50 protein-coding genes and 2 pseudogenes (1 of these 52 cut by a window edge) are annotated in these 56,899 nt (G+C 64.0%); 18 read left to right on the forward strand and 34 right to left on the reverse strand.

The annotated features are described in order from the left end of the window. Positions 1-391 precede the first annotated feature (391 nt). Entirely contained in the window at positions 392-2,989 is a 2,598-nt protein-coding gene (gene acnD / locus AWB83_RS26020) for a Fe/S-dependent 2-methylisocitrate dehydratase AcnD (protein ID WP_087048506.1), read from the forward strand. 60 nt (positions 2,990-3,049) lie between these two features. Further along, positions 3,050-4,255: a 2-methylaconitate cis-trans isomerase PrpF gene (prpF, locus tag AWB83_RS26025; RefSeq protein ID WP_087048507.1), complete on the forward strand. Its 1,206-nt coding sequence runs from the start codon at positions 3,050-3,052 to the stop codon at positions 4,253-4,255. 108 nt (positions 4,256-4,363) lie between these two features. Here prpF and AWB83_RS26030 read toward each other — a convergent pair whose 3' ends face one another. The 8 genes from AWB83_RS26030 to AWB83_RS26065 all read right to left on the reverse strand — a co-directional run bounded on the left by AWB83_RS26030 (position 4,364) and on the right by AWB83_RS26065 (position 12,657). Next, positions 4,364-4,711 (reverse strand): H-NS histone family protein, encoded by a 348-nt coding sequence (locus tag AWB83_RS26030; RefSeq protein ID WP_087048508.1) that lies wholly within the window; start codon positions 4,709-4,711, stop codon positions 4,364-4,366. A gap of 159 nt (positions 4,712-4,870) precedes the next feature. Next, on the reverse strand, positions 4,871-6,265 hold the full coding sequence (locus AWB83_RS26035) for an MFS transporter (RefSeq protein WP_087048509.1): 1,395 nt from the start codon (positions 6,263-6,265) through the stop codon (positions 4,871-4,873). A gap of 28 nt (positions 6,266-6,293) precedes the next feature. Next, positions 6,294-7,445, reverse strand: coding sequence for an FAD-dependent monooxygenase (locus AWB83_RS26040; protein WP_087048510.1), 1,152 nt, complete (start codon positions 7,443-7,445; stop codon positions 6,294-6,296). Positions 7,446-7,455: 10 nt separating this feature from the next. Next, positions 7,456-8,238: a maleate cis-trans isomerase family protein gene (locus AWB83_RS26045; RefSeq protein ID WP_087048511.1), complete on the reverse strand. Its 783-nt coding sequence runs from the start codon at positions 8,236-8,238 to the stop codon at positions 7,456-7,458. After that, positions 8,239-8,712: an acyl-CoA thioesterase gene (locus tag AWB83_RS26050; RefSeq protein WP_087048512.1), complete on the reverse strand. Its 474-nt coding sequence runs from the start codon at positions 8,710-8,712 to the stop codon at positions 8,239-8,241. Next, on the reverse strand, positions 8,709-10,409 hold the full coding sequence (locus AWB83_RS26055) for an AMP-binding protein (protein WP_087048583.1): 1,701 nt from the start codon (positions 10,407-10,409) through the stop codon (positions 8,709-8,711). Before AWB83_RS26055 ends, AWB83_RS26050 begins: the two co-directional genes overlap by 4 nt. A 31-nt stretch (positions 10,410-10,440) precedes the next feature. Beyond that, the gene (locus AWB83_RS26060) at positions 10,441-11,325 is read right to left on the reverse strand and encodes a VOC family protein (protein WP_087048584.1); all 885 of its coding nucleotides are present in this window, start codon (positions 11,323-11,325) and stop codon (positions 10,441-10,443) included. Positions 11,326-11,382: 57 nt separating this feature from the next. Continuing rightward, entirely contained in the window at positions 11,383-12,657 is a 1,275-nt protein-coding gene (locus AWB83_RS26065) for an alpha/beta fold hydrolase (protein WP_087048513.1), read from the reverse strand. A gap of 199 nt (positions 12,658-12,856) precedes the next feature. Between AWB83_RS26065 and AWB83_RS26070 the strand changes: the two genes are divergently transcribed. Together AWB83_RS26070 and AWB83_RS26075 are read left to right on the forward strand one after the other, a co-directional pair. After that, entirely contained in the window at positions 12,857-13,564 is a 708-nt protein-coding gene (locus tag AWB83_RS26070) for a TetR/AcrR family transcriptional regulator (protein WP_087048514.1), read from the forward strand. A gap of 239 nt (positions 13,565-13,803) precedes the next feature. Next, positions 13,804-14,517, forward strand: coding sequence for a ferredoxin reductase domain-containing protein (locus AWB83_RS26075; protein ID WP_087048515.1), 714 nt, complete (start codon positions 13,804-13,806; stop codon positions 14,515-14,517). Between the two features lie 62 nt (positions 14,518-14,579). Here the strand turns inward: AWB83_RS26075 and AWB83_RS26080 are convergent, their stop codons facing one another. The 3 genes from AWB83_RS26080 to AWB83_RS26090 all read right to left on the reverse strand — a co-directional run bounded on the left by AWB83_RS26080 (position 14,580) and on the right by AWB83_RS26090 (position 16,585). Continuing rightward, entirely contained in the window at positions 14,580-14,885 is a 306-nt protein-coding gene (locus AWB83_RS26080) for a hypothetical protein (RefSeq protein ID WP_374729143.1), read from the reverse strand. A gap of 113 nt (positions 14,886-14,998) precedes the next feature. Continuing rightward, the gene (locus tag AWB83_RS26085; RefSeq protein ID WP_244197891.1) at positions 14,999-15,676 is read right to left on the reverse strand and encodes a CBS domain-containing protein; all 678 of its coding nucleotides are present in this window, start codon (positions 15,674-15,676) and stop codon (positions 14,999-15,001) included. Positions 15,677-15,910: 234 nt separating this feature from the next. Further along, positions 15,911-16,585, reverse strand: coding sequence for a VOC family protein (locus AWB83_RS26090; protein ID WP_087048517.1), 675 nt, complete (start codon positions 16,583-16,585; stop codon positions 15,911-15,913). Between the two features lie 442 nt (positions 16,586-17,027). Here AWB83_RS26090 and AWB83_RS26095 point away from each other — a divergent pair, with 442 nt between their 5' ends. The 3 genes from AWB83_RS26095 (at position 17,028) to AWB83_RS26110 (ending at position 20,215) form a co-directional block, all read left to right on the forward strand. Next, the gene (locus AWB83_RS26095) at positions 17,028-17,426 is read left to right on the forward strand and encodes an FKBP-type peptidyl-prolyl cis-trans isomerase (protein ID WP_087048518.1); all 399 of its coding nucleotides are present in this window, start codon (positions 17,028-17,030) and stop codon (positions 17,424-17,426) included. A 432-nt stretch (positions 17,427-17,858) separates the two neighbouring features. Then, on the forward strand, positions 17,859-19,754 hold the full coding sequence (locus tag AWB83_RS26105) for an FAD-binding monooxygenase (RefSeq protein ID WP_087048586.1): 1,896 nt from the start codon (positions 17,859-17,861) through the stop codon (positions 19,752-19,754). Positions 19,755-19,774: 20 nt separating this feature from the next. Continuing rightward, positions 19,775-20,215, forward strand: coding sequence for a MarR family winged helix-turn-helix transcriptional regulator (locus AWB83_RS26110; RefSeq protein WP_087048520.1), 441 nt, complete (start codon positions 19,775-19,777; stop codon positions 20,213-20,215). On the opposite strand, the pseudogene AWB83_RS26115 reads toward AWB83_RS26110, so the two are convergent. From AWB83_RS26115 to AWB83_RS26145, 7 genes and pseudogenes are all read right to left on the reverse strand, one after another. After that, positions 20,212-21,112, reverse strand: a pseudogene (locus AWB83_RS26115) (LysR family transcriptional regulator). The gene AWB83_RS26110 and the pseudogene AWB83_RS26115 sit on opposite strands and share 4 nt — an antisense overlap. Before the next feature lie 237 nt (positions 21,113-21,349). Next, the gene (locus tag AWB83_RS26120) at positions 21,350-22,096 is read right to left on the reverse strand and encodes an SDR family NAD(P)-dependent oxidoreductase (protein WP_087048521.1); all 747 of its coding nucleotides are present in this window, start codon (positions 22,094-22,096) and stop codon (positions 21,350-21,352) included. 298 nt (positions 22,097-22,394) lie between these two features. Then, positions 22,395-22,808: a hypothetical protein gene (locus AWB83_RS26125; RefSeq protein ID WP_087048587.1), complete on the reverse strand. Its 414-nt coding sequence runs from the start codon at positions 22,806-22,808 to the stop codon at positions 22,395-22,397. Positions 22,809-22,998: 190 nt separating this feature from the next. Continuing rightward, positions 22,999-23,865 carry an amidohydrolase family protein gene (locus AWB83_RS26130; protein ID WP_087048522.1) on the reverse strand — a complete coding sequence of 289 codons (867 nt, stop codon included), beginning with the start codon at positions 23,863-23,865 and terminating at the stop codon, positions 22,999-23,001. A 13-nt stretch (positions 23,866-23,878) separates the two neighbouring features. After that, the gene (locus AWB83_RS26135) at positions 23,879-24,718 is read right to left on the reverse strand and encodes a sugar phosphate isomerase/epimerase family protein (protein ID WP_087048523.1); all 840 of its coding nucleotides are present in this window, start codon (positions 24,716-24,718) and stop codon (positions 23,879-23,881) included. Continuing rightward, on the reverse strand, positions 24,715-25,455 hold the full coding sequence (locus AWB83_RS26140; RefSeq protein WP_087048524.1) for an SDR family NAD(P)-dependent oxidoreductase: 741 nt from the start codon (positions 25,453-25,455) through the stop codon (positions 24,715-24,717). The genes AWB83_RS26135 and AWB83_RS26140 overlap by 4 nt, the downstream gene beginning before the upstream one ends. Before the next feature lie 22 nt (positions 25,456-25,477). Then, positions 25,478-26,824, reverse strand: a complete 1,347-nt coding sequence (locus AWB83_RS26145; protein WP_167389167.1) for an MFS transporter — start codon at positions 26,822-26,824, stop codon at positions 25,478-25,480. 171 nt (positions 26,825-26,995) lie between these two features. Between AWB83_RS26145 and AWB83_RS26150 the strand changes: the two genes are divergently transcribed. Then, positions 26,996-27,907: a LysR family transcriptional regulator gene (locus AWB83_RS26150; RefSeq protein ID WP_087048525.1), complete on the forward strand. Its 912-nt coding sequence runs from the start codon at positions 26,996-26,998 to the stop codon at positions 27,905-27,907. A 74-nt stretch (positions 27,908-27,981) separates the two neighbouring features. Here AWB83_RS26150 and AWB83_RS26155 read toward each other — a convergent pair whose 3' ends face one another. The 4 genes from AWB83_RS26155 to AWB83_RS26170 all read right to left on the reverse strand — a co-directional run bounded on the left by AWB83_RS26155 (position 27,982) and on the right by AWB83_RS26170 (position 32,567). Beyond that, on the reverse strand, positions 27,982-29,415 hold the full coding sequence (locus AWB83_RS26155) for a sensor domain-containing diguanylate cyclase (RefSeq protein WP_087048589.1): 1,434 nt from the start codon (positions 29,413-29,415) through the stop codon (positions 27,982-27,984). A gap of 515 nt (positions 29,416-29,930) precedes the next feature. Further along, positions 29,931-31,358: an alpha,alpha-trehalose-phosphate synthase (UDP-forming) gene (gene otsA, locus AWB83_RS26160; protein WP_087048526.1), complete on the reverse strand. Its 1,428-nt coding sequence runs from the start codon at positions 31,356-31,358 to the stop codon at positions 29,931-29,933. 216 nt (positions 31,359-31,574) lie between these two features. Further along, positions 31,575-32,108, reverse strand: a complete 534-nt coding sequence (locus AWB83_RS26165; protein ID WP_087048527.1) for a hypothetical protein — start codon at positions 32,106-32,108, stop codon at positions 31,575-31,577. A gap of 270 nt (positions 32,109-32,378) precedes the next feature. Then, positions 32,379-32,567, reverse strand: a complete 189-nt coding sequence (locus AWB83_RS26170; protein WP_244197892.1) for a hypothetical protein — start codon at positions 32,565-32,567, stop codon at positions 32,379-32,381. A gap of 272 nt (positions 32,568-32,839) precedes the next feature. On the opposite strand from AWB83_RS26170, the pseudogene AWB83_RS26175 reads away from it, so the two are divergent. Continuing rightward, positions 32,840-33,039, forward strand: a pseudogene (locus tag AWB83_RS26175) (DDE-type integrase/transposase/recombinase); the annotation flags it as partial. On the opposite strand, the gene AWB83_RS26180 reads toward AWB83_RS26175, so the two are convergent. Further along, on the reverse strand, positions 33,040-33,843 hold the full coding sequence (locus AWB83_RS26180) for a transglutaminase-like domain-containing protein (RefSeq protein ID WP_087048529.1): 804 nt from the start codon (positions 33,841-33,843) through the stop codon (positions 33,040-33,042). A gap of 42 nt (positions 33,844-33,885) precedes the next feature. Further along, entirely contained in the window at positions 33,886-34,758 is an 873-nt protein-coding gene (locus AWB83_RS26185) for a transglutaminase family protein (protein ID WP_087048530.1), read from the reverse strand. Between the two features lie 174 nt (positions 34,759-34,932). Between AWB83_RS26185 and AWB83_RS36545 the strand changes: the two genes are divergently transcribed. Continuing rightward, positions 34,933-35,142 carry a hypothetical protein gene (locus AWB83_RS36545; RefSeq protein ID WP_159463079.1) on the forward strand — a complete coding sequence of 70 codons (210 nt, stop codon included), beginning with the start codon at positions 34,933-34,935 and terminating at the stop codon, positions 35,140-35,142. A 222-nt stretch (positions 35,143-35,364) separates the two neighbouring features. Here the strand turns inward: AWB83_RS36545 and rpoD are convergent, their stop codons facing one another. Together rpoD and AWB83_RS26195 are read right to left on the reverse strand one after the other, a co-directional pair. Next, the gene (gene rpoD / locus AWB83_RS26190) at positions 35,365-37,344 is read right to left on the reverse strand and encodes an RNA polymerase sigma factor RpoD (protein ID WP_087048531.1); all 1,980 of its coding nucleotides are present in this window, start codon (positions 37,342-37,344) and stop codon (positions 35,365-35,367) included. A 424-nt stretch (positions 37,345-37,768) separates the two neighbouring features. Further along, a complete protein-coding gene (locus AWB83_RS26195) occupies positions 37,769-38,038 on the reverse strand; it encodes a DUF1488 family protein (RefSeq protein WP_087048532.1) in 270 nt (89 codons plus the stop codon). A gap of 580 nt (positions 38,039-38,618) precedes the next feature. On the opposite strand from AWB83_RS26195, the gene AWB83_RS37755 reads away from it, so the two are divergent. Then, the gene (locus AWB83_RS37755) at positions 38,619-38,954 is read left to right on the forward strand and encodes a transposase domain-containing protein (RefSeq protein ID WP_087048534.1); all 336 of its coding nucleotides are present in this window, start codon (positions 38,619-38,621) and stop codon (positions 38,952-38,954) included. Here AWB83_RS37755 and AWB83_RS26210 read toward each other — a convergent pair. Next, a complete protein-coding gene (locus AWB83_RS26210) occupies positions 38,859-39,095 on the reverse strand; it encodes a hypothetical protein (RefSeq protein WP_087048590.1) in 237 nt (78 codons plus the stop codon). The two genes, AWB83_RS37755 and AWB83_RS26210, sit on opposite strands and share 96 nt — an antisense overlap. Positions 39,096-39,655: 560 nt before the next feature. Between AWB83_RS26210 and AWB83_RS26215 the strand changes: the two genes are divergently transcribed. Beyond that, complete coding sequence (locus tag AWB83_RS26215) at positions 39,656-40,279, forward strand: class I SAM-dependent methyltransferase (protein WP_087048535.1); 624 nt, start codon at positions 39,656-39,658, stop codon at positions 40,277-40,279. A gap of 108 nt (positions 40,280-40,387) precedes the next feature. Continuing rightward, complete coding sequence (locus AWB83_RS26220; RefSeq protein ID WP_087048536.1) at positions 40,388-42,181, forward strand: Rieske (2Fe-2S) protein; 1,794 nt, start codon at positions 40,388-40,390, stop codon at positions 42,179-42,181. On the opposite strand, the gene AWB83_RS26225 is transcribed toward AWB83_RS26220, so the two are convergent. The 3 genes from AWB83_RS26225 to AWB83_RS26235 form a co-directional block, all read right to left on the reverse strand. Next, positions 42,162-43,550: an MFS transporter gene (locus tag AWB83_RS26225; protein WP_244197893.1), complete on the reverse strand. Its 1,389-nt coding sequence runs from the start codon at positions 43,548-43,550 to the stop codon at positions 42,162-42,164. The two genes, AWB83_RS26220 and AWB83_RS26225, sit on opposite strands and share 20 nt — an antisense overlap. A gap of 89 nt (positions 43,551-43,639) precedes the next feature. Further along, positions 43,640-45,859, reverse strand: coding sequence for an acetate--CoA ligase family protein (locus AWB83_RS26230; RefSeq protein ID WP_087048537.1), 2,220 nt, complete (start codon positions 45,857-45,859; stop codon positions 43,640-43,642). Next, a complete protein-coding gene (locus AWB83_RS26235; protein WP_087048538.1) occupies positions 45,856-47,064 on the reverse strand; it encodes an acyl-CoA dehydrogenase family protein in 1,209 nt (402 codons plus the stop codon). Before AWB83_RS26235 ends, AWB83_RS26230 begins: the two co-directional genes overlap by 4 nt. A 144-nt stretch (positions 47,065-47,208) precedes the next feature. On the opposite strand from AWB83_RS26235, the gene AWB83_RS26240 reads away from it, so the two are divergent. Continuing rightward, entirely contained in the window at positions 47,209-48,057 is an 849-nt protein-coding gene (locus tag AWB83_RS26240; protein ID WP_208636808.1) for an IclR family transcriptional regulator, read from the forward strand. A gap of 34 nt (positions 48,058-48,091) precedes the next feature. Here the strand turns inward: AWB83_RS26240 and AWB83_RS26245 are convergent, their stop codons facing one another. Beyond that, complete coding sequence (locus tag AWB83_RS26245; protein WP_167389169.1) at positions 48,092-48,814, reverse strand: GntR family transcriptional regulator; 723 nt, start codon at positions 48,812-48,814, stop codon at positions 48,092-48,094. Between the two features lie 445 nt (positions 48,815-49,259). On the opposite strand from AWB83_RS26245, the gene AWB83_RS26250 reads away from it, so the two are divergent. The 4 genes from AWB83_RS26250 to AWB83_RS26265 all read left to right on the forward strand — a co-directional run bounded on the left by AWB83_RS26250 (position 49,260) and on the right by AWB83_RS26265 (position 54,371). Continuing rightward, entirely contained in the window at positions 49,260-50,615 is a 1,356-nt protein-coding gene (locus tag AWB83_RS26250; protein ID WP_087048540.1) for a GntT/GntP/DsdX family permease, read from the forward strand. Between the two features lie 33 nt (positions 50,616-50,648). Beyond that, positions 50,649-52,016: an NAD(P)H-dependent oxidoreductase gene (locus tag AWB83_RS26255; RefSeq protein WP_087048541.1), complete on the forward strand. Its 1,368-nt coding sequence runs from the start codon at positions 50,649-50,651 to the stop codon at positions 52,014-52,016. 85 nt (positions 52,017-52,101) lie between these two features. Further along, on the forward strand, positions 52,102-53,031 hold the full coding sequence (locus tag AWB83_RS26260; protein ID WP_087048542.1) for an amidohydrolase family protein: 930 nt from the start codon (positions 52,102-52,104) through the stop codon (positions 53,029-53,031). A gap of 26 nt (positions 53,032-53,057) precedes the next feature. Next, a complete protein-coding gene (locus AWB83_RS26265; RefSeq protein ID WP_087048543.1) occupies positions 53,058-54,371 on the forward strand; it encodes an MFS transporter in 1,314 nt (437 codons plus the stop codon). 78 nt (positions 54,372-54,449) lie between these two features. Here the strand turns inward: AWB83_RS26265 and AWB83_RS26270 are convergent, their stop codons facing one another. The 3 genes from AWB83_RS26270 to AWB83_RS26280 all read right to left on the reverse strand — a co-directional run. After that, the gene (locus tag AWB83_RS26270; protein WP_087048544.1) at positions 54,450-55,781 is read right to left on the reverse strand and encodes an LLM class flavin-dependent oxidoreductase; all 1,332 of its coding nucleotides are present in this window, start codon (positions 55,779-55,781) and stop codon (positions 54,450-54,452) included. 95 nt (positions 55,782-55,876) lie between these two features. After that, on the reverse strand, positions 55,877-56,719 hold the full coding sequence (locus tag AWB83_RS26275) for a CmcJ/NvfI family oxidoreductase (protein WP_087048545.1): 843 nt from the start codon (positions 56,717-56,719) through the stop codon (positions 55,877-55,879). A 37-nt stretch (positions 56,720-56,756) separates the two neighbouring features. Then, on the reverse strand, positions 56,757-56,899 hold the 3' portion of the coding sequence (locus AWB83_RS26280; protein WP_087048546.1) for a hypothetical protein. It continues 106 nt past the right edge of the window; only the last 143 of its 249 coding nucleotides appear in the window; the start codon falls outside the window, past its right edge; the stop codon is at positions 56,757-56,759.

Consider the following 56,899-nt stretch of genomic DNA (forward strand, 5'->3'; position numbering starts at 1 on the left):
TGGAGCGCGCACATCATCGAGCAGCGCATCGACAACAAGATCATCCGGCCGAGCGCGAATTACACCGGTCCGGAGAACCTCGAGTTCGTCCCGCTGGCAAAGCGTTCCTGAGGCACATCGAACCCCTTTACGTGATACGCGAGATACGTGAGGGCTTTGGGCCCCGCTGTCGCACCCGACAGCGGGCCCCTTTTTATGCTGCGAGTCCTGTCTCAGCCGCACGCGATGCAAAAGCCGGAGATGAACGATACTCGGGTTGAGCGTACGCTCTCCTCGAACCGTGAAGCCAGCGGCGCCTAAAATAGCCAGAATTTCCAGACGAAGGGGGTCTCCCCCACAATACGCTTCGAGCATGGCATCTGAAAGACCATGCAATGACCGAGACACGGCGATGAATACTGCAAACCGCAAACCCCTGCCCGGCTCCTCACTCGATTACTTCGATGCGCGCGCAGCCGTCGAAGCCATCGCGCCCGGCGCCTATGACAAGCTGCCGTACACCTCGCGCGTGCTCGCCGAGAATCTCGTTCGCCGCTGCGATCCGGCGACCCTCGAGCCATCGCTGATGCAGCTCGTCGAAAGAAAGCGGGAGCGCGACTTTCCGTGGTTCCCTGCGCGCGTGGTCTGTCACGACATTCTCGGACAGACGGCGCTCGTCGATCTCGCGGGCCTGCGCGACGCGATCGCGGACCAGGGCGGTGATCCCGCGAAAGTGAATCCCGTGGTTCCCGTGCAGCTCATCGTCGATCATTCGCTCGCTGTGGAATGCGGCGGCTTCGATCCGGATGCGTTCGCGAAGAACCGCGCGATCGAGGACCGGCGCAACGAGGATCGCTTCGACTTCATCAACTGGACCAAGAAGGCGTTCAAGAATGTCGATGTGATTCCGCCGGGCAACGGGATCATGCATCAGATCAATCTGGAGCGCATGTCGCCCGTCATTCACGCGGTCGATGGCATCGCGTATCCGGACACGCTCGTCGGCACTGATAGCCACACGCCGCACGTCGATGCGCTCGGCGTGATCGCGATCGGCGTGGGCGGGCTCGAAGCCGAGAACGTCATGCTGGGCCGCGCGTCGTGGATGCGCCTGCCGGATATCGTCGGCGTCGAGCTGAGCGGCAAGCGCCAGCCCGGCATCACGGCGACCGATATCGTGCTCGCGCTCACCGAATTCCTGCGCAAGGAAAAGGTGGTCGGCGCGTACCTCGAATTCTACGGCGAAGGCGCATCGAGCCTCACGCTCGGCGACCGCGCGACGATCTCGAACATGGCGCCCGAATACGGCGCGACCGCCGCGATGTTCTACATCGACCAGCAGACGATCGAATACCTGCGCCTGACCGGCCGCGATGACAAGCAGGTGAGCCTCGTCGAGCAATACGCGAAAACCACCGGCCTGTGGGCCGATTCGCTGGTGCACGCCGAATATGAACGCGTGTTGCGCTTCGATCTGTCGACGGTCGTGCGCAACATGGCCGGGCCGTCGAATCCGCACAAGCGCTTGCCCGTTTCGGAACTGGCGACGCGCGGCATCGCGGGCAAATGGGAAGAAACGCCTGGTCAGATGCCGGATGGCGCAGTGATCATCGCTGCGATCACGAGTTGCACCAACACCAGCAACCCGCGCAACGTGATCGCGGCGGCGCTGCTGGCGCGCAATGCGAATGCGCAAGGTCTCACGCGCAAGCCGTGGGTGAAGTCGTCGCTGGCGCCGGGCTCGAAAGCGGTCGAATTGTATTTGCAGGAAGCCGGTTTGCTAACGGATCTGGAGAAGCTGGGCTTCGGCATCGTCGCGTTCGCGTGCACGACGTGCAACGGCATGTCCGGCGCGCTCGACCCGGCCATTCAGAAGGAAATCATCGATCGCGATCTCTACGCGACTGCCGTGCTCTCCGGCAATCGCAACTTCGACGGCCGCATTCACCCGTATGCGAAGCAGGCGTTTCTCGCTTCGCCGCCGCTCGTCGTCGCCTATGCGATCGCGGGCACCATCCGGTTCGACATCGAACGCGATGCGCTCGGCATCGGCAGGAACGGTCAGCCTGTCTATCTGAAAGACATCTGGCCGAGCGACGAGGAAATCGACGCCATCGTCAAGCAAAGCGTGAAGCCCGAGCAGTTCCGCAAGGTCTACGAGCCGATGTTCGCGTTGTCGGCGGCGAGTGCCGAAGCCATCAGCCCGCTCTACGACTGGCGCGCGCAAAGCACCTACATTCGCCGCCCGCCATATTGGGAAGGCGCACTCGCGGGCGAGCGCACGCTCGCGGGCATGCGTCCGCTCGCGGTGCTCGGCGACAACATCACGACGGACCATCTTTCGCCGTCCAACGCGATTCTCGCGAACAGCGCGGCCGGCGAATATCTCGCGAAAATGGGCTTGCCCGAGGAAGATTTCAACTCGTACGCGACGCATCGTGGCGATCATCTGACGGCGCAGCGCGCGACCTTCGCGAATCCGACGCTCATCAACGAAATGGCTGTCGTCGATGGACAGGTGAAGAAAGGCTCGCTCGCGCGCATCGAACCGGAAGGCAGGGTCACGCGCATGTGGGAAGCGATCGAAACCTACATGGAGCGCAAGCAGCCGCTCATCATCATCGCGGGGGCGGACTATGGGCAAGGCTCGTCGCGCGACTGGGCCGCCAAGGGCGTACGGCTCGCGGGCGTGGAAGCGATCGTCGCGGAAGGGTTCGAGCGCATTCATCGCACGAACCTGATCGGCATGGGCGTGCTGCCGCTCGAATTCAAGCCAGGGGCAAATCGCCAGACGTTTGGCATCGACGGCACCGAGACGTATGACGTGATCGGGGAGCGCAAGCCGCGCGCGGATCTCACGCTGGTCATCCGGCGCAAGAATGGCGAGCGTGTCGAAGTACCGGTGACATGCCGGCTCGACACGGCCGAGGAAGTCTCGATCTACGAAGCCGGCGGCGTGCTGCAACGCTTCGCACAGGACTTCCTTGAGTCGTCAAAAGCGGCGGCCTAGAGACGGCCGGTACGACACTGCACGGAGCACCGTCTCACTTTAGGAAAGGATTCGAAACATATGGCACACGCACCTCAGATCAAGATCGCCGCGACCTACATGCGCGGCGGCACCAGCAAGGGCGTCTTCTTTCGCCTGAACGATTTGCCCGAAGCGGCGCGCGTTCCGGGCCCCGCGCGCGATGCGCTCCTTTTGCGCGTCATCGGCAGCCCGGACCCGTATGGCAAGCAGATCGACGGCATGGGCGGCGCGACGTCGAGTACGAGCAAGACGGTCATCGTCTCGAAGAGCGCGCGGGCCGATCATGACGTGGATTATCTGTTCGGCCAGGTTTCCATCGACAAGCCGTTCGTCGACTGGAGCGGCAATTGCGGCAATCTCTCGGCGGCGGTCGGGCCATTCGCGATTGCGAGCGGCCTCGTCGATCCCGAACGCGTGCCGGACAATGGCGTCGCGACCGTGCGTATCTGGCAGGCGAACATCGGCAAGACGATCATCGCGCATGTGCCGATGACCAACGGCGCCGTGCAGGAAACCGGCGACTTCGAGCTGGACGGCGTGACCTTTCCTGCCGCCGAAGTGCAGCTCGAATTCCTCGATCCCGCCGCCGAGGAAGAAGGCGCCGAAGGCGCGATGTTCCCGACGGGCAACATCGTCGACGATCTCGACGTTCCGGGTGTCGGCACGTTCAAGGCAACGATGATCAACGCGGGCATTCCGACGATCTTCCTGAACGCCGAGGCCATCGGCTACACGGGCACCGAGCTTCAGGACGCGATCAACAGCGACGACGCTGCCTTGAAGCGTTTCGAGACCATCCGCGCATATGGCGCGTTGCGCATGGGGCTGATCAAGAGCCTCGATGAAATTGCCAAACGCCAGCACACGCCGAAGATCGCGTTCGTCGCGCGCCCGGCGGAGTACGTCGCGTCGAGCGGGAAGCGCATCGGTGCAGGCGACGTCGACGTGCTCGTGCGCGCGATGTCAATGGGCAAGCTGCATCACGCGATGATGGGCACGGCCGCCGTCGCGATCGGCACGGCGGCGGCGATTCCGGGCACGCTTGTCAACCTCGCCGCGGGTGGCGGCGAGCGTCAGTCCGTCCGCTTCGGCCATCCGTCTGGCACGTTGCGCGTCGGCGCCGAGGCAATTGAGTCAAACGGAGAGTGGAAGGTAAGAAAGGCCATGATGAGCCGAAGTGCAAGAGTGCTGATGGAGGGATTCGTGCGCGTTCCCGTTGCCGGAAGGCGCGAAACGGCAACGTAAGACGCACGTCGCTCGATCGAAAATGCGAGACCGGCATTGCAACAGGTACTGTTGCAATGCCGGAGGCGGGTATGCTGCGGGAGCTTAGCGATAAAAAGGCGCGATGGCTCAATGTCCGTCGGGAAACAGCGCAGCCTGGACCATAGCGCGAGCAGCTGCATGCTTGTCGACCAGAAATTCGTTGCGGTCCTTGCCTGCAATCCAAGCGGGCGCCCGGCCCCGACCGCTCCAGGTAGAACCACTAACGGGGTCCCGGTATTTCGCTGAAGGTTCGTCTGGTTGAGAACCAGGCTTCCGACCCATCAGTTCGTTGAGGGAGATGCCGTATTCGCGCATCTTTTGCACGATTTCAATCAGCACCAGGCGCGTCTCGCGCTCCTTGACTTCAGCCAACTGTTTGTCCAACGCTTCCTGCCGTGCGCGCAGCTGAGCGATTTCAAAGCTTTGATATGCCATAAGGTTTTGGGAATCTGTTGCCGATGTCCGCGTCGAGCGGATTCAGGAGATGCTCCCGCAATTATAGGCGGTTTCCTGCCGGCTCCTTTTTCCTGCCGCGATAACTTCGAGCCACCGGATGTCGCTTGGCAGCGCCTGATCGCGACGCGAGTGCGAACACTATGATCCCAGCTCGGAGCCGTGGACGGTGAGCGCGACGTCGGCATCGGATGAAGTCGACGCCGACGCCGCTCGCGCGCGGAACGCGCCGGCGAAATACACACCCAGGCCCGACAGCATCGCGGGCATCGCGAGGATGAGAAACAGCGCCGCGTTGGACCAGCCCGCGGAGAGCAGCACGGCGCCGCCGAACGATCCGGTGATCGCGCCGATTCGCCCCACGCCGAGCGCCCAGGCGACACCCGTTGCCCGGCTCGATGTCGGATAGAACGCGGAGGCGATGACGTTCGCACAGACCTGCGACCCGCTCACGCAGAAACCCGTCACGAATATGCCCACGGCAAGCCACGACGCCGATCCGGTGGCGGCCAGCGACGCGACAGCGGCCGCCCCGACGAGGTAGGCCGCGCCCACCACCTTGTAGGCATCAAACCGGTCGATCAACACTCCGAGCACGATCGCGCCGAGCACGCCGCCGCCTTGCAGCAAGCCCGCGAACACGGAAGCCTGCTTGAGCGAAAGACCCGCTCTCGCGCCGAGAATGGGCAGCCAGTTGATCAGCATGTACAGCAGCAGGAGGCTCATGAAGAACGCGAGCCAGAGCAGCAGCGTCCCCTGCCGGTAGCGAGGATCGAAGAGTCTCGCGACAGGCGACGAGCTCGCGCGATCCTCGGCCGCGAAATAGCGTCGATCGGAGCCGGCGCGGTCGCGCGCCACACGCATCAGGATGGCCGCGATGCGCGCGTCGTTGCCGTTGCGAAGCGCGAGGAAGCGCACGGATTCGGGCAACGCGACCCACAGGACCGGCACCAGCATCAGGGGAAGCAGCCCGCCGATGGCGAGCACCCCGCGCCAGCCGAACTCCGCGATCAGATAGGCCGTGACCACGCCACCGAGCGCGGACCCGAGCGAGAAGCCGCAGAACATCAACGTCAGCAAGGTGCCGCGCCGCCGGTCGGGGCTGAATTCGGCGGTGAGCGTGATGGCGTTCGGCATCGCGCCGCCGAGCCCGAAGCCGGTCAGGAAACGCAGGGCGATCAGCCACACGATGTCCGGCGACGCGGCTGACCCGAGGCACGCCACACCGAACCAGGCGACCGAGAGAATGAGCACGCCGCGCCGTCCGATCCGGTCCGCCAGCGGCCCGCCCAGAAAAGCGCCCATCATCAGGCCGAGCAGTCCGGCACTGAAGAGCGGTCCGAGCGCGATCATCGACAGGTTCCAGTCGCTGCGCACATGCGGCGCGATGAAACCGATGATGGCGATATCGAATCCATCCAGCGCGACGATGAGAAAGCACAGCAAGCCGATCATGACCTGATAGCGCGACACGCCCGCCTGGTCGATGATTTCGCGCACATCCATCGGCTCGCGCCGCATGTCGTTGGCGTCCATGACGTCTCCTGTATGTCCCGCTTCGTTCTCATGCATGCGCGAGTTGCACCCGCCGCATGGCGGCCGCCTCGACCTGCTGGATGAACGCCGGATCGCGCTTGCGCAAGTCCTCGTGACTGACGCGCCCCGTGCGCCGCATGTAGTCATAGGCGAAGCTGACGGGATCGAGATTCATCCTCGTGTCGACCGATTCGTACCAGTCGAGGCTCTTGCGCGCCGCGTCCTGAAAGCGGTCGGATGCGTCTTTTCTGCTCGCCTCGAAGGCAGAGAATGCGGCCGCGATGTCATTGCGGTGCATCGACAACGCATCGCTAAGCGCGATGGCGTCCTGCATCGCCATGCGCGTGCCCGAGCCGAGCGAGAAATGCACACTGCGCAGCGCATCGCCGAGCAGCACGACGTTCCCGTGCGACCACCGCGAGTTGCTCACGACTTTCGCCTGAAACCATTGCGAGCGGTTCGTCAGCAGAGGCTCGCCTTGCAGATCTTCGGCGAACACGCTTTCGCAGAACGCGCGGCTTTCATCCTCGGTGGCGGTGTCCAGCCCGCAACGCCGCCAGGTCTGCGGATCGACTTCGACCAGAAACGTCGAATGCGTCTTGCTGTACTGGTAGGCATGCGCGATGAACACGCCCTGCGACGTGTCGCGGAAGATCAGCGACACCGGATGGAACAGGCGCGACGTGCCGTACCACGCGAACTTGTTGCGCCGTTCGTCGAACGTCGGCTGGAAGTGCCCGGCGAGACGTGTGCGCACTTCGCTGTTCACGCCGTCCGCCGCGACGATGACGTCGAAGTCCTTCAGCGCAGCCGGATCGCTCACGCAACTGTTGTAACGCACATCGACACCGGTCTCGCGGCACGCCTCCTGCAGCACATTCAGCAGGTCGATGCGCGAAGTGCGCGAAAAGTGATTGTTCGAGAGACGCACCGGCACGCCGCGATGCACGATCTCCATGAAGTCGCAGCGCTCGTGGTGCGCCGTGAACTTGCGGAAAAAGGGTTCGTCCGCTTCCTTCAGAAAGCTCAGCGCGACGTCCGAAAAAACCACGCCCCAGCCATACGTCGCGCCGGCCGCGTTGCGTTCGTGGACGACGATCTCGTCGCCGGGATGACGCTGCTTCATCAGCATCGAGAAATACAGTCCGGCGGGGCCGCCGCCGATCACCGCAATTTTCATGAACGTTTCCTCAGCATTCCGTGAGATGACGCGCGGACTCACCAAGCAGCGCGCCCGCGTTCGGCACCACCGGCGCAAGCGAGAGATGATCGAGCATCTGCCGCACGGTGCAGACCGCCGTCGACGTCACCGGCACGCCGAGCCTGTCCTGCGCGGTCTGGATCGCGGCGAGCGAAGGCATCTGCACGCATGCGGACAGCACGACCGCATCCGCGTTGGCAATGTGGAGTCGCTTGACATCGTCGAGCAATTGCAGCGGATCGCGCCGGCCGACTTCGAGGTTGTCCGGAATCTCGAACGACATCGCATCCAGCACTTCGATGCCCTCGTCTTCGATATACGCGACGACCGCGGCCGTCAGCGGCTTCATGTAAGGCGCCATGAGCGCGATCCTGCGCGCGCCGAGCGCCTTCAGCCCGGCGACGAGCGCACCCGCCGACGTCATCACCGGCGCCTCGCAGCGGTTCTCGCGAGCGATGCGCCGCAAATCCTCTTCGACCCGGCGGTGATAGCCGGGTCCCATCGCCATGATGGCGACGAGGCACGCGGTGCTCATCACATCGACGCGCGCATCGGCGAGTTCCGCGGCACAGCGCAGGCCCTCGCGATTCATCGCCTCCAGTTCCTCCTTCACGACGCGATGCATGCGCATGCGGCTCGAGTGGAACGTGAAGCGCTCGGGATAGATCGCTTCGCGTGCGCGCAGCATGGCGGGAATCTCGGTTTCCATGGTGGTGTTCGAACTCGGCACGATCTGGCCGATCCGATACGTTCGGGACGTTGCCTGCATCATTCAGGTTTCTCCTGCGTGGGGATGTTCAGCGCAGCGCGACCGATACTGCTCGAGCGCGTGTCGCAGCACAGCGGGTACCTCGATCGATTCGCGCTCGTGACGCCGAATGCATACCGGCGTGAGGCGCGCGATGAAAGCGGTCTCTCCGTCGGCCATGCGCGCAGTGATGACGAGCGTGAACGTGCGGGTGCGAATCACCTCGACTTCCACTGTTGCGTCGAAGGTTTCGTCCGGCCTGAGCGAGCGCCGGAAATCGAATTCGAGCGCGCGCGTCGGCGTGCCGAAACCGTGGTGGTTCTTGACCGCCTGCGGCGCACCGTCGAAGAGAAAGCCGTAGAAGAGCTCCGCGAACGAGATGACGTAGTCGGAAAACGACGCCGTGTAGACGACGCCGGCCGGATCGCATTCGCCCCAGCGCACGCGGCGGCGCACGACGAACGGATGCGTGCCCGCGACGTATTCGGTGCTGATCATGCGCGCTCCTTCGCGGTGCTCGCCGCATCCGCGCGCACGGCATGCTCGGCCGCGAGGCGCTCGGCGACATCGCTGCGCAACGCCGCCTTGTCGACCTTGCCCACGCGCGTCACGGGGAACTCATCGACGATCTCGATGCGCTCCGGGCACTTGAATTTCGCGAGCCCCTGGCCGACGAGGAATTCGGCAAGCTGCGGCACCGTCGGCGCTGCGTGATTCGCGCGCAGGATGAGATAGACGCACGCTTTCTCTCCGTACAGCGCGTCGGGCATGGCGACGAGCTTCGCGTCGGCGACCGCCGGATGCCGGCTCACGTAAGCCTCGACTTCCTCGCAACCGATCTTCTCGCCGCCGCGATTGACGTTGTCGCGCAGGCGTCCCTCGAACGCGAAGCAGACCACGCCGTCGATGAGCCTTTGCGTCACCATGTCGCCGGTGCGCACGAAGCCGTCGCGCGTCAGCGTCTGCGCGCTCGCCTCGGGCGCGCGGAAATAGCCGCGCAGGCTCGACGGCCCGCGAAAGCACAGCTCGCCCGCCACGCCGTCCGGCGCCGGCTCCTCCGTACCCGGCAAGAGCACGCGGATCTCGTCCTCCGCGCTGCCCGACAGTCCCTGCGTGAAATGCCGCAATTCGGCCGGGTGCGCCGGTCCCGCGCCCAGCAGCAGCCCTTCGGTCGTGCCGTACAGGTTGAAGCACGGCACGCCGAGGTGCGCTTCGAGCGAGTCCGCGCGGCTCATCGTGCCGAACAATTCCAGCGATGACAGGTCATGCCGCGCGATATCCTGATACGCGATCATCTGCGGCGCGACCGGCCCGATGGAAAGCCCGTGCGTGACACGGTGCGCTTCGATCAGCTCGAGCATCCGGGCGATGTCCACGCGCGGCATGAGCACCGTCGTCATGCCGGCGGCGACCGTTGAGACGAGCGCATAGAGCTGACCCGCGTTATGCAGCATCGGCAGCGACCAGATCATGCGGCTCGCCTCGCTCATGCCGATGTGACGCATCCAGTCGAGCGCGTGGCCGATGTACTCCGCGTGGAAGCGCGGGATGATCTTCGGCACGCCGGTCGTGCCTCCGGAAAGCTGAAAGCTCAGCACATCCTCGCTGCCGATCCTGATGTCGGCCAGCACGGCGCGCGCGCGGGAAAGCGGCATCGCCTCGATGAGCGCGTCGATCGTGTGATGCCCCGTGCCGCGCTCGCCTCGCGCGACGACCAGATGTTCGAGCGATGGAACCCGGCCGAACATCTGCCGCGCGAAGGCGACGAGATCGAACGTGGAGAAATCCGCCTGGACGAAATAGCCGCGCGGTTCGGACTGCGCCGCGAGCTGGCCGATCTCGACCTCGCGATACTGCGGCACGGCGCAAACCGGAACGATGCCCGCCTTGTATGCGCCCATCAGCGCGACCGCCGTATCCACGGTCGTCCCCATCTGGAAGACCGCGCGGTCCCCGGGCGCAAGGCCGATATCGAGCAGCGCAGCGCCGAGCCGCTCGCTGCGCTCGTCGAGTTCGGCGAAGGTGATCGTCGCTTCGTCCGTGATGTAGGCGGGCCGCTCGGGCACGCGCGCGGCGGTCGCGCGCAACGCGTCGCCGAGCGTCGTGTCGATCCAGGCGTTCGCCGCGAAGTACCGTTGCGCAAGCTCGGGCGGACAATACGTCACGCCGTCGATCGGATGAAAAATGCCTCTCATGTGTTTTGTCTCCTGCATGTCGGGCGCTGCTTCAGTCACGCGGCGCGATCCGCACGACATCGCGGTCATGGCACTCGATTCGTCCGTTCAGGCCGCCTGTGAACAGCCCGTACCAGACGGCGGGCTTCAGACCCAGTGCTCGGCGCTCGAATGAAATCGGTCCGGTGGCGCTCACCACGGTGTAATCGCCCCGATCTTCGACACGACACTCAGGCAGTTTGCGCGCGGCATCGATAACAGAGGCGAACTCCGGCACGTTCAGCACGAAGAGTTGCACTTGCTTCGTATCCGACCCGAGAAGTCCGCCGAGGCGCGCAGCCTTGCGCTCCCAGACTTCGTCGATGCATTCGATGTCGCGGTTGCGCGCGAACCGCTCCGCTTCCAGTTCGATGGCCGCTTCGAGCGTCGCGGCGGCATCGCGTGCATCGAGCGGCTCGAGTGCGCGCAGCTTGCGCGTAATCTCGATGAAATAGCCATTCGGGTCGCGAAAGTAAATCGACTCGATCACTTCATGCGCCGTCTCGACCGATACCTCCACACCGCGCGCCTCGAGCCGGGACTTCCACGCTTGCAGCTCGTCCTGCGTCTCGACGAGCCAGGCGGTGTGGGTCGCGTCGAAAACGTGGTCATCGGGGCGCGGCGGATGTATTGCCCGTCCGCTCAGCGATTCGGGTTCCTTACTTCTCAGGTAATAAAAAAACGCGATGGTGCTGCCATTACCGCTATCGAAAAAGAAGTGAAGGAAATCCGGATGTGTGGCGGGGCCCCATCCGCGCGCCGAGATCGTGTGAACCAAAGGCAGGCCGAGCACGTCGCGATAGAACTCGACCGTTTCCTTCAGTCGCCAGGTGGGCCGCGCCGTGTGATCCACGCCGTGCAGACGCAGCGTGAGATTGGCGGCGGGCATGTCGCTCATGTTCATGTCAGGAACTCCGTGTTCTCGTTCACGTTCGCGTTGAATCAGTCGCATCGTTCATTGGGGAAAGGTCTCGCGCAGCCAGTCGCGCACGATGCGCCCGGCGACATAGCGGCCCGCTTCCTCGCCTTCGGCAAGCGCGCGGCCATGGTGATCGCCGCGCACGCGACGGTGCGTCTTCGCGGATGAGCCGAGGCTCGCGTGGATCTCGGCGATGACGGTCGGGAAACACGCCTGATCGCCCGTGTACTCGACCACGAGCGCCGGCTGCTCGATCGCGGGCGCGGTCTTCGACAGCAGCGCGTTCGACGACACGCCCGACCACGTGGACAGCCACGCTTCCGGCGAACAGCATCGGGCAAAACCGACGGAACCATAATTCGAGGCGAACGGGTCCGCGCCCCATAGCGAGCCGTAGCGGCGATCGGATGGATCGAGCGAAAGGTCGAAGCAGCGCAAGTCGGCATCGGTGCGCCAGATGGTCATCAGCGGCGTATGCGCGGCCATGCGGCGCAGGCTGGGATCGGCTTCATCGCCTGCGGACTTGACGCGTGCGCGGGCATCGAGGCGCTCGGCGATCAGCTTGCGCGCGAACGCATCGAGCCGCTCGACGCGCGCAGTCTGCGCCGCGCGATAGCGCGCGACGAAGGCAGCGTCGTAGCGCGAAGACCGAGGCGGCGCGGCGAATCCGCTGGAAGCCGAAAACGGATCGAGCGACGGATCGACCGAGAGCGCGTCGCTCTCATCCGTGACGGAGGGATCGATGCAGCCTTGGAGCAGCGCGCCCTGCCCCGGATGCGGCGCGACGAAGACGACGCCATCCACGGGAGGCATGTCCAGCGAGGCGAGCCGCGTCGGCCGTCCGCCCGGCGTGCGCTCGATGCGCCGCGTCGGAGCCAGATTCGACTGCTGGGTATAGAGCGCGTACAGGCCGCTGCCGCCCGAGTTGCCGAGCAGCACGACGCGCCGGAAACCCGCATCGCGCAGAAAGCGCATGCCGGCGGCAACGTCGTAGAGCGCGAACTCGTGCTCGAGCCGCATGTCGTTGCCGACCGCGCGCGGCGCCTGCGTCCACGCCGCATAACCGGCGCGGACGATATCCGGAATCAGGTAATGGCACGCCATGAATTCACGCGGATGCATGATGCACACGACCGTATCGGACCTGCCGGGCGAATACAGCGAACCGCTCGTCGCGGCGCCGTCCTGCGTGCGCAGCACGACATTGCGCGTGCCGACGCCCGCAGGCAGGTCGCGAGGATTCCAGTCCGTGTTGAGAAACCCTGCGGTGACGCCACCGGAGCCGGCGTGCGTTTGCTCGGATCGATTCATTTGCTCACCTCCTTTTTTTACATCTTAGTCCAATTTTTTACTTATGTGTAGATTTTGAGACATGGTTTTTACGGATACGTCGATTCCTCGACGCGCGCAGGATATCAGGGTAACGGGCCGAGGCCAGCATTCCGGGTGGCGTCGCCACGCGGATTTGATTATCGTGGTGACTTTTCTGACACAGTCGTCAAAAGCGCGCATGACCAAGACCCTGACCAAGAGCGACGCTCTGCGTGAAAACATCCTGGAAGCGGCGACGCGGCTGTTCATCGAGCGCGGCTTCGACGGCACGAGCTTCAACGACATCGCCGATGCGATCGGCGTGAGCCGGCCGGCGCTCTACTACTACTTCAAGAGCAAGGAAGCCATTCTGGAAGTGCTCACGGAGACGGTCACGCGGGCGGCGGGACAACTGGCGTCGGAGGCCGTGCCCGAGCACATGAAGCATCCCGCGGGCATCCTGCGGCATCTGGTGCTGCGTCATGCGCAACTGATCCTCACGCATCCGCTGCAATTTCGGGTCGTCGAGCGCAACGAAGGCAATCTGCCGCCGAAGCAACGCAAGCTCGCGGAGCAGGCTCGGCGCGCGGTGCTGGAGCAGTTTCAGCACGCCATCGAATACGGCATCGAGCAGGGACAGTTCTGCGCGATGGACGCGAAGGTCGCGGCGTTCTCGATCATCGGCATGTGCAACTGGAGCGCCTGGTGGTATTCGCCCTCAGGCGCGCGTTCGCTCGAGCAAGTATCGGAGCAGGTTGCCGATATGGCCTTGCGCTCCGTGCAACTGGAAAACGCAAGACAATTGCGTGAGCCGAGCGCTGCCGAGGTGATCCGGTTGTTGCGCGACGATATCGACATGCTGGAACGCCATCTCGGATCCGGTGGCCCCTCCCGCGACGCGAGCTGATCACAGGCCCGGCGAAGCGCACTTGGCGGCACGAATGGAGTGCGAGTCCTGGATCGATCGTTCCAATTCCGGCGGGTCCGCATCGGCATGCTCGTATGTCCAACATACAGCCAATGCGGATTGCCGCATCTCCATGCCTCTCCTACTCTAGACCTCATCGTCGCGAACCCGGTTTCGCGCGTCAGCCCATCACCGCCCCGACCAGCCGTTCCAGGCTATATCAGAGAATCGGAGGAGACATGCACGACGGCTTGATTGAGGTTACGGTGTCGCGAACCTGGCAGCTCGCGACGGGATATTGCGCGGTCGAATTGCGGGCGAAAAGAAATGCGGCACTGCCGCCCTTCGACGAGGGCGCCATGCTGGACGTCGTGCTGGACGCAAGCGCCAACCGCAGCAGGGTCCAGCCGCTACACCGCAAGGCTTCCAGACGGGAAACGTACGTGGTGGGCGTGCGAACGCAGTCGGGCCCCGGCGTCGAGGCGAGACCAATAGACGACACGATTTTCCGTCCGGGCAGCGATCTGCTCGTCCGTCCGCCGGAGAACCTGCCTCTCGAAATCGACGAGCGTGCGCGATACATCCTCTTCGCCGGTGGGCTGGGGGTCGCGACGATCGCCGGGATCGCCAGGCGCCTGGCGGACGCAAACAAGTCCTTCGAACTGCATCACTTCGCACAGTCGGCCGATCGCACGCTCTTCCGAGAGGAGCTACAGGCGCTCGCGCCAGTCGGCAAGATTCATCACCACGTTGGCCTGAGTGTCGATCAGATCGCTCAAACTGTCTCGCACGCGTTGAGCCCTAGTAGCGCCAACGCGCAAATCTACTGTAGCGGGCCGCCGAGACTGATGGACTTGATTCAGCTCGCTGCTCGCGACTGGGTTTATCCGCGGAACGTTCACAAGATTTATCTGGGCGAGCGAAAGGCCCCGGAACCCGTGCCGCAGACGTAGGGCGCGTCAATCGGGGCTATGCGCGATCAAGCCAAGCCGCATGCCCGCTTCCGCGGGGCGGCTTACTGACTCGCGCCCGCCCCGATTCCCGCCTTTTTCTGCGCGTTCTGAATATCCTGGGGATAGTTCGGATCGTTCGCCCTTCCCGGGTTGTAGCCCGCCGCCTCGAGTTTCTTCAGTTCCGCATTCTTCTTCGCGCGCGCCTCTTTTCGCGCAGCCTTTTTCTGCGCCTTCGTCATCGACGCGGCTTGCGTCGCGTCAGTAGCGGTCGAGCCCGTATCCTGCGCGTACGAAAATGGCGCCACGGAAACGCCTGCAGCGGTCACGATCAACGACAAAGCGATGGTTGCGATCTTTGCTTTCACGATAGCTCCTCAATCGTTTGGAGGACATGCAGCATCACGATGAGTATAGGGCGAAACGGAAGCGCTTACTGCTACCGCCGTGCACCCTGTCATCGCCTCCGAAACGATGCCCATCGCTAACCCAACGGCGGAACCGCCGCTGGAAACCCGAAGTGCGTCACGACCTCGTTGACCCCTGGCACGTTCTCCGCCGCAACGCGAACGGCGTTGCCTTCTTCCGCGCTGACAACAGGACCCCAGAGATGCACGGTCCCGCTCTCGACGATGACGTTCTCAGGCGCGAGCGCCCACGGCTGGCCCTCCATGGCGGCGAGCACGTCCGCGCGGATCGCGTGATCGCCGTTCTCTGCCGCAGCGGGCATCTCGGGCGCCATCGTCACGAGCGCGCGAATCAGGTTGGCGCGGCTCACGACGCCGACGACCTTTCCGTCGCGCGTCACCGGCACGCGCTTGATGCGCCGGCGCTCGAGCAGCTCGGCGATGTCGGCGACCGGGCACATTTCGGTCACGGTTGTGACGTCGGTGCTCATCACGTCCCTGACTTTCCGCGCATGCTCCTTGACATACTGGCCCGCGAGCTCGCGCGTCGATGCAACCAGTTCCAGCCACCACGCGCGATGCCTGACGCCGGTCCCGATCTCCGCACGATGCATCAGATCGCCTTCCGTGACGATTCCGAGCAGGCGCCCGTCCTCGTCGATCACGGGCATGCCGCTGATGCCGGCGAACACCATCGTCCCCGCGGCCTGGCGCACGGACATGTCGGGACTGGCGGAAATGACTGACGTTGTCATGATGTCGGCAGCTCGCACGTTCATCTCCTTCAGGAAAAACAGCACTTTTTGAACAAGCGTTATTGCGCCGCCGATTCTGCGTGGGGCGCGCACCTATTGTTTGCCTTGCGACGCTTCGCGGACATGATCCAGATCAAGCCCTTCGAGCACGTGATCGCGCTTTATGCTACGCCAGACCGGCATGGCTTGCGGGGAAAGCGCATCCGCATCGCTCATCGATGTGCCCCCGATCAATCATGTCGGCAATTGCGCGCCGGCCTGCTCTCGGACGATGAACTCCGCATACCGGTCCGGCCAGTTTTCATCATGCCGACCGGTCAGTTTCTCGTGCTCGCCATGTGCGGCCGCCGCACGGCGAAGCGCGCTCGCGAGCTCCATCGGCGAAGCGAAAGTCGTGTCACGCGTATCGACTCGTCCGGGGAGGCGTGCGGTCACTTCCTGAAAAACCCATTCGTTTCCGTCGGGATCGCTGAACGAAGCGAAAGAACCGTAGCTGGTCCGGGCCGGATGCGGCCCGCTCACGCGTCCTTCTTCACCCGCGTGGTGAAACACGCCGCCGATGTCATGGAAGATCTCGCTCACGTCGACGCCACGATCGACGAGGTCCACACGCGCCGCGTCTATGTCGGACACAATGAGATGGAGTCCTTTCACCGAGCCGGGCGCCTGCGTCGTGACGCCCTTGCCGAACAGGAGCGAGCACTGTGAGCCTGGAGGCGTGAAGTGCACGACCCGAAACTGATCATCTTTCGCGATATCGACGTCGAGCCTCCAGCCTAATCTCGCATAGAACTGCTTCGCGCGATCGACGTCCGTCACGGGAACGACGACTACCTCGAGCTTCATGTCGACCGCTCGCGCGTTTCCCGTTGTTGCCGCAGCTTCGCTGCCCGTCTGTCCGTTGTTCATCGGATGCTCCTTGCCATTGGGCGATTCAAGGGTGGCACATGCAAACAAGCAAGCTACAGGAGGAACGGGCGGTCGCTTGATATCGGCTCTTGAAGGTTCAGGACTGCGGCGGCTCACTTTTCCTGGTCTGCGAGTGAAAACCGCATCGATCAGACTGATTCGACTTGTACGGGAAGACTTCACGTGGATTTGCCGTTCCTCTATGCAGAGTTTCGGAAAGACCGTTGCTCTCGTCAAGAAGACGCGTCGTTGCGGCGTCGAATCCACGAGCCGCCATGCGTCAGGTCGATCGCTGGCATCACGCGGAACGCCAGCAAGCGCGGTCCGATTGAGGCACACGATGCGCGTCGAGCCGTGGCCGGTCACCAGCGTGCGCGCGCCTTGACCCGGGCCCGGGAAAGGTTCTCGATATAATTGGTGCGCCATCCAACGAGGACATCTCATGAAGTCAGTCATCGCTTTGCTCGCCGCTTCCACCATTGCATCGACCGCGTTCGCGGCCAACACCATCGAGAAGTTGCCGTCGGGCGTCGTAGTCGAGCACATCAAGCAAGGAACCGGTCCGCAACCGACTGCCGACGACGTGGTGCGCGTCAACTATCGCGGCACGCTCGCGAACGGCACCGAATTCGACAGTTCGGACAAGCACGGCGGCCCCGCGACCTTCCCGCTCGGCAGAGTAATTCCGTGCTGGACGCAAGGCGTGCAGAAGATCAAGGTCGGCGGCAAGGCGAAGCTGACGTGCCCGGCCGCGACCGCTTATGGCGATCGCGGCGTCGGCACCATTCCGCCGAACAGCGACCTCACGTTCGAAGTCGAACTGCTCGGCATCGGCAAGTAATCGAATTCTCCGAGCGCGCGGACTCACGACGCGATCCGCGCGAAAACCGCACGTCGCAACAGGCCCTCGACCTTCGAACGTGCGATAGCTACCGTACCGACACGCAACGGCATCTGGCAGGTCGTTGATCTGTGCGCGACGCGCCCGGGTCAATTGCCGGACCGTTCGCAACTCTCGGGCATGTGCCGTCGGCAGACGGCACGCATGTTTCCCCGAACATCCCATTCCTGCCGGACATCGCGTTCTCCGACGACGAACGTCGGCGCCGGGTGCTGGAAATATTCCCTACTACGATTGGCGACCCACGCGTCGAGCGCGCCAAAGCGCATCTGGAGATAAGGGTAAACATCCATCATTAAAGCGTTTTCAAATAGTTGGTGTACGGAGTATATTCACCATCACCTTGACGCGCACAGAATGGAGAAAGACACCATGCAATTTCATCTGAACGGTTTTCGTGTGGGCGACCCGATGATCGAGCCGGCGGCCGACGGCGCGCCTCAGGTCGAGATGCCGGATACGGTCGATGTGCTCATCGTCGGAAGCGGTCCCGCGGGACTCGTGCTTGCGGCGCAACTGTCGCAATTCCCGACGATCAGAACGCGCATCGTCGAACGTCGCAGCGGACCGTTGCAGATGGGACAGGCGGACGGTGTCGCGTGCCGCACCGTCGAGATGTTCAATGCATTCGGGCTCAGCGATCGCCTGTTGCGCGAAGCCTACTGGGTCAATGAGACGGTCTTCTGGAGACCCGATGCGAATGATCGCGATGTAATCAAGCGTACCGGCCGCGTTCAGGATACCGAAACGGGCATGTCGGAGTTTCCGCACGTCATCGTCAATCAGGCGCGCGTACAGGACTACCTGCTCGATGTGATGCGTCGCTCGGCCGAAAGGCTCGAACCGAACTACGATCTGGAAGCCGTCGATATACAACGCGACGATATCGGCGAATATCCGGTGCGCGTCACGTTGCGCCGCACCGATGCAGCGCGCCTCGGTGAGCAAGTCACCGTGCGTGCGCGCTATGTCGTGGGTTGTGACGGCGCCCGCAGCCGCGTGCGTACGGCCATCGGACAAGCGCTGCGCGGCGACGCGGCCAACCATGCGTGGGGCGTGATGGACGCGCTCGCGGTCACCGACTTTCCGGACATTCGGCTGAAAGCGGCGATTCAGTCCGCGAGCAAGGGCAATCTGCTCATCATTCCGCGTGAAGGCGGCTACCTGGTCCGTTTCTACGTCGATCTCGGCGAGGTCACGCCGGACAACCGTGACAGCATCAGGCAGACCTCGGTCGATCACATCGTCGGGACGGCCCGGCACATCCTGCATCCCTATTCGCTCGATGTGAAGGAAGTCGCGTGGTTCTCCGTCTACGAAGTGGGACAGCGCCTGACCGACCGCTTCGACGACGCTCTCGCGGCCGACGGCACGTCTCGCGATCCTCGCGTGTTCATCGCCGGCGATGCCTGCCATACGCATAGCGCGAAAGCCGGCCAGGGTATGAACGTATCGATGCAGGACGGGTTCAATCTCGGCTGGAAACTCGGCGCGGTTCTGCAGGGACGCAGCGACGCGAGCTTGTTACGCACGTATTCGGATGAGCGCCAGCCGATTGCGCAGGAGCTGATCGATTTCGACAAGGAGTGGTCGGCGATGATGGCCGCTCCCCCGAAGGATCCGAATCGACCGGAAGCAGGCGGCGTCGATCCCGCGGAACTTCAGGCGTATTTCGTGCGCGCGGGTCGATATACGGCCGGCCTCGCGACGCATTACCGTCCGGGCGTGCTGACCGGCGATACGACGCATCAGCCGCTCGCCAGGGGTTTTCTGATCGGGACGCGCTTTCACTCATCGCCTGTCGTTCGCGTCGCGGATGCGAAGCCCATCCATCTCGGACACGCGGCACGCGCGGACGGCCGCTGGCGCCTCTACGCTTTCTCGGACGCGAAGCGCAGTGCGCTTCAGGCACTGTGCGAACATCTCGCCACATCGCCCGATTCCGTCTTGCGGCTCGTCACGCCAGAGGATGCCGATGTCGACAGCGTTCTCGATTTCCGCGCGGTGCTGCAGCAGCCTCATCGCGAAGTACGTGTCGAGGACCTCCCCCCGCTCCTGCTGCCGCGCAAGGGACGCTACGGTCTCATCGACTACGAGAAGGCGTTTACGAACGACGCAGCGACTGATATCTTCGACGAGCGCGGCATCGACCGCGAACGGGGCGCCCTCGTGGTGGTCCGTCCGGATCAGTATGTCGCCCAGGTCCTTCCACTGGATGCGTACGAGGAACTGGCCGCGTTCTTCCGGCCGATATTCCGCATGCACTAACCCACTCCGACACTGCGAAATTGCCGATTAAAAAAGACGAGCCCGATGTGCGCTCGACGTTCACGGGCAGCCTCGTGCGCCGTGCCCAACAGCGCCATGTAGCGGTATGGCTCACCGAAGTCTCCGCCGAGATCACGAGCGTCCAGTATGCAGCGCTCGAGATCCTGCAGAAAACGCCCGGCGTCAATCAGCGACGACTCGGCGACGAGCTCGACGTGGACCGTTCGACGATCGCCGATCTGGTCGCGCGCATGGTTCGCAATGGTCTGATCGAGCGGTCCGACGATCCCGTCGACAAGCGCAGTTATGTGCTGTTCCTCACCGCGGCCGGCAAGAAACAGCTGGCGATCTTGCGCCCGCGAGTGGAGGAAGTCGAGCGCATACTCACCGCCCGGCTGACGGCGCGGGAATGTCTGGAGTTGCGGCGCCTGCTTTCGGCGCTGTTGCCGCAGCAAACCTAGTGCGGCAGGCGCGCTGCGTGGTGCGAAACGAGTTCATCCAGGCGGGAAAGGAACAGGTGCAAAGTCGACGATTTGTTCTTCGGTCTATAGCCCACGGCGAGATCGATGGTTGGCGTATCGCCGGCCAGCGGTCGGCTCGTCACTGACCACGGCATCAGGTTTTCGACGTAAGAAGGAATGATCACGACACCGCGCGTCGATGCCACCAGCGACATCACCATCGCGGGATTGTCGACGGTCTGCGCAGGCACGAGCTGGACACCCGAGCGTTCCAGATATTGATCGATGACCGTGCGCAGGACCCTCGCCTTGCCCGCCATCGCAATGAAAGGCTCGCCGACGAGGTCTTGCACGAGGACCTTGTCGCAGGCGGCCAAGGCATGGTCGTTCGGCATCAGAACCACGAGCGGTTCCTTGTCCACGATGTCATAGGCGAGATCGTAATCGGGCTCGGCTCGCATGAAGGCGACGTCCAGTCGTCCTCGCGCCACGCCCTCGGCGAGTTCTGTCGAATAGTCGCTGGAGACGGTAACGTCCACGTTGAGCAGCTCATCGCGCAGGACATGCATGGCATCAGGAAGCCAGTTCATTTCCTGGCCCGTAAGAAAGCCCAGCGCAAAGCGCTGTTTGGCGGGCTGCGCGGCCCTTCGCGCGGCCTCGACGGCCGCATCGACCTGATTCAGGGCGATGCGCGCATGCTCGATGAATGCCTTGCCGGCCGCGGTCAGTTCGACGCCGCGCGCAGTCCGCACGAACAGACTGGCGCCGACCTGATCTTCAAGGTCTCGAATTTGCCTGCTCAGCGAAGGCTGGGACGTGTGCAACCGCTGCTCGGCTGCCTCGGTCAGACTGCCCCTCTCCCACTGCAATGAAATAGCGCAGATGTCGCAGTTCCATGATTGCCCATGAAGACCAGGGAGTCGGAAAGGTTGTCACGGTCGACTTGAGGCTTCACGACATCGTGCGACAAAAAGAATACAACACTCCGGCGCATCGCGGCCGCGGCGGCTCGTACCGCGTCGCGATGCTCCAACGGACTTCAGGGCTTCTCCAGGAGCCAACGTAAGCGCCGCCATCGACATGCAGCGCCTCGTCCGCAATCCCGGAGGGCAGCATTCGCGCATAACGCTCGATTCAGCCAGCCGTCTTGCCACCATCGACGGTGACGATTTGCCCCGTGATGAACGATGCCCCGTCCGACGCGAGAAAGACGATCGCGCGCGCGATGTCGGCGGGCGTCCCGATACGGCCCAGCGGCACCTTCGATACGAGCGCCGTCTTGCGCTCGGCGGTGCCCGTGAAGCGGTCGAGCATGCCGGTATCGGTCGGCCCGGGCGCCACTGCATTCACCCGCACGCCGAGCGACGCGACTTCGAGTGCCGCCGACTTCGTCATGCCTTCGACTGCATGCTTGCTGCCGGCGTAGATCGATGCGAACGCCGCGCCTTCATGACCGTAAGTCGATGACACGTTGACGATGCTGCCGCCATGTTGCGCCTGCATGACGCGCAGTTCGTGCTTCATGCTGAGCAGTGTGCCCAGCACGTTGGTGTCGAAGGTCGCGGCGTAGCTTTCGGCGCTCTGATCGACGATCGCGCCGGGCTGGCCTTCCGTGCCCGCATTGTTCACCGCGGCATCGATGCGGCCGAAGTGCGCGACGGCCGTATCGACGAGATTGCGCACGCTGTCTTCGTGGCGGACATCGGCCGCGACGAAATGAGCTTGCGCGCCGCGCTCGCGAAGCTCGGCTTCAAGCGCCTTGCCCTCGGCTTCACGCCGGCCCGAGACGATGATGCGCGCGCCGCTGTCTGCGAAGGCGAGCGCGGTTGCACGACCGATGCCGGTGAGTGCGCCTGTGATGAGAACGACGGGAGTGTCCATGAGTTGAGTCCACCAGAATGTGTGTAAAGGGTATGGGCCGCTACGCATGGCGTTGTGGCCCATCGGTGGATTGCACTGTAGGACAGGCGAGAGTGGGCGAGAAAGACTTTGTAGGCACTCAGTCATGCCTGACAGGCATGACTCCCGGTTGAAGTACCTGCGGCCGTACTGTGCGGCCCGCGCACCCGAAACGAATATCCGCAGATGAAACAGTGTGCCGACCTTGTCGAGACGACCCCGGGTGGTCAAGCTGACGTATGCAGGATGTGCGTCTCAGCGGTTTTTCTCGCCATGAGGGTCAATGTTCGGGCTTTCCAAGGAGCCGGGCCCAAGCCATCCGGATTCGACGTGCGCGGTCCTCCAGAAGATATGAGGCAGCCAGCGCCAGAAGGCCTGAAACAGCCCCCGTGACAATGTGTTCGATATAGGGAATCCGATAGTGGCTCGCATGCGAATAGGCGTCGCCCACCGCGGTCAGCAAGCCGACGAGCGTCGCATTGCCATATCGATTCGCGTAGAGCTTCGCCGCCGGGGTAAAGGTCAGAAGTACGGCCAGAAGTCCCGTTATGAGACCTGTCTTGAACGCTATCGTCCAGTGGGCCACACTCGCGACGTTGCTCCAGCTTCCCGGCATGCAGGTCATGCACGCGCTGGTCGGCTGCCAGAAACGCTGGATGAACAATCTGGCGCGGCGCTTCCACTCGCTTGACATGATCGCTGCCTCTGTCGCCGCCGACGCCATACCCCGTCGTCTCGAAGTTGCTTCTGCCGCTTCAACGCGGTCACCGCACTCGCACGGATGCAAAAACATCCTAGCGTCGCGGGTGACGGATTCCGTGAGCATCGTTGAATACTATACCGCCTTCAAACGGTCACGGGCCGTTCCCGCCTTCCTCGCAGAGTCAGACACTCTGGCTTCCTGCGCCTTCTGCGGTGCCGCGTGCGTCGAAACCGAAAAGCCTGCGCGGCGTCTCCCATTGAATCTGTCGCCGGGTTCGCGCATCGGGAACGATCTTCTCGAACAGCGTCAGCAGCGGCCCGTAATCGAGCCGCTCCGGCGAGCGCAGGAACGGCCAATCCGAACCCCACACGCAGTGCTGCGGCCCGAACGCGCGCAGCAGCGCATGGGCATACGGCCAGGCGTCCTCGTACGGGTGTGCGCCAGCCGAGTACTTCTGCCAGCCCGACAGCTTGACGCTCGCGCGGCCGCTGTCCGCGAGCCGCAGCAATGCCTGGAAGCCCGGCTGAGCGATCCCCGCGCCGATGTCGGGCCGCCCGCAGTGGTCGATCACAATCGGCGCCGCCTGCCGCGCCAGCCAGGGTTCGAGCGCAAGCAGTTGATCCCCGGCGACCTGGATCTGCGCGACCATCCCGAGATCGGCGAGCGCCGCGAAAAGCGCGCCCGCGCCGAGCACGAGATCGACGCCTTCCATCGCCGGGTTGAACGCGACGCCGGCGACACCCGCGCGACGCAGCGCCGCAAGTTCGCTTCGAGGTATGTCGTTATCGACCACCGCAATGCCGCGAAAGCGTCCTTCGTCAGTCTCCAGCGCGTCGAGCAGACACCGGTTGTCGGTCCGGTAGCCGCTCGTCGGACCAACGAGCAGCGCATGCCGCACGCCGTACGCGTCCATCACCCGAACGAACTGCGCAGCCGTGCCGATCTCCTGCTGCTCCGGCCGATACCCCGTGCCTTCCCGGTACGGAAAGCGCGCAGGATCGAATACGTGACAGTGGCAGTCGATCTTCTCTTCTTCGAATACGTTCATCTCGTCTTCCCGTTCAGACCGACGCAGCCGTCACCGCGCCGAGCCTGTCGACGACGCGTCGCGCCGAGCTGTATGCAAGATCGAGCCGTGCGTCGACGGGCACCGACGGAAACGGCATCTCGACGCTCAGCGCCACGTCCGCGGGCAACGCGCGCAGCAGCGCATCGAGCGGCAGCGCGCCAGCGCCGGGAGGCAGCCGATCGGTACGTGCTTCGCGGATCGCTTCGTCGTCGCTGCCAGGATGCTCGGATCGCGCGTCGCAGAGTTGCGCGGAGCCGATCCATCCGGGCGGCATCCCGCCGACCTCGTCCGGCGTGCCGCCCGAACGCGACAGATGCAACGCGTCGATGAGCACGGCGAGGTTCGGATGCGCGACCCGCGCGACCATCTCGCGGGCATGCGCCAGGGAACCGACGTGCCGCCAGCGCATGAATTCCAGATCGATGCGCAGGCCGAACGGCCGGGCAAGCTCCGCGAGCGCGGCGAGATTGTCGGCGAGCCGGCCCTGCTCCGGATCGTCGCCCGACACGTTCACGCAGTGCGCGCCCAGCGAGGCCGCCGATTCGAAGAGCCGCGCAAACGAAGCGGGATCGAGCTCCGGCACGACGGGAATGAACTCGACGTCGTGGACAGCGATTCCCTCGCCCGCAAGCGCGTCCTGCAGTTCACGGTGAGCCGCGGTGCCGGGCGCAGTCGGGTAGGCGACAGCGCCCGGCACCGCCGGATGCACGCGCAGGCCGACCGCATCGAAGCCGGCGCGCGCGGCGAGCCGGACCCACGGCACGGGCGCGATGTCCAGGGCGGTCAGATGCGCGACCGCAAGCGGCCGCGCGGCGATCGGAGCGGACTTCAATAGGTGGCCCTCCCGCCCGTCAGATCGAACGTGAAGCCCGTCGTGAAGCTGCACGCGGGACTGGCGATCCAGCTGACCATCGAGCCGACTTCGTCGACCTGCAGGAAGCGGCCCATCGGAATCTTCGCCTTGCTCGCCTCGATATGCTGGTCCGACATCTCGCGGAACAACTCGGTCTCGACCATCGCCGGCGCGACGCAGTTGATCAGCACGTTGTCGCGCGCAAGCTCCTTCGCGGCGGACTTCGTGAACGCGATCACGCCCGCCTTCGCGGCGGAGTACGCGGAGATGTACTGCACGCCCTCCTTCCCCGCGATCGATGCGACGTTGACGATGCGCCCGCCCCCGCGCGCGCGCATATGCGGAATGGCGACGCGGCAGCAGTAGAACACGCTGTTCAGGTCGACGGCCAGCACGCGCTGCCACGCATCGACGGGATACTCCCAGCTCGGCACGACGGGGCCGTTGATTCCCGCGTTGTTGACGAGGATGTCGACGCGGCCGAGCGCCTCGACGGTCGCACCGAACGCACGCTCGACCGACTCGTACGACGCGACATCGACGGGCTGGAGGTGATCGGCTTCGAAGCCGAGGCGCTGCGCATCGCAGCCGGCGACATCGAGGTCCCAGATCGCGACGCGCGCGCCGTCGGCCTTCAACTTGCGAGCGATGCCGAGGCCGATCCCGCGTGCGGCGCCTGTAACGATGGCGACCTGGCCGTCGAGAGAATGATTCATTGCAATGATTTCCTATGGTCGTTCAGGTAGAGGAGGCAGCGGAGTTCGCAAGCACGATCCGCCTGATGTCGCCGACGACGAACACATACGAGAGCGCACCGACGAGCGTCACGGCGGAAATGAAGCCGAGCGCGTAGACGAACGAGCCCGTCGCATTGACGATCAGGCCGACGACGAGCGGCGTGACGATGCCGGCCGCATTCGCAAACAGGTTGAAGATGCCGCCGCTCAGGCCCAGCAGCCCCTTTGGCGCGATATCGGAGACGATCATCCATGCGAGCGCCGACATCCCTTGCGCGAAGTACGCGACGCACAGGATCGCGATCACCACGCTGATCGAATCGACGTAGTTCGCCAGCACGATGCTCGACGCGGCGACGAGGCCCGCGATCACCGGCAGCTTGCGCGACCAGTTCAGCGAGATGCCGCGACGCAGCATCGCATCGGAAATCCAGCCGCCCGTGAGCGTGCCGACGGACGCCGCGATGAACGGCAGCACCGCGACCATGCCGACCTTGAGCCACGGCATGTGGCGTTCGGTGACCAGATAGGTCGGAAACCAGGTCAGAAAGAACACGTTCGTCGAATTGCACGCAAACTGGCCGATGCAGATGCCGAGCATGCTGCGGCGGCGCAGCAGCGCGGCGATATCGGACCAGCGAAAGCGCGTGGCCTGCTGGCTGCCGTCGACGACCCCGCCTCCGCTTGCGATGTAGTCGAGCTCGGCACGGTTCGCATGCTTCGACTCGTGTGGCTCGCGAAAGCGCATGAGCCAGATCGCGCCGAACGCGATGCCGAACGCGCCGACGATGCCGAACAGTGCGCGCCATCCATAGCGATGATCGATCCAGAAAAGCAGCGGGCTCAGGAACGCGAGGCCGACATACTCCGCGAACGTGTAGACGCCCGTCGCGCGGGCGCGCTCGCTTTGCGGAAACCAGATCGCAACGACGCGGCTGTTGGTCGGAAAGCACGGCGCCTCCGCGATGCCGATCAGGAGCCGCATGATCAGCAGCGAGACAAAGCCCGTCGCGAGCCCCTGCAGCCCGGTGAACAGCGACCACAACGTCAGCGCGAAGAAATAGGTCCAGCGGGTGCCGATGCGGTCGAGCATCACGCCGCCCGGAATCTGCGATGCGGTGTAGGTCCACGAGAACGCGGAGAAGATCACGCCCATCAGCGCCGGCGTCAGACCCAGCTCGTGGCTCATGCCAGGCGCCGCGATCCCGGCGACGCTGCGATCGAGGTAGTTGATCATCGTGCCGATCGCGAGCAGCGCAAGGATGCCGAATCGCGCCCGGGTGCGCGTCGCGGATGCCGCCGCTGCCCCTTGCGCGGCGATTGCGCGTGGCGGGTGGGTCTGGTTCATCGTGTCTCCATCAGTTGTTTTCGAGGTCTGGCGTGTCGCCGGAACGCGTCTCTGGCAGACGCTCGCTACGCCGTCGAAATACTAGAGAGTCGTCGGTCCGCTGTCGTATGCCCAGATTCAGCTACCCTATAACTTTTGGTTAATCGCTCTGCACGGGAAGACGGAGAAACGATGCGTTTCAAGCTGCGGCAAATGGAGGTATTTCGCGCGGTGATGCTGACCGGCTCGATCAATGCGGCCTCGAAGATGCTGTACGTATCGCAACCGGCCGTCAGCAAGCTCGTTGCGCACACCGAGACGACGCTGGGGTTGCGCCTCTTCGAGCGCGCAAAGGGCCGGTTGATCCCGACCGCCGAGGCGCAGGCGCTCTTTCGCGAGGTGGAGCAGGTCTATCAGTCGGCGCTGCGCGTCGACGAGTTCGCGCGGGCGCTCGCGCTCGGCCCGGCGAGCCTGCTGCGCATCGCGTGCAGCCCTTCGCTCGCGCCCGCCATCGTCGCGCCGGCCATCGTCGAGCTGAAACGCCGGTTACCGGGGCTCAGAGTCGACTGGCATACCACGCTCATGGCCGACATGCCGCTCGAAGTGCTGAGCAAGACGGTCGACGTCGCGGTGACGTCGCTGCCGATCGAGCATGAGCATCTCGAAGTCGTGCCGTTCATGCGCGGAAGGATGGTATGCGCGCTGCCGCCCGACCATCCGTTCGCGGCCCGCGAACGGATTGCACTCTCGGACCTGAAGAGCGAACCGATGATCCTGTTCAGGCGCGACATCCCTTTCGGCACCATGATCGCTCGAGCGTGCCAGCAGGCCGATGTCGAATTGACGTCGGTGGTCGACGTGACGCGCGCCGATCAGGCGCTCGCACTCGTGCGCGGCGGACTCGGGCTCGCAATCGTCGACGAGTTCGCGACCGGTGGGGTCGACTGCATCGTGCGGCCGCTTGTCGAGGACCTGGAGATGGTGTCGACATTCGTCTATTCGAAATTCTCGCCGCCGTCGAGGAGTGCGATGGTGTTGATGCAGGCGGTTTGCCGGCGCGCGGACGAACTGGGCCGGCGGATAGGCAGCACGCCACTGCCTTGAACTTCTGTGTCCCGGTGCGTCATGTTCATCAGAACGCCGAGCCATTCGACCGCCTGGAGGTCGCTGAGCGGCATTCATGCCGGCACGAACGGCGAAACTTTATTGCGCCCCGTGGCCTTGGCGTTGTACAGCGCTTCATCGGCGGCCTTGATTACCGTGGTCACATCGCCGCCATCCCGTCCCGGCGCCCAGCTGGCCGCGCCGATGCTGGCGGTGACGCGTCCATATTCGCTGGCCGCATGCTCGATGGCCAGTTCGCTGATCGCCGTGCGAATTTTCTCGGCGATCCGCGCGGCTCCCGCGGGCGGAGTGTCGGGCAGCACCACGACGAACTCCTCTCCCCCATAGCGCGCCGCGCTGTCGGCGGGGCGTCGGATGCAGTCCCCGATACACCGGGCCACGGCGGCCAGCGCGTCGTCGCCCGCCTGGTGTCCGTATGTGTCGTTGTAGGCCTTGAACCGATCGATGTCGACGAACAGCAGCGAGAACACGCTGCTCGTGCGGCGGGCCCGGCGCCACTCCTGGTCCAGAATCTCGCCCAGAGTGCGACGGTTGTTCAGGCCGGTCAGTCCGTCCGTTCTCGCGAGCAGTTCCAGTTCCGATTCCGCGCGCATCCGGCGGCGGAACTGAGCGCCCAGGAGAAACGAAAGCCCGACAAATCCCAGGCCGAATACGAACATCAGCGAGCCGATCGTCAGTGCGCGTCGGCGCCAGGCCGCGTAGATGTCATCCTCGGCCTCGGCCACCATGATGATCAGCGGCAGTTCCGGAAAATTCCTGAAGAAATACAGGCGGCGCACGCCGTCGATCGACGCGGTGTCGGAAAAACTGCCTTCCGATGTCGACCGGAAGCGCCGGAACGTGCTCGCCTTGCGGATATCGCGTCCGATGGTGCGCGGATCATACGGCTGGCGCATGAGCATGATGCCGTTCTTCTTGATCAGGGACACGGCGCCATGCGGACCGAGTGACAGTCCGGCGAACAGCTTGTGGAAATACTCGAGATTGACGGCAACCATGACGATGCCCGCAAACGAGCCGTCCTGATGCGAAAGACGCCGGCTCAGCGCAATGCTGGGAGAGCCATTGCGCAGCCGCGACAGATAAGGATCGCTGATATAGAGGCCGACATCCGGGTTATCCCGGTGGACAGTGAAATAGGCGCGGTCCGAGAAATTGCCCGCGCGAGGCATCTCGCTGCCCGAGTCGATGACGATGTTACCCGACGCGTCCAGCACCAGCATCGAGCCGAGGTATTGGGCGCTTGCCGCCCGATCGAACAGAACCTGCCGGCGCAGACGCAGCGGTAGCGCGAGGACATCGGCGTCGCGCATGCCCTCGACGACGGCCTGCAGCGATAGCGCGTAGAGCTCGAAATTCCGTTCGATGTCCCGCTCCGCGAGCAGAGCCAGGTTGCGGGAGGTCTCGCGGGCACGCTCCAACGCGTCGAGGCGCCCCTGGTAAAGCACGGTCGCGCATAAGGAGACCATGACCAGGGCGACGAGCATCCCGCTCAGGATGATCACCTGCGGCGCCAGGCCGCCTTTGCGCAGATGCCTGGCCAGGGACGCAAGTGCGTGGCTCTTTTGCGTGTCGGTTTGCACGATACCGTCGATTCCCTCCGCATGGTAAGACCGAGCGTGCGCCGGGCGGACCCGGAACGAATGTCGTCGCCCACCACGGGGAGTACGTGGGGTTTGCGGTTCGGCTTACGTGAGCGGCGACCGGCGGCTCTGCCGCGCCACACCGCACGGCACGGTTCCGCCTGCGCCCGTCACATCGTCCGACAACTGAAAGCGATGGAGACTCGACCCGCCCATGCGTTATCGGCACTCCCGCGCGTTTCTTGACCCTGCAGATGTTCAGCCGCGAGCTTCAGGCAAACCGATGCCGTGCGTCGCGGCAGCACTGCGTCCGCTCCGGACGGCATCATTGATACGTTCGGCGAAGTGCTGACTGAAGTCCTCACCATCAAGCATTGCTGGCGTTGCGACGGGTACGGCCCGAGCAGGTCGCCAATACCTCACAACCCTTCGTGATGCGGGGTAGGACCACAGGCAACGTCCTGTTCCACATGTTTCAATGCCTGGAGAAAGGTCGAACACCACCAATGAACATCGTGTTTGCGAATCCGGCTCAACAGTGCGTCGTGCCGCTGAATTCGCTCGTCGGCGGACATCGTCAGAGCCCGTTCGATAGCCTGGGCCGTGCCCTCTATGTCATACGGGTTGACCAGCAGCGCCTCCTTCAGTTGCTCCGCTGCGCCGGCAAAGCGCGACAACACCAGCATGCCGGGGTCAGCCGGGTCCTGCGCCGCGATAAACTCCTTCGCCACGAGGTTCATGCCATCGCGCAACGGTGTGACCAGCGCCACGCGGCTCGCGCGGTAGAGGCCCGGCAGGCGCTTGCGGGCAACATTGCGATGAATGTAGCGCACGGGCATCCAGTCCAGTTCGCCGTAATCCCCGTTGATCGCGCCGCACAGGCTATCCATCTGACGCCGCAAATCGTCGTAGGCCCCGACCTTTTCGCGGCTCGGCGACGCGATCTGAATCAGGGTCGCGCGGTTTCGGTTCTCCGGATAGCGGGCGAGCAGTTCGCGGAATGCCTCGACTCGCTGCGGCAATCCCTTCGAATAGTCGAGCCGATCGACGCCCAGCAGCAGGCGGCGCCGCGAATATTCCTCGCGCATCCGCAAGAACATGTCGCGCCCGTCTTTCGCCTCGGCGAGGCGGACGAACTCGTCGATGTCGATTCCGATCGGATAAGCGCCGACACGCAAGGTCCGGTTGAATGCGCGCAGGCGCTCGCGGCTCAATCTTTCCGCGTGTGCTTCGGACTCCACGTAATGGCAGAAATGGGTCACGTCCGATTCGCTTTGGAGCCCGACGAGGTCATAGGCGAACAGTGACTTCATCAGCCACTCGTGTTCCGGAATCGCCGCCATGATCAAGGGCGGAGGCATCGGGATATGCAAGAAGAACCCGATGCGATTTCCACAGCCCAGGGCGCGCAATGCCGCTGCCAAGGGAATCAGGTGATAGTCGTGCACCCAGATCAGGTCGTCACTTCGCAACAGCGGCAGCAACTTGCGCGCGAATAACTCGTTCACCCGCCGATAGCCCGCCACGAACCGTATATCGAAGTCCGCCAGATCCAGACGATAGTGAAAGACAGGCCACAGGACGCTGTTGGCGTAGCCGAGATAGTACGTCTCGTAATCGCGACGGCTCAGGTCGAGCGTCACGAGTTGCACGTCGCCGACAGTTTGCGCGTGAACATCGTCGTAGTGAGCCTTCTCATCACCGTGTTCATCTTGAATCTTGCCGCTCCAGCCAAACCAGAGCCCGCCCGTCTGGCGCAAGCTCTCGCCCACTGCGACAGCGAGCCCGCCGGCGGCGGGGTTGCGAGGATCACCGGTGCGATTCGAAACGACGACGAGACGACTCATGGAGGGTTCTCATGTGACGGTACCGTAACCAGCCTGCGGCGGTCGATCCCGAATGCGCCGGGGGTCGATCATCGCACGACTGCATTGAGCCAGCGACGCCTGTGCTTGGGGCCGCCGCAGCCACGAAATCCCCATTGCTCAGGCTCTCGTGGCTGCGACCGCGCTATGCGACGTCCTTTCGCGCGAATCGAGGACAAGTGATCGAGGGCACTGCGGTTATCCCATGCTGCCGGAATCCGCCCCGCTCGATTGAACGTCCCTGCGTTCCCATCTCATATACAGATCTGCCGCCACCACGCCGAACACCATATGAGCGAGCGCAGCCGCCCAGTTTCGGGCTTCCGCGAACCAGGGAAAAAGACTGGTCAGTCCATAGAAGTTGATGAGATACACGGCAAGGCCGAATGCTATACCGACAACGGATGCCATTGCGAGGCTCGAGTCAAGGCTGAACGACGCGATGATCAGGCTCAAAATGACAGTGAACAGAATCGCAAGCGCAAAATGCACCACAAACGCCACCAGCACGATGCCGAGCGAAAAACTCTCGGGAGATTGCAGCGCGCCACGGCCCAGGATGATGGCCGCGATCATGCGAGGCTGGACCATCGGATCCTGCCCCGTCACGATCGCCATCAAGAACGCCCCCAGCACCAGAAATACGGCGCCTGCGACGACGCCGGCCAAGACTGCCGCGCGCCAATCGGGCATGCGGTGTGTGAAATGGTGAGAATGAAGATGAAGTTCCATAACGGCCTCCAACGGCTAGTTGACTGCTCCAACTACCCGGTCAGAACCGTTCGAAACCGCCGAATGGCGGTAAGCGCTACCGTTCCGATCGGTAGTCGCACGCATGACGTGTCGTCATGCGAGTACGGTGGCCAAGCGCCACCGCTTCCTTCGAGGTCTCCATGGAGCATATCTTGCGCCAGGGTCTGTGCACGCGCAACTGCCATCGATTCAGGGGATTCCAGGTGCGACCGCGATCATCGCGTTCGGTGAAGAGGGCGCACGAATGGCTTATTCATCCAGTCCGACGAGATTCTCGATGTGATCTTCAATTCGTGCTCGCGCTTCGTCCGCGGCCTGCTCCGGGGTCTTCGCGACCAATGGGAAAACCAGCCCGTTGCCTTTGAATTCGTGCGCGAAATGCACCCATGATTCGTACGCGAACACACCCGATTCCAATTGAACGACGTTGATCGTCACGTCGTAGATGCGCTGCAGACCTCGCTGGCGCCTGTATTGAAATTTGTAGATATCTGAATGAAGCACGCCGACCTCCGTCCTGTGAAACCCATTCTAGTGCGACATTCGGCGCAGTTTTTGCCGAAATTGAAACTGCGGCGGCCGGCCGAATTCCAGACGGGTAGTTGCAAAGCTGATCGCGCGAACTGCGAGAGGAAGCCGGAACGAGAGGGTTGGCTCTGGTGCAAACGGGATCGGCGAATCGGTTAGAGCTGTGGGAGCGAACGAATTGACTCGATGGCTATGCCGCCTCGCACCGCGCCGTCTGCGAAATAAAGGCCGATGGCTGCTGCCTGGCGACACGAAGATCCGGTCTTCGAAATATCCGCACAACCTGATCCAGCAGGATCATCGCTACATCAAATCCAGAACGAAAGTCATGCGCGGTTTCAAACGGTTCAGGAGCGCTGCCACCACGATTTCAGGCGTCGATTCACACGGGCGCGCAGTGGACGTCGAACTTGATGAGCTTCGTCGGGCCGAATGTATTGCTGATGGCAACGTCGGCGGCATCGCGACCCCGCGCCATCAGCACGCGACCGATACGCGGCACGTTGTTGCGCGGATCGAAGGTCTGCCATGAACCGCCCACATAGGCTTCGAACCAGGCCGCGAAATCCATCGCGCTCCATGGCGGCGGCACGCCGACATCGCTGATGTAGCCGGTGCAGTAGCGCGCCGGAATATTCATCGCGCGGCATAGCGCTACGCCCAGATGAGCGAAGTCGCGGCAAACGCCCTTGCGTTCCTGCCACGCCTGAAACGCGGTCTTGGTTGGTCGCGCAAACTCATATCCGAACGCGATATGGCGATGCACGTAATCGCAAATCGCCTGCACCCGGTCATACCCCGGACGCGTCCCGGAGAACAGTTTCCACGCGATGTCGGACAACAGATCGGTTTCGCAATAACGGCTGCCAAGCAGAAACACCAGGCATTCGTCCGGTAGCGTTTCCACGGCATGCTGATCGTCGAACGGCTCGCGCGTCTCGGGCTGATCGGAGATCTCGAGCAACGCGCTCGTGGAAAGCGAAATCAGTCCCTGTGGCGCGACGATGCGGCTGCACAGATTGCCGAAGCTGTCGCGGTACTGCGTGATGGGCACAGGCGGATCGACCACCAGCAAATCAGCAGACAGTACATCCTGCACACGGGAAAAGTGCGTATTCAACATCAACATCATCGGGGTCGGCTGCGCGCACTCGTAGATCAGTTCATAACCCACGCGAAGTTTCATCTGATCATCCTCCCATTGAAAAAATCGTGACGCGCCCGACGCTCAGCTGTCTTCAGTTACGCTCACGTCGACGTCGAGACTCAGGAACGAATGCATCGCGCCGTGCCATGTGCCCCAGAGCGGCAGCGCCTGATCGGAATTCCACGCTACGGCCACGCGAATCAGATGCCGGTTGCCGATGATGCTGTTGGTCGGATCAAAATCGACCCAGCCGGCACCGGGAAGATAGATCTGCAGCCATGCGTGCGTCGCGCCGCCACCCAGGGTGGTGTCCTGGTTCGGCACGAAGATGTAGCCGCTGACGAACCGGGCCGCGAGGCCCAGGGAGCGGACTGCATCGATCATGAGCGCCGCGAAGTCCCTGCAACTGCCGCTGCGCAGCCGTAGCGTCTCGGCGGGACGATTGACGCCCTTCTCGACTCGCCGCACGTACATGAAGCTGTTCTTGATCTCGAGCGTCATGCTGCGCAGCAGGGTCATCGTGTCGGTCGAGCCGCCGGGTCCGATAAAGCGTCGCGCCCATTCGTCCACATCGTCGGTGAGGAACTGGCGGCTTCGCGCATTCACGAGATTGGAGGCTTCCTCGCTCGTATACGCGAAGGGCCACGTCGACGCATACCCTTCCAGCGAATAATCGGGCAGCGGCGCCTCGTAATGTTCGAGTGTCACCTCGCTTCTGAACAGCAACTCGGATGCTTCGCCTGAAAATGTCGCGACCGCGACCGAATTGTCGAAGACGTCATGTAACCAGTGCAGCCGCTCGGGCGTGGGCGTGATCAGCAACTGCGTGGTGAGAAGCCGCAGATCATGACTCGCCCGTGGGCGGAACATCATGCGATGCTCGCCGAAGCGCACCGGCTCGGAGTAACGATAGACGCTCTGATGCCGCACGGTAAGACGTTGCGGCGCGCTCATTGCGTCACGCCTCGGAGGGACTGCGCCACCATTTCGCTCCCAAAAGGACAATCCGCAGAAATGCGCGCTTGAAACGACCGAGATTCGGAAGCTCCTCCCGACGAACGCTGCGAGTCAAATGACGCGCACGCCGAATGACAAGCCGCGCATGACGGCAGCTTCTACCGGAGGGGCATGACCACGCTGTCGAAAATGGGCGCACATGGAGTAAGACTGACCACGCGTCAGACCGTGCAATGCATGGCGCTTATCGGCTATTTCTTTTTCGTGACGCTCGTCGACGCCGAACTCTTCGGAGCGGGAACCTTGAACGGATCGGCTACTGGAGATGACAGCTTTTTAGGTTGTTTGGGCTTTTTTGCCTCGCGGTTACTACGCATTTGACCTTTTGCCATTTCGTACCCCTGTTCGGCGGCCATGGAACGGCCCACTCTATGGCCCATTCTGGGCGTATTTTTAATTATTGTCGCGATCTATTTAAAAGGCTCGGCCCCAAATCTCGAGAGGCGGGTCCACAAGTTGGTCGACGTGCCACGCCAGCTGGCGCTCTGACGATTGTTCTTGCATTGTCCCGTCATGCATGCATATCCGAACGCCGTCCCGTTACTATTCGAAGAACGACCTCAGCTTGTCGGCACGGCTCGGGTGCATCATCTTTCGCAATGCCGTGGTTTCGATCTGCCGAATGCGCTCACGTGACACGTCGAACTGCTTTCCTGCTTCTTCGAGGGTACACTCGGACCCGCTATCGATCCCGAAGCGCATGCGCAAGACCTTCGCCTCGCGGGAAGGCAGCGTGTCGAGTGCATCGTGAATCGCGGCACGCATGATCGTCTGAACGGCCGCGTCTGCGGGCGATATGGCGTGCGCGTCTTCGATCATATCGCCGAGCGTCGCATCGACATCATCGCCGGCCTGCATGTCCAGCGAGAGTTGTAGCTTGGCCGTCTTCAAAAGGTATCTGACTTTTTCTTCCGACATCTCCATGCGCTTGGCCAGCGCAGCGGGACGAGCTTCCTGTCCAGTGAGCTGCACGATTTCGCGGGATATTCGATTGAGCCTGTTGATCAGGTCGACCGTATGGACCGGAACGCGAATCGTGCGCGCCTGGTCCGCAAGCGCTCGCGTCACGGCCTGCCGCACCCACCACGTGGCGTAGGTGGAGAACTTCCAGCCGCGTCGATATTCGAATTTGTCGACTGCCCTCATCAAGCCGATATTCCCTTCCTGAATGAGATCCGACAAGTGCACGCCACGGTTCACATATTTCTTTGCGATAGAAATGACGAGCCGCAGGTTTGCTTCGATCATCGTCCGCTTGGCTTGCCGTATGTTCGACTCGACTGCCATCATCTGTCGACTGATCTTGTTCAATTGTTGCAGTGACAGGAGCGCGTCGAGCTCGACGTCCATCAGCTTTCGCTGCTCGGCCTGAATTGCCGGCGCACTCCGCTGGAGCGCGGCGCCGATCTCCGGCCATGCCATCGCCGTCTTTTCGGTCCAGCCGAGGTCGGTCTCGTGGCCTTTGAACAAGTCGATGAATCGTTCGCGTCGCATGCCGCACCGGTCTATGGCGATGTGAAAAATGCGTCGCTCGGCCGCATGCACCTGGTTGATCTGCTGGTGAACATCGGCGCAGAGCCGCTCGATGGTTCGCGCCGTGAACCGAATTTGCGCGAGTTCGAGCAGGATCGCATCACACGCGTCTGTCGCGAGTACCGGGCTGTCGGGTGCAAGGACATCGGGGCGCTGTGTGTATTGGAACAGATCGCTCACCCGCGCAAAGATCCGGAGGCTATCGCTTTTGAGGCGGCTCAAACGCGCTTCGTTGATCTTCTCCAAATCCACCGCGTCGATCTCTCTTTCGTGATCGCGGCTGGCGTCGTCACTCGTTTCGTAGAAGCGCGGTCCGTTCGATGTGGGCAGTTGGACCTCGCTATCGTCTGCATGAAGCCCGTGAACCAGTTCCTGGATATCGAGCTGGCCCTCCGCGATCTGCTGCGCACTCGAAAGAATTGCCGCGACTGTCGCGGGGCAGGCCACGATCACCTGCATGAGCGCTTGACGCCCGCCTTCGATAAGCTTTGCTGCTTCCACCTCGTCCGCACGACTCAACAATCCGGTTGCGCTCAATTCCCGCATGTACATACGCATTGGGTCGGCCGTGTCGCCGTGGTCGGCGTCGGATGCGCCGGGCGCGACTTCCGCTTCCTCATCCGGCTCATCGGGCACCACGGCGGCAGGCGCAGCGCTGTTGAGATCCAGCGTCTCGTCTTCCGGCGCACGCTCATGGACGGCCACTCCCATCTCACCGAGCTTGCTCACGAGCGCTTCCATCATCGCGCTCTGTGCGACATCGTCTTGCAAGTAATCGTTGATTTCCGCGTGCGTCAGATAGCCCCGCTCCTCTCCCAACTGAACGAGGGCTTGCATCCCGCGATATCGCTCCTCGTCGTGCAACGCATCGGGAGCATCGCTCAGGGGCTTCGAAGCGGCAGCCTTGCCTTTCAATGTCCGCCGGACATTCGCTTCGGGCGCGGGATACGCCTTCCGAGTCGCGGAGTCTGTCGTATGAAAAGTTGCCATAGATGGTCCTTACAGGCTTCCCGGTCGGCCCTTGAGTCGCCTGAAGTGACAGTCAACCAAAGGAGTTGAGCGGTTCGGCCTGCCCCGCCTTTGCGTCCCATGATTCGCGACTTTCAGGGCAAAGCGCGAAATTCATGGCCGGAACAACGGGCCAATCGAAGTCGAATCGCAAGAGGCGGGATCGCAAACGGAAGAAAGGCAATGGGAGGCGCCGCCGCTTTGCCTTCCCTCGTCATCAACCGACTCAATGACCACATCCCGGCATGCGCGCGGAATCCGCTCGGATTGGGCGGTGACCTTCGAGCGTGTTCTGGCCACTCCTTGGCGGCCGTTGCGCATGCTCAGCCAAGTCACGCAAGGCGTTGCTCAGCTGCGATGCGGCCGTTCCGCGCGATCAGCAGTGCCCCAACATCGCCACGCGACCTCACTCGTGGATCACATATCTGTTCTGTGGGCCGCCGGTATAAAGGTGCTTGGCCAGCCCCAGGATTCGCTCCCGACTTCTGTCGAACGCCGCGAGGAGCGCGATCTCGCCCATACCCATATCGGGGTTCAGTTTCGCCAGCGTCACGTCGTCCACGGAAAAGGAAATCTCGCGCGAATTGTCGTAGCCCCAGAAGCACACGCAATGTCTCGCCGAGTCATAGCTGCGGCTCGGGTTGGGAAAGCTGAGCAGCTCGGTGCGCTTTTTCATCTAGGCACCCGGACACACATAGCGCCACTTGCTTGCGTTGACATCGAGGCGCGCGTCACTGTCGCGGCGCTTCTGAGCGCGCTCGCTGTCTGCCCGCTCCAGTGCCGAAGCACGTGACTTCTGATTGACAAGGAATTCGCTTTGCCTGACGGGCGCGGATGAGTTCACTTTCGTTTTCGCTGACATGCTCGTTCCAATCCAAGAGGGGAAAGCATAAGGACATCGATGCAACGATTCTGAATTCGTATCGGCACGCCCTTGACGGCCGCGATGTCAGAACCGTCACTGAGGGCTTGGACGAATCCGGATCAACGCCGAACCGTTCGGCAAGCAGGCTACCGAAGCCAGACAACGTTGTATGGACGCGCGCGCAGTTTGCAACTGCGAATGACGGGTGGCGGATTGATGTGATGCGCTGCGCCGTCAGCCTGGCGATCGACGGACCGCAACACTGATGCAGATCCATGGGCGCGCACATCGTATGGCCTGAGAATGCGCCCTATACCCGCGATATGCAAGCACTATCGGGGTGCCGACGCGTTCCTCGACGAGTTTGTCAGTGAATCCGACCGTCTCACCGATGAAGAACGCTTCGCGTTGCGCGCGCGGCCGCGGTGCCATCGGGAACGATCGCCGCATTCGCAACGTCCAGCGGCGCCGACTCGCAACCGATGGCAAGACAACCCGGCGTGCTGGGCGCCAGTCCTACTCCCTCATCGGGACGTGCGAGCTCAGCGGCATCAATCCCGAGGCATATCTGTGTCGCGCGTTCACTCACATCGCAGACCACCGGCTTAGCCGGGTCGAAACAAAGACGGAATCAGTCGACCGGGCCGAGCAACACGTCGATTGCGGCCTGTCCGGCGATTTCGGCTACCAGGTAGGCCCATCGTTCAGTGAAGGGGCCATTGCGTAGCGGTATGCGGCCTCCCCGCGCACCAAGCACTTCGAGGTTGGCGCCGCCTTTTATCTGAAAAGTCACGTCAAACGTGTCATCAGCAGCCGGAGTCAGGTCGACATGAATCTCGAAGCCGCGATACTCGATCACTCGGTGCATGAGAGCCTCCATTTGGTCATCCGAGGCTAACACGAAGACAACCCTCGAACAGTTTCCACAACGCCAGGCCAGGTGGTCACACCTGCGTCACCACACGACCCGCAAAGGACTGCCAACCGGAGCCTTTGGAACCGCAATGACCGATTCGGTGAAGTGCGCACCGATTTTTGATGAACCAGAGAGATGTGCCGAGCGTCCGCAACCGGGCCGGATTCGCGGGGTCAAAAAAACGCATGTCAACAACAGATATTTGGCAAATTTTCTCAGCGTCGGCAATACGACTTCGAAGTCATAGCCGTTTTCCTCAGAATTCGTTGTCCACTGCGACACGCATACGGCCGTCATTCGGCTTCGCCAGCGCTCCGCCATCTGTTCTGAGAAATAAACCGGGCGGATCGTGGAACCGCAGCTATCAAGGCGGCGTCATCGGCACCTACAGCTTTTGCGACGCAACAACGCGTTTTGGAGACCAACGGAGCGGGCACTGCAGATGCTAAGGGTCTTTATCGAAAAGCAGTAATAGAGACTTCAACAAATCGGTCGATTATGGCGGTGCTTAGATGAGAAGCTTGGTCCATTCAGATTGGCTGCGCCCTCTGCTACTTTTCCTCAAGGAGGCCTTGCGACACCCTTGGTCAGCGGGCGCCTTCTTCCCGAGTTCACGGCATCTCGCGGATGCCATGGCACGGCCCGTGCCGCTCAACGGTACGGGCCCTGTAGTGGAACTGGGCGCAGGCACGGGCGCGGTAACCCAGGCACTGCTCGAGCGCGGCGTCCGGCCAGATCGCCTGCTCGTCGTCGAGCGTTCTCCCGCGCTCGTCGCCCATCTATCCGCGCGATTCCCGGAACTTCGAATAATTCAGGGCGATGCGCGAAACCTCGGCTTATTTTTGGCACAGGAGGGTCGAGTCGACGCCATCGTGTCGAGCGTACCGCTGCGTTCGTTGCCCTATGCCGAATCCCGTTCGATCGTAGAACACTGGCGCACCGTGCTTCCCACCGGAACCCTGATCGTCCAGTTCACTTATGCGCTGTACGGGCCGCCAAGACATCTCAGCGATGACTTCGTTCAGTTGTCGTCCGAAGTCACGTGGCGGAACCTGCCTCCGGCCCGCATCCTTACACTCAAGTATCGCAGGCCGGACTCCGTGCCGGCCAGGATGGCGGCGGGAAGCCCGCCGTGATGGCAACCAGGGCGCGGTCACGTTGGCGCGTGGCGCCGACAAGACGAGTTGACACGAGATAGCAGGCTTCTACCATGTCCTTGAATGCACGCATGCGGGGGCATGTAAATGGATGCACCGGACAAGGAGTTCGCGTTCGTTGGCAGCCTCGAGGATCTGAAGGCGCGGGGGCGGCTCGTCGTGCAAGGCGGCCATCGTCCGATCCTCGTCATCCATGATCGCGGGCGCGTGTTCGCCCTCGACAATCGTTGCCCGCACATGGGCTTCCCGCTCGAGCGCGGCAGCATCGAGGACGGCATCCTGACGTGTCATTGGCATCACGCCCGCTTCGATCTCGAAAGCGGCTGCACCTTCGATCTCTGGGCGGACGATATACCCGTCTGCGCGGTCGAGGTGCGCAATGGCGACGTCTGGGTAGCGACCACGTTCGGTCACCCCGATCCCGCGGCGCACTGGCGCCAGCGGCTTGCGGACGGCCTCGCACATGACCTCGATCTCGTCATCGCCAAGGCCGTGCATGGTCAGCTCGCGGCCAGCGTGCCGATGGCCGATATCGTGCGGCAGGTGGCACTGTTTGGAGCGGAGAACCGCGACGGCTGGGGCGTCGGTCTCACGATACTGACGGCGCTGGCCAATCTCTTCCCCTTCCTGCCAGATGACGGAGCCCATCTTGCGCTGTTCCATGGCGCGCGCCGCGTGGCGGCAGACTGCAACGGCGAGCCGCCTCGGCGCAAACGCGCGCCGCTCGGAAGCCGGCCGGAGCCGGCCGCACTCAGGCGCTGGCTGCGCCTCTGGACAAATGTGCGCCATCGCGAGGCGGCCGAGCGCACCTTGCTGACGGCGATGGCGGCCGGGCACTCGCCGGCGGTGCTCGCCGATGCCCTGCTCTCGGCCGCCACCGAAAGGGCGTTTGCCGATACCGGTCATGCGCTCGACTTCATCAACAAGGCGCTCGAGTGCCTCGACCTGATCGGTTGGGAGCATGCGCCAGCTTTGCTGCCTGCCATCGTCGGCCAGATGGTGGCCGCCCGTGGCGCGGAGGAATCGACCGCCTGGCGCCAGCCCGTCGATCTGGTTGCGCTGTGCGAGGAATCGGCCGGCCGGATGCCGGAACTGTTCGCCGCCGCGCGCACCGCGCACGGATGGTCGAACCACGCAACACTCGCCCGACTGCTGCTCGGAGACGATCCGGCGAAGATCATCGATGCGCTCGAAGCGGCGATCCGCGCCGGAGCAGCTCCGGCCGACCTCGGACGATCCCTCGCTTACGGAGCGGCGCTGCGGGTGGCGCGCTTCGGCAATGCCAACGAGCACGCCGACTGGGAGACGGCGCACCATGTCTTCACTTACGCCAACGCGGTCCATCAGATGCTCAGGCGGATCGAGACCGCCGACATCGACGGCTACGTCACGGCCGCGCGCGGCGTCATGCACGGAGCCATGGCGCTTTACCTGTCCCGCTATCTGAATGTTCCGCCGGCCCGCATCCCCGGCGAGGACGGCGACCGGTTCGACGACCTCCCGGCCGATGCGCAGGCGATCCGCACCGCCTTGCTCGATGCCTTCGACAGGCAGCGACAGGTCGATCTGGCCGCAAGGCTGGTGGCGCGACATCTCACGCTCGGCCATCCGCCCGAGCCGCTGATCGCCACGCTCGCGCTTGCCGTGCTCCGCGAGGACGCCGGCTTCCACGCCTATCAGATACTGGAGGCCGGAATCCGGCAGTTTGCCGTGTGGGGCAATAACGACGAGGGCCGCCATGTCCTCATTGCGGTCGCGCGCTATCTCGCCGCCCATTCACCGACCGAACGCGCGGCGCTGCAGACCGCGGACATCGCCGGGCGCCTGATGCGGGGCGTCGCGATCCATCAGGCCACCGGCGCTAGCGCCGCGTCGGATTGAACCCGTGGCCTCGCGGAGTACGAGTGGCGGAGGCAACCGCGACCGGGTTGCGCCCAGACGCGGGAAACGCCAGCAACAGCAATACGACGCCCGCCAGCAACACGACGGCCAGCCCGATGAGCCCGTATTGCGCGCTTCCCGTCTGCGTCTTGACCCAGCCGACGAATGCCGGGCTCACAAAGCCGCCCGTGCCCCCGAGGCTCGTGATCATCGCGATGCCGCCCGCGGCCGAAGAGCGCGGCAGGAACGACTGCGGAATCGTCCAGAACACGACGAAACAGCCATAGGAAGCCGCTGCCGCAAGCGCGAGCAGTCCGACGCCGACGGCCACGTGGTGGCCCGCCGCCGGCAACAGCGCAAACGCGAGCGCCGTCACCACCGCGCTGCCCGCGACGTGCCAGCGCCGCTCCATCCGCCGGTCGGAACTTGCCCCGACGACATACGTCCCCAGCGCCGCCGCGATGAACACCAGCGCCGACAGCAAGCCGACGTCGAGCACGCTCGCCACGCCGAGATCGCGGATGATCGTCGGCGCCCAGAAGCCGATTGCGTTGAACGGCATCATCACCGCGAAGTAGACGAGGGCCGCCAGATACACGCGCGGATTGGCGAGCGCGCCGCGCAATCCGTCCAGATGGCCGGTGTGCTTCGACTTTTCATCGGCGAGCAGCTCGCGTGCGACCAGCGCCTTTTCGCGTTCGTCGAGCCAGCGCACCTCAGCAGGCGTATCGCCGAGAAGGAAGAAGGCGAAGATGCCGAGCGTCACGGCCGGTACGCCCTCGAGCAGGAAGAGCCATTGCCAGCCGGGCATGCCGCCGACGCCCGCGAGCCGCGTCATGATGAACCCGGAGAGCGGCCCGCCGACGATTCCCGCGACCGCGGTCGCCATCATCAGGAACGCCGTGACGCGTGCGCGCCGGGCGCCGGGAAACCAGCAGCTCAGGTAATAGATGATGCCGGGGAAAAAGCCCGCTTCGGTCACGCCGAGCAGAAAACGCATCGCGTAGAACTGCGCCGGCGTGCGCACGAACATCATGAGGCTCGACACGAGGCCCCACGCGAACATGATGCGCAACAGCGTGCGGCGCGCGCCGATGCGCTGCATCCAGAGATTGCTCGGCACCTCGAAGAGCACATAGCCCATGAAGAACAGACCGGCACCAAGGCCGTAGGTCGATTCCGAAAAGCCGAGGTCGTGCATGAACTGCAACTTGGCGAAGCTGATGTTCACGCGGTCGATGTAGCTGATCACATAGCAGAGAAAAAGCAGCGGAATCAGCCGGTAAAACACCTTGCGATAGGTGCGCTCGATTTCAGCGGACGTATAGTCGCTCGCGCCGGTCTCACCGTTGATCGAAGAGCTATGCATGATGGTCTCGCGAAAGGCGAATACGATGTTCGGCGGACGCCGCGACGAATGCGTGGCGTCCGGTCTCGATGCAGCCGTCCCGCGACGCCCTATCCGTCGACGATCGCCTGCGCGCGCTGCCCGGCTTCGGGCTCGTCTTCCCGCTCGCCCGCCGCCCTCGGCGCGCAGCGCGCGAACGCATCCCCTGCCCGCACGCCGTTGCCCGCGGGGAGGACGAAGAGCGGATTGATGTCGAATTCCTTCAGCTCCGGCGCGAGATCGAGCGCCATCGCGGACACCGCGACGATCGCATCGGCGAGCGCATCGACATCGCAACGCGGCTTGCCGCGCGCGCCATCGAGCATCGCGAAGGCCCGCAACTCGCGAATCATCTCGTGAGCTTGCCCGCGCGTGACCGGTGCGAGGCGCCATGCCACGTCCTTCAGCACTTCGGCATAGATGCCGCCGAGTCCGCACATGACGGCGGGCCCGAACGACGGGTCGTCGTCGATGCCGACGATCATCTCCACTGCGTCGCTTATCTCTTCCTGCACGAGCACGCCGTCGATGCGCGCGCCGGGAACGTGCCGTCGCGCGTTCGCGACGATTTCATCGAAGGCGCTCGCGAGCATCGCCTCGTCGCGGATGCCGACACGGACCGCGCCCGCTTCCGTCTTGTGCGGGATGTCCGGCGACTGCACCTTGACGACAAGCGGAAAGCCGCTCGTCCGCGCGAACGCGCACGCCTCGTCACGGGTTTTCGCAAGCGCGCTCTTCGGCGTCCCGATGTCGTAATGTGCGAGCAAGCGCTGCGCGGCGTGCTCGGTGAGATCGGCGGGACCTTGCGCGATCAACGCGCGCGCCGTGCCGGCGCGAAGCCGGTCGGATGCGGGCGCTCGTTCGGCGCGAGCGGCCGCCCGCGTGCGCCGTGCCTGCGCGTAGTCCGACAGCACTGCGAACGCGCGCCCGCAACGCACCGGTGTTGCGTAGAGCGGCACGCCGGCCGCCTCGATCACACGATACGCTTCCGACGCCATGTCGCGGCGCGCATTCCAGGCGAGCATCAGCGGCTTGTCGGTCGCGCGATGGACGCGCACGATCGCCTCGGCCATCGCAAGCGCGACATCGCCGCTCGCCGCCGCCGCCATGATCGCGATCGAGTCGATGCCCGGATCGTCGGCGATGATCTGCAGCGCGTCCGTGAAGATCTGCGGCTCGGCGAGGATGCCCGCGGTCAGGTCGACGGGATTGGCAAGCGATGCGAACGCAGGGACGATCGGCCTGAGCGCATCGAGCGTCGCGGGCGAGAGCGGCGGCACCGACATGCCGCGTTCGCAGCACGCGTCGGTGATCAGAATGCCCGCGCCACCCGACAGCGTGACCACCGCGATCCGGTTGCCGCGCGGCAGGCGCTTCGCTTCGAAGGCTTTCGCGTAGTCGCCGAGATCGGCGACGTCGTTCACTTCGATCACGCCCGCCTGCCGGAACGCCGTGCGATAAAGCGCCGACGCGCCGCCCAGGTTCGCCGTGTGCGATGCGGCGGCCTTCGCGCCGTCGGCCGTGTTGCCGACCTTCCACGCGAGCAGCGGCTTGCCCGCATCGAGCGCGCGCGTCGCCACGCCGACGAGCCGCCGTGCGTCCTTCAACCCTTCGATGTATGCGGCGATCAGCGACGTTTCGTCGTCGTCGATGCAGGCGTCGACGAGATCGAGCAGGCTCACGTCCGCTTCGTTGCCGGTCGTGATGAAGTGGCGCAGCCCGATGCCGAGCTCGTCCGCCATCAGCAGGAGCGCGCAGCCGAAGCCGCCGCTTTGCGAGATCAGCGAGAGGCCGCCCGCGCGGTAATCGACGCCGAACGGCGCGCCGAAACCCGCGTACACGTTCGCACCGGTGCTGACGACGCCCTGGCAGTTCGGCCCGATCACGCGGATGCCGAACTCGCCGGCCACGTCGGCGCACTCGCGCTGCAACGCTGCGCCCGCCTCGCCCGCTTCGGCAAAGCCCGAGCCGTAGACGATCGCATAGCGGATGCCCTTCCTGCCGCACTCGCGCAGCATGTCCGGAACGCGGCGGGCGGCGACGAGAATGAGTGCGAGATCGGGCGTCCGCGGCAGGCTGACGATGTCCGGATGGCACTCGACGCCTTCGATCGCTGCGTACTTCGGGTTGACCGGATAGAGCACGCTGCGATAGCCGTGCTGAAGAAGGAAACGCAATGGCTGGCCGCTGATAGATTTCGGATCGTTCGACGCGCCCACGATCGCAATGGAATGCGGCGCGACCAGCCGCTCGATGTCGAGCACGCGCCGAGGATGCGTGGCGGCGCTCATGCGGCACGCGCGGCGGTCATGGCGACGCCGTCCTCGTGCTGTGCCGCGCAAGTCTGCGCGGCGCGCCGCAGCGTGATTTTCGCGATGTTCAACTGATGGATCTGTGTGGTGCCCTCGTAGATGCGAAACGCGCGCACGTCGCGATAGAAGCGCTCCACGGCGTTTCCGGCGAGATAGCCACGGCCGCCGAGCATCTGCACCGCGCGATCCGCGACGCGTCCGCACATCTCGGACGCGAACATCTTGCACATCGACGCTTCCATTGCGACGTCCTCGCCGGCGTCGCGCTTGCGGGCGGTTTCGAGGATCATCGAGCGCGCGGCGTAGATCTCCGTCTGACATTCGGCGATGAGCGCCTGAATGAGCTGGAAGTCCGACACCGGCTTGCCGAACTGCTCGCGGTGCGACGCATAGGTGACGGCTTCGTCGAGCATGCGGATCGCGGGGCCCGTGCACAGCGCCGCCAGATGGATGCGCTGCTTGTTCAGCACCTTCATCGCGGTGCGAAAGCCCTGGCCTGCCACGCCGCCGATCAGATTGCCCGCGGGAACCCGGCACGCCTCGAAACGCACGTCGCCTACGGGCGAGCCTGCCTGTCCCATCTTCGCGTACGGCTCGCTCGTCGAGAGGCCGGACGTGCCGCGCTCGACGAGGAATGCGGAGATCCCGCCCGCGCCGGGCATCGAGGGATCGGTGCGCGCCATCACCGTAAAGAGGCCGGCGATCGGCGCATTCGTGATGAAGCATTTGCTGCCGTCGAGCACGTAGTGGTCGCCGTCGCGGCGGGCCGTGGTGCGAAGCGCCGTGGCGTCGGAACCCGCGTCCGGCTCGGTCAATGCGAACGCGCCCGTCAGCGCGCCCGATGCGAGCTGCGGCAAGTAGCGCCGCTTCTGGGCCTCCGTGCCATCCGCGACGAGCGCCTCGGAACCGATGCCGGTATTCGTGCCGACGCGCGCCCGAAATGCCACCGACGCCCGCGAAAGCTCGAACGCGCCGCGCACGAGTTGTTCCGTCGTGAGGCCCGCGCCGCCGAATTCGCACGGAATGCTCCAGCCGAAATAGCCGAGCGTGCGCATGCGTTCCACGAGATCGTCCGGCACGGCGTCCGCCTGCTCGATCTCGTTTTCACGCGGGATCGCTTCCTCGCGCACGAAACGCGCGACGTCCGCGAGCATCGCGTCGAAATCCGGGTTCCTGCTGTTCATTCGCTGTCTCCGTGATATAGGCCGTTTTGTGGGCCTACTATCGAACTTTTTCATCCAGATTGGCAGTTTTGTTCGGCTATGCTGAACACAGTTTGGATATGCGGAACGCGTGCGTCAGAATGAACGCAATCGAACGGAGGAAGCATGGCACGCAACAATGCACCGGAAACCGAGCCGGTCGCGGGCGACTATCTGGATTCGAAGGCCCGCTACACGCCCGAGGAGTTCGACGGCGACCGCCAGTTCGCCACGACGCTCGCGCGCGGGCTCGACATCCTGCACTGCTTCACGCCGCGCGACTCCCAGCTGGGCAATGCCGAACTTGCGGCGCGCACCGGCATGACCAAGGCGACGATTTCACGCTTCACCTACACGCTGACGCGGCTCGGCTATCTGCGCGTGAACCGGATGAACAGCAAGTTTCAGCTCGGCTCGGCCGTGCTGTCGCTCGGCTATCCGCTGCTTGCGAGTCTAGCGGTGCGGCAGATCGCGCGGCCCTCGATGAAGGAACTGGCCGATCACATTCGCGGTTCGGTGTCGCTCGGCATGCGCGACCGGCTGAACGTCGTCTATCTGGAGAGCAGCCGGAGCAGCACGCCGCTCGGCCTGCCTCCGGATATCGGCCTGAGCTATCCGATCGTGCGTACCGCGATGGGTCGCGCGCTCCTTGCCGCGCTGCCCGCCGAGCGGCGCGAAGCGCTACTCAACGAGATCGCGGTCAAGACGCCCGACGATTGGGCCACGTTTCGCGACCGCGTGCTGCGCGGCATCGACTACTTTCGGGAGCGCGGCTTTTGCGCGTCGTACGGCGATCTCCGCCGCGAAGTTCACGCGGTCGCCGTGCCGATGAAACCGGCCGCAGACGGGGAGATACTCGTGTTCAACTGCGGCGTGCCGTCGTATCTGCTGAAAGAGGGACAACTGGAAGGCGATGTCGGACCGCGCCTCGTGTCGATGGTGCGTAGCGTAGAAGGTGCAATGGGAATGTTCTAGCGCGCCGCCGGCATCCGGGCGGAACGCGGGCTTGCTAGGCATCCGCCGTCTTCGAGTCCTTCGCGACGCCCACACCCTCCTCCTCCGGCGCCAGTTGCTCCCAGGTGCTATGCACGTGGCGCCGCAGAAACTCCCCGAGCTTCGCGCCTTCCCGCGCCGACAATAGCTGCACGATGACCTCATGTTCATCGATGGCGGTATGCCAGGTTTCCGACGTCACGCTCCCCTGAAACCGATACCGATAAAGCTGCCGGTTCAGCCGCTCGTGCACCTGCCTGAGCGTCGCGTTCTTTGCGGCGGCGACGATGCTCGTATGGATCGCCTGATTGAGACGGAAGTAGTTCATCCGGTCGCGCCGTTCGTATGCGGCGTGCATCTCGAAATGAAGCGCGCGGATTTCGGCGATTTCCGCGTCGGTCGCCATCCGGCAGGCCATTTCGCCGCCGAACGCTTCGATCACGCCGAGCACATCGAGCTTCTCGGTGATCTCGGCCGCGCTGAGTTCCGCCACGACCGCGCCTCGTTTGGGCAGCACGACGACCAGTCCGTCGCCGGCCAGCTCCTTCAGCGCTTCCCGCAACGGCGTGCGCGACACGTCGAGCCGCTCCGCGAGGGTGCGCTCGCGCAGCCGCTCGCCGGGCTTCAGTTCATCGGTTGCGATCAGCGTGCGCAGACGCTGGGCGATCTGCATCGATAGCAGTTCATCGGATGTCTCGCCGCCTTCAGGCGCGTCGGTTTCGTCATCGAAGTCCGTCATCTCTTTGAATCCTTCCATTGCCGATTACGGCATGCACAACGCTGGTATGCCACTTTATCAGCGCACGCCGCACGCCGACAGTCGTCAGATTCCGCGCCGGCAATGGCGTTTCCCCGTACTTGACGGCGTCAGGGCTCATCACTATATTTTGGTATACCAAGACAGTGGCAGTCTGATTTCGTCAGAAATCCATTCACCATCAGAAAATAAAATATCCAACGGAGACATCGATCAGATCGCATTGGCAGCACAGCACGATCAAATAAATCAAAGGCTTGCGCACTCATGCCGACCAACGAATGGCCAAGGTTCGTTCCTCGGATCACCAGTGAGAGATCCTCCAAAACGGTATACCACGCGACAACGGATAACGGACCGGCCCGACTGGAAAGACGCACGGCCTCGACAAAGAACCGCCGTCCATCGCCAATTCACACGAGTCTTTATGCAGCCATCGCTTTACCCCCTGATCGCACCGGCGATCGCCATCTTCCTGCTGGTGCTGCTCATCACGCGGCTCAAGCTGCACCCGTTTCTCGCGCTGATCCTCACCTCCGGCTTCCTCGGCAGCGCGGCCGGCCTCGCGCCCACCGCCGTCGTCAAGAGCTTCGAAAAGGGCTTCGGCGGCATCCTCAGTTCGGTCGGCCTCGTGGTGGGACTCGGCACGATGCTCGGCGGCCTGCTGCTCGAATCCGGCGGCGCGGACCGCATCGCCAACACGTTCATCGGCCTCGGCTCGAAGCGCTGGATTCCCGCGGCGATTTGCGCGGCCTCGCTGCTGATCGGCTTGCCGCACCTCTTCGATGTCAGTTTCGTCATGCTCGTGCCGCTCGTCTACGCCATCGCGCATCGCACGAAAAGTCCGCTGATGGCGGTCGGCATTCCGATGGCCGCCGGTCTTTACGTGTCGCACGGACTGCTGCCGCCGCATCCCTCGCCGACGCTCGCGCTCGCCGCGCTGCACGCCGACGCCGGGCGCACGATCTTCTATGGCCTGATCGTCGCCGTGCCGATGGCGATCCTGTCGGGGCCGGTCTTCACCGCGTTCGTGATGCGCTTCCTGCCGGTCACGCCGGGCAACGGGCTGTTCTCGCCCGCCGCGGCGGCCGCCGGGGACAAGGCCGAGCGTCCGGTGCCGCCGCTCGGCCTCGTGCTGACGACCGTGCTGCTGCCGCCGGTCCTCATGATGATCCGCACGTTCGGCCGCAATTACGCGGCAACGGGCACGCCCGCGCGCGAGCTGCTGGAAACGGTCGGCGATCCGATCGTGTCGCTCCTGATCGCCGTGCTGTTCGCCATCTGGTCGCTCGGCATCCGGAGCGGGCTCACGCTGCCGCGGATCCAGAAGCTGCTCGGTACGAGCGTCGCGCCCGCCGCCGCCGTGATCCTCATCCTGGGCGCCGGCGGCGGCCTGAAGGAAATGCTGCTGGCGACGCACATCGGCGATTCGATCGCGCACTGGGCGGTTCACTGGTCGATCTCTCCGCTCCTGCTCGGCTGGGCGGTGGCCGCGCTGATCCGCATCGCGATCGGCTCGGCGACGGTCGCGACCGTGACGGCCGCCGGCATCGTCGCGCCGATCGCCGCCGCGACGCCCGGCGTGAATCTCGAATTGCTCGTGCTCGCCGTGAGCTCGGGCGGCCTGATGCTCTCGCACCTGAACGACTCCGGCTTCTGGCTCTTCAAGGAATATTTCCGGCTGAGCGTCGGCGACACGCTCAAGACCTGGACGCTCCTCGTCTCCTTCCAGTCGCTCGTCGCGCTGGCCGTGATCCTGCTGCTCAATGCGGCCGTCGGCTGAACACGCTTCTCTCGCTACACCAAGGACAGACACATGAACTACGAACATCTCTTCAAGACGCTCGGCAGACGCCCGATCCGCATGGCGCTCGTCGGTCCGAAAGGCGGCTTCGGCCGGTCGCTGGTCGTGCAGTGCCGTGCGCTGCCGAGCCTGGAGATCGCCGCGCTCTGCGACCTCGACATCGACGGCACGCTCGCCACCCTCGCCTCGCTCGGATTCGACGCCGGCGCCGCGACCGTCTGCAACGACGCCGATGACGTGAAAGCGGCGCGCGCCGCGGGCCGCATCGCGCTGGTCGGCGACTACGCGTTGCTCGACGCGGTGGAGCTCGACATCGTCGTGGAGGCGACCGGACAGCCCGAAGTCAGCGTCAGGATCGCGGAGAACGCGTTGAGGCGCGGCGTGCACGTCGCGATGGCGACGAAGGAAACCGATTCGGTCGTCGGACCTTATCTGAACCAGCTCGCGATCGAGAACGGTGTCGTCTACACGACGCCCGACGGCGACCAGCCGAGCAACCTGATCGGCCTCGTCACGTGGGCGCGCGTGCTCGGCTTCGAGGTGGTGGCCGCCGGCAAGTCGAGCGAATACGACTTCATCTACGATCCGGCGGCGCACACCGTCGACTATCTGGACGAGCGGCACGCCGTTTCGCTCGATGCGTGCTGGACGCTCGGCGACGATATCTCCGCGACGCTCGCCGCGCGCCGCCAGGCGCTCTCGATGCTGCCGCAAAGCGCGACGCCCGATTATTGCGAACTGAACGTGGTGTCGAATTCGACGGGCCTGCCGCCGGCCGCCGAGGCCCTCAACTACCCGCTCGCGCGCATCACCGAACTGGCGGACATCTTCGTGCCGCGGGAAGACGGCGGCATCCTGGCGCGCACGGGCGTGGTCGACGTGTTCAACTGCCTGCGTCGTCCGGACGACGTGAGCTTCGGCGGCGGTGTGTTCGTCGTCGTGCGCTGCAAGGACGACGAGACCTGGCAGTTGCTGAAGCAGAAGGGACACCTCGTCGGCAGGAACGGGCGCTATGCATGCATCTATCTGCCGTATCACCTGATGGGCCTCGAAACCCCGATGAGTCTCTTCTCCGCCGTGCTGCTCGGCCAGCCGACGGGCAGCGCGACGCAACGGCCGCATGCGCGGATGGTTGCGCGGGCGACGCGCGACTTCAAGGCGGGCGAGACGCTCGCGATGGGCGGCCATCATCACACGATCGAAGGCGTGACGCCGCTTCTGTTCGACCGCGTCGAAGCCGGCGATGCCGCGCCGTTCTATCTGGCGGCGAACAAGCGTCTCGTGAGCGATGTCGCGAAGGGCGAACTGGTGCCGCTCGCCGCGCTCGATCTCGAGGGCTCGGCGCTTCATGCCGCATGGCGGCGCAACCCGTCCGCGTGAGCGCGCCCGAACCGATGCGACTTTCGCGTCCTGGAGAGCGCTCAGCCGGAGACAGCTCGCGCCCAACCATTGGAAGGACATCCCGATGACCACCCAACCGCAAAACGACCTTGGATTCACCCTGCCGATCCTCGACGCGCACCATCATTTCTGGGACCTGTCGGACGGCACGTTTCCCTGGCTCACCGACGAATACGACGAGGCGTTCTTCCTCGGCGACTATCGCCGCATGTGCAGCGATTTTCTGCCGGAGCAATACCGCCGCGCGACGGCGGGCTTCGATGTGATCGGCACCGTGCACGTCGAGGCCGAGCGTTCGCGAAAGGAGCAGGTGCGCGAGACCGAATGGCTCGCGCAACTGAACGCGAAAACCGGGCTGCCGAGCGCGATCGTCGGACATGTGTTTTTCGTGCAGCCGGATTGCGAGGCGATCCTCGCGGGCCACGCGAAGAGTCCGCTCGCGCGCGGCGTGCGCTCGAAGCCGGAAATCTCGGCGGGCCCCGGCGATTCGGTACGCGGCCGCCCAGGCACGATGCAGGACGACGCCTGGCTGCGCGGACTCGCCCTCCTCGACAGGTACGGCTTCTCATGGGACTTGCGCGTGCCGTACTGGCATCTGGAAGAAGCGGCCGAAGTCGCGCGCGCATTCCCGAACACGCCGATCGTGACGAATCACCTCGGCCTGCCGCTCGACCGCTCGGAAGAAGGTATCGCGATCTGGCGCCGCGGGATGGAAGCGCTCGCGGCGTGTCCGAACGTGTACCTGAAGGTATCGGAACTGGGACTGCCGAACGGCAGGTGGGACAGTGCGAGCAACCGCCGCGTGATCCGCGAGGCCGTGCAGCTGTTCGGCTACGACCGCTCGATGTTCGCGAGCAACCTGCCGGTGGGCAACCTGTCGGCGAGCATGACGGAGATTGTCGCCGATGTGCTCGCGGCGCTCCCGCAAGCCACCGAAGCCGAACTGCGCACGCTTTTCGCCACCACGGCGCAGCGTTTCTATCGTATCGGCTGACACCGCGGCCGCCACACAAGAATCCAATGGAGACAGGCATGCAGACCATCGACGAAAACTCGCTCTTCAGGAAAATATCCGTGCGCATCCTGCCGGTCCTGATGCTCGGTTTTTTCTTCTCGTACCTGAATCGCGTGAACGTCGGCTTCGCCAAGCTGCAGATGGCGAGCGACCTGCAATTCAGCGACGCCGTCTACGGCTTCGGCGCGGGCATTTTCTTTCTCGGCTACTTCCTGCTGGAAGTGCCGAGCAACGTGATCCTGCACAAAGTGGGCGCGCGGCGCTGGATCTCGCGCATCATGGTGACATGGGGCCTGCTCTCCTGCGCGACCATCTTCATCCGCACGCCGACGCAGTTCTACGTGATGCGCTTTCTGCTCGGACTCGCCGAAGCCGGCTTCATCCCCGGCGCGATCTACTACATGAGCCAGTGGTATCCCGCGGCGCGACGCGGCCGCGCGTGGGGCGTGTTCTATATCGCGCTGGCGTCGTCCGGCGTGATCGGCGGGCTCGTGTCCGGCTCGGTCCTGCAGTTCATGTCAGGCGTCGGCGGAATGCGCGGCTGGCAATGGCTGATTCTGGTCGAAGGCATCCCGACCGTGCTGCTCGGCATCTACATCTTCTTCCGCATGAGCGAGGACATCGGCCGCGTCAAATGGCTCGCGGAAGCCGAAAAGGCTCATCTGACGAGCGTGCTCGCCGCCGAGAACCGCGACAAGCTTGCGCACGGCTTCGCCGGTCTGCTTGCGAACGGGCGGATCTGGGCGCTCGTCGTGATCTACTTCGTCTACAACATGGGCCTCTACGCAATCAGTTTCTGGATGCCCACGCTCGTCCAGAAGATGGGCGTGACCGACGCCCTGACCATCGGCGTGCTGACCGCCATTCCGGGCGTGTGCGCTATCGTCAGCATGCTCGTGTTCGGCTACAGCGCCGATCGTCACAACGAACGCAAGTGGCATCTCATCGCCGCGTTCTCGATGGCGGCCACCGGCTTCGCACTCTGCGTGCTGTGGCAGAACCAGCCGGTGCTCGGCGTGATCGCGCTGTGTTTCGCGAACATGGGCGTGCTGTCGATTCCCGCGCTCTTCTGGAGCCTGCCGACCGCGTTCCTCACGGGCGTGACAGCGGCCGCCGGCATTGCAATGATCAATGCGATCGGCAATCTCGCGGGCTTCGTTTCGCCGTACATGATCGGCTATCTGAAAGACCTGACGGGCCGCACCGATACCGCGCTGTTCGTCGTGTCGGGCGGGCTGGTGCTGGGGGCGCTGCTCGTTGCGGCCGTCCTGCGCCTGCGACGTCATGGCAGCACAGAGGCCGCGCAGGTCCAATCCTGATGGTACGGGTTGCCAGCCGCGCAGGGCGTTGACCTGCGCGATGCGAGCTTCTCGCGCGCGGCCGTGAACACGCTGGTTTCACCGCCCGTCGAAAAAGCGATTGCGCGGCCTCGGCAAGCCGAGATGCTCGCGCAAGGTCGCGCCTTCATAAGCGCGCCGGAAGATGCCGCGCCGCCGCAGTTCCGGCACCACCTTGTCGACGAAATCGTCGAGGCCCGCGGGCAGGAAGGGAAACATGACGTTGAATCCGTCGCAGCCTTCCTCGACGAGCCATTGCTCCATCTCGTCGGCGATGTCGCGCGCCGTGCCGATCATCTGCAAGCCCGAATACCCGCCCACGCGCTGCGCCAGCTGCCGAATGGTCAGTCCTTCCGCGCGCGCCATCTCGATCACGCGCTCACGTGAACTGCGGCTCGCGTTGGTCTCGGGAATCCCGGGCAAGGGGCCGTCCGGATCGAACGACGAGACATCGTGACCCAGCGCGATCGACAGCGATGCGATGCCGCTGTCGTAGTGAACGAAGGTGTCGAGCAGCGCGCGTTTCTCGAGGGCTTCGTCGCGCGAGTCGCCCACCACGACGAACGCGCCCGGCAGGATCTTCAGATGATCGCGCTCGCGCCCGATTCGCTCCATGCGCCCCTTGACGTCGGCGTAGAAGCGCTTGCCTGCATCGAGGTTCGGCTGCGCGGTGAACACCGCGTCGGCGGTTTCGGCGGCGAGCTGCCTGCCCGCTTCCGACGAACCCGCCTGCACCACCACGGGCCAGCCCTGTACCGGACGCGCGATGTTGAGCGGACCGCGCACCGAGAGATAGTCGCCCTTGTGATCCAGCACGTGCAGCTTCGCGGGGTCGAAGAAAAGGCCGCTTTCGGTGTCGCGCACGAACGCGTCGTCGGCCCAGCTGTCCCACAGGCCCGTCACGACGTCGTAGAACTCGCGTGCACGCCGGTAGCGCTCGTCGTGCTCCATGTGCTCCTCGCGGCCGAAGTTGCGCGCCGCATCGGGATTGGACGTGGTCACGAGATTCCATCCGGCGCGCCCGTCGCTCAGATGATCGAGCGAGGCGAAGCGGCGCGCGATGTGATACGGCTCGTCGAAGGTCGTCGACGCGGTGCCGACCAGCCCGATCCGCTCGGTGACCGACGCCAGCGCCGACAGCAGCGTGAACGGCTCGAACGAAGTCGCGGTGTGGCTGCGCTTGAGCGCAGCGACCGGCATGTTGAGCACGGCGAGATGATCGGCCATGAAGAACGCATCGAAGCAGACCTTTTCCAGCGTCTGCACGAAGCGCTTGAGATGCCGGAAGTTGAAGTTGGCGTCGGGATAGGCGCCGGGAAAGCGCCATGCGCCGGTATGCAGGCTGACCGGGCGCATGAATGCGCCGAGATGGAGTTGTCTGGAACGGGTCATCGTGTGAAGTGACGGCGAGTCGCGGGCAAGGCAAAGGTACCGCAAGGCGCCGATCGCCGCTTGAACCGGTTTCGGCGCCCGCTTGCCGCGCTCGCTCAGAAGAACAGCAGCGTGCGCAACTCGATGCTTCGGCGCGGCCGCGCATCGGGCGGCGAGGCGGGATCGTCGAACGCGGTGTGCGCCGTGAAACGCGCGATGTCGTCGCCGGCCGAATCGTAGATCTTGATGAGCAGCGCCTCGTCGGGCGTCATGCGCGGGAAGTAGTACCAGCGATGCTGCGCGTTGTGGACGAACGCGTAGGTCTCGCCGGTCATCGTCGGGTAGATGAAGTCCTGCGCGACGGCGTCGCGAGGATCGATGCTGCGCGAGTCGCAGAGCGCGAGCGGCGACGATTCGACGACCTCGCCCACCGGCCGCCACAGGTTCACGATCGCGAAACGCCCGCGAAGCAGCCGCGCGGCTTCCTCGGCGGGCAGATGATCGCGCACGCGACGCGGTCCGGACACGAAGGTCTGATCGTTGTGGATCAGATGAACCGGCTCCTTCACGCCGCCCGCACGCGCGGCCCCGCCGTCGCGCAGCGTGTGATCGAAGATGACCACGCGCTTCGCACCCGTCCACTGCTTCAGCAGCCGTTCGGACTGCGCGTAATACGTCGAGCGGATCGCGGCTTCGCCGGAGAAGTCGGCGAGCGCGGGCGTCGAGCGATGCAGCTCGAAGCCGTTCCTGTCGAGCGAAAGTCCGCCCGGCGGCGGGCGCAGGCGCGCATTCGAGATCGTCACCGTGCGCGCGCGGTATTCGCCAGTGCGGCGCGGCACGCCCGGCGGCGGATCGTAGGCGTAGGAAACCGGCTTCACGCCGGTCGGCACGAGATAGTTCAACTCGGCCTGTACTTCGAATTGCTGTTCCGTCTCTTTTTCGACGACGATATCGCTCATGATTCGCTCCACGATGAATTGCCCGATCGCATCCGCCTCAATGCGGCGGCGCTTCGGCAGGGAGCTGGAACGCGTCGACGGTATAGCCCATGTTGAAATAGCCGGCTCGCGCATAGACCGCGATATGTTCGAGCTGATCCGCGCGCGTGGCCGCATCTTCGGCAGGTTCCTTCATTGCCG

It is taken from the genome of Caballeronia ptereochthonis (assembly GCF_001545075.1).
Classification (GTDB): domain Bacteria; phylum Pseudomonadota; class Gammaproteobacteria; order Burkholderiales; family Burkholderiaceae; genus Caballeronia; species Caballeronia ptereochthonis.

What these genes read in the sequence shown, in the direction of transcription:
- AWB83_RS26270 (WP_087048544.1), bottom strand. Translation starts at nt 55,781, where the DNA reads ATGACCCGTTCCAGACAACTCCATCTCGGCGCATTCATGCGCCCGGTC.
- AWB83_RS26070 (WP_087048514.1), top strand. Translation starts at nt 12,857, where the DNA reads ATGACCAAGACCCTGACCAAGAGCGACGCTCTGCGTGAAAACATCCTG.
- AWB83_RS26250 (WP_087048540.1), top strand. Translation starts at nt 49,260, where the DNA reads ATGCAGCCATCGCTTTACCCCCTGATCGCACCGGCGATCGCCATCTTC.
- rpoD (WP_087048531.1), bottom strand. Translation starts at nt 37,344, where the DNA reads ATGGCAACTTTTCATACGACAGACTCCGCGACTCGGAAGGCGTATCCC.
- AWB83_RS26125 (WP_087048587.1), bottom strand. Translation starts at nt 22,808, where the DNA reads ATGTCAAGCGAGTGGAAGCGCCGCGCCAGATTGTTCATCCAGCGTTTC.
- AWB83_RS26045 (WP_087048511.1), bottom strand. Translation starts at nt 8,238, where the DNA reads ATGATGCAGGCAACGTCCCGAACGTATCGGATCGGCCAGATCGTGCCG.
- AWB83_RS26105 (WP_087048586.1), top strand. Translation starts at nt 17,859, where the DNA reads ATGCAATTTCATCTGAACGGTTTTCGTGTGGGCGACCCGATGATCGAG.
- AWB83_RS26180 (WP_087048529.1), bottom strand. Translation starts at nt 33,843, where the DNA reads ATGAAACTTCGCGTGGGTTATGAACTGATCTACGAGTGCGCGCAGCCG.
- AWB83_RS26095 (WP_087048518.1), top strand. Translation starts at nt 17,028, where the DNA reads ATGAAGTCAGTCATCGCTTTGCTCGCCGCTTCCACCATTGCATCGACC.
- AWB83_RS26050 (WP_087048512.1), bottom strand. Translation starts at nt 8,712, where the DNA reads ATGATCAGCACCGAATACGTCGCGGGCACGCATCCGTTCGTCGTGCGC.
- otsA (WP_087048526.1), bottom strand. Translation starts at nt 31,358, where the DNA reads ATGAGTCGTCTCGTCGTCGTTTCGAATCGCACCGGTGATCCTCGCAAC.
- prpF (WP_087048507.1), top strand. Translation starts at nt 3,050, where the DNA reads ATGGCACACGCACCTCAGATCAAGATCGCCGCGACCTACATGCGCGGC.
- AWB83_RS36545 (WP_159463079.1), top strand. Translation starts at nt 34,933, where the DNA reads ATGACCACGCTGTCGAAAATGGGCGCACATGGAGTAAGACTGACCACG.
- AWB83_RS26225 (WP_244197893.1), bottom strand. Translation starts at nt 43,550, where the DNA reads ATGCATAGCTCTTCGATCAACGGTGAGACCGGCGCGAGCGACTATACG.
- AWB83_RS26235 (WP_087048538.1), bottom strand. Translation starts at nt 47,064, where the DNA reads ATGAACAGCAGGAACCCGGATTTCGACGCGATGCTCGCGGACGTCGCG.
- AWB83_RS26130 (WP_087048522.1), bottom strand. Translation starts at nt 23,865, where the DNA reads ATGAACGTATTCGAAGAAGAGAAGATCGACTGCCACTGTCACGTATTC.
- AWB83_RS26245 (WP_167389169.1), bottom strand. Translation starts at nt 48,814, where the DNA reads ATGACGGACTTCGATGACGAAACCGACGCGCCTGAAGGCGGCGAGACA.
- AWB83_RS37755 (WP_087048534.1), top strand. Translation starts at nt 38,619, where the DNA reads ATGAAGAACGCTTCGCGTTGCGCGCGCGGCCGCGGTGCCATCGGGAAC.
- AWB83_RS26260 (WP_087048542.1), top strand. Translation starts at nt 52,102, where the DNA reads ATGACCACCCAACCGCAAAACGACCTTGGATTCACCCTGCCGATCCTC.
- AWB83_RS26210 (WP_087048590.1), bottom strand. Translation starts at nt 39,095, where the DNA reads ATGCACCGAGTGATCGAGTATCGCGGCTTCGAGATTCATGTCGACCTG.
- AWB83_RS26035 (WP_087048509.1), bottom strand. Translation starts at nt 6,265, where the DNA reads ATGGACGCCAACGACATGCGGCGCGAGCCGATGGATGTGCGCGAAATC.
- AWB83_RS26030 (WP_087048508.1), bottom strand. Translation starts at nt 4,711, where the DNA reads ATGGCATATCAAAGCTTTGAAATCGCTCAGCTGCGCGCACGGCAGGAA.
- AWB83_RS26055 (WP_087048583.1), bottom strand. Translation starts at nt 10,409, where the DNA reads ATGAGAGGCATTTTTCATCCGATCGACGGCGTGACGTATTGTCCGCCC.
- AWB83_RS26265 (WP_087048543.1), top strand. Translation starts at nt 53,058, where the DNA reads ATGGAGACAGGCATGCAGACCATCGACGAAAACTCGCTCTTCAGGAAA.
- AWB83_RS26155 (WP_087048589.1), bottom strand. Translation starts at nt 29,415, where the DNA reads ATGCTCGTCGCCCTGGTCATGGTCTCCTTATGCGCGACCGTGCTTTAC.
- AWB83_RS26165 (WP_087048527.1), bottom strand. Translation starts at nt 32,108, where the DNA reads ATGGAACTTCATCTTCATTCTCACCATTTCACACACCGCATGCCCGAT.
- AWB83_RS26065 (WP_087048513.1), bottom strand. Translation starts at nt 12,657, where the DNA reads ATGAATCGATCCGAGCAAACGCACGCCGGCTCCGGTGGCGTCACCGCA.
- AWB83_RS26085 (WP_244197891.1), bottom strand. Translation starts at nt 15,676, where the DNA reads ATGACAACGTCAGTCATTTCCGCCAGTCCCGACATGTCCGTGCGCCAG.
- AWB83_RS26255 (WP_087048541.1), top strand. Translation starts at nt 50,649, where the DNA reads ATGAACTACGAACATCTCTTCAAGACGCTCGGCAGACGCCCGATCCGC.
- AWB83_RS26120 (WP_087048521.1), bottom strand. Translation starts at nt 22,096, where the DNA reads ATGGACACTCCCGTCGTTCTCATCACAGGCGCACTCACCGGCATCGGT.
- AWB83_RS26090 (WP_087048517.1), bottom strand. Translation starts at nt 16,585, where the DNA reads ATGAACAACGGACAGACGGGCAGCGAAGCTGCGGCAACAACGGGAAAC.
- AWB83_RS26220 (WP_087048536.1), top strand. Translation starts at nt 40,388, where the DNA reads ATGGATGCACCGGACAAGGAGTTCGCGTTCGTTGGCAGCCTCGAGGAT.
- AWB83_RS26040 (WP_087048510.1), bottom strand. Translation starts at nt 7,445, where the DNA reads ATGAAAATTGCGGTGATCGGCGGCGGCCCCGCCGGACTGTATTTCTCG.
- AWB83_RS26215 (WP_087048535.1), top strand. Translation starts at nt 39,656, where the DNA reads ATGAGAAGCTTGGTCCATTCAGATTGGCTGCGCCCTCTGCTACTTTTC.
- AWB83_RS26075 (WP_087048515.1), top strand. Translation starts at nt 13,804, where the DNA reads ATGCACGACGGCTTGATTGAGGTTACGGTGTCGCGAACCTGGCAGCTC.
- AWB83_RS26195 (WP_087048532.1), bottom strand. Translation starts at nt 38,038, where the DNA reads ATGAAAAAGCGCACCGAGCTGCTCAGCTTTCCCAACCCGAGCCGCAGC.
- AWB83_RS26060 (WP_087048584.1), bottom strand. Translation starts at nt 11,325, where the DNA reads ATGAGCGACATGCCCGCCGCCAATCTCACGCTGCGTCTGCACGGCGTG.
- acnD (WP_087048506.1), top strand. Translation starts at nt 392, where the DNA reads ATGAATACTGCAAACCGCAAACCCCTGCCCGGCTCCTCACTCGATTAC.
- AWB83_RS26230 (WP_087048537.1), bottom strand. Translation starts at nt 45,859, where the DNA reads ATGAGCGCCGCCACGCATCCTCGGCGCGTGCTCGACATCGAGCGGCTG.
- AWB83_RS26150 (WP_087048525.1), top strand. Translation starts at nt 26,996, where the DNA reads ATGCGTTTCAAGCTGCGGCAAATGGAGGTATTTCGCGCGGTGATGCTG.
- AWB83_RS26185 (WP_087048530.1), bottom strand. Translation starts at nt 34,758, where the DNA reads ATGAGCGCGCCGCAACGTCTTACCGTGCGGCATCAGAGCGTCTATCGT.
- AWB83_RS26145 (WP_167389167.1), bottom strand. Translation starts at nt 26,824, where the DNA reads ATGAACCAGACCCACCCGCCACGCGCAATCGCCGCGCAAGGGGCAGCG.
- AWB83_RS26140 (WP_087048524.1), bottom strand. Translation starts at nt 25,455, where the DNA reads ATGAATCATTCTCTCGACGGCCAGGTCGCCATCGTTACAGGCGCCGCA.
- AWB83_RS26240 (WP_208636808.1), top strand. Translation starts at nt 47,209, where the DNA reads ATGGCACGCAACAATGCACCGGAAACCGAGCCGGTCGCGGGCGACTAT.
- AWB83_RS26275 (WP_087048545.1), bottom strand. Translation starts at nt 56,719, where the DNA reads ATGAGCGATATCGTCGTCGAAAAAGAGACGGAACAGCAATTCGAAGTA.